Genomic DNA, 57,671 nt, shown 5'->3' with positions numbered 1-57,671 from the left:
GGGCCCGCGGTGCTCGCCGCGGGCGGCGACCGTCAGCGAGTCCCGGTCGACCAGGCCGTCGACGAGCGGCAGCGCGTCCACCGCGACGACCGCCGACGGCACCATGTACTCCGGCAGCAGCGCGTCGAGGTGGTCGCGAACCGCGGTGGTGTCCAACGCTTCAGTGACGAAGGCCAGCACCTCGTCGTCACGGACGACAACCGCGGCGTCGGCGAGGTCGGTCCGCTCGGCGAGGATCGCCTCGATCTCCGCCGGCTCGACCGGCAGCCCGCGCACCAGCGCGTGCTCGACCAGTCGCAGCTGGCCGTCCGGCAGCCAGCGGGCCCGGTCGCCGGTGTCCGCGCCGTCCACGACGAGGCGGCCGGTGACACCCGCCGGCACCGGCTGGCCGGCGTCGTCCAGCACGTGCACCGTGACGCCGGGCAGCGGCCGGCCGATGGGCAGCACACCGGTCTCGGCCTCGCAGCGGCCGGCCGTGGCCATCGAGTACACGTGCAGCAGCGCGGCGTCCACTGTGCGGTGGAAACGCCGGGCCAGCGCGGCCGGCATCGGCGCGCCGCCGCAGAGCACGAGCCGCAGCGCGCCGGTTTCCCCGCGCCGCAAGAACTCCGAGAGCTGCATCGGAGTGAACGACGCGATCGTGACCTGCTCGTCCCAGGTTGTCACGACGGTCGCGCCGACCGTGAGCGGGGCCAGCAGCTCCCACGGCTCCGCCGAGGCGCTCACCAGCTCGCGGTCGGCGGCCGTCGTTCCCTTGAGCGCCAACGACCTCTCGACCAGCCGGGCCGACACCTCGATCTCGCCGGCCCGCAGCCGAGCCAGGGCGGCGGCGACCGGCGCGGCCAGCTCGCCGTGCTCGTGCGCGTCGATCAGCTCGAGAACCGTGGTCTCCACGGGTTCGACCGGCGCGCCGTTCCACTCGGTCAGGATCAGCCTGCGCTCCTCGGCCGACAGCACGTCGATCCGGGCCAGCGGCCGGTCCAGGTCGGCGGCCGCGGCCGTCAGCAGCCGCGTGAGGCGGTCGCCGAACGCGTCGATGGTGGCGCGGTCGAACAGGTCGGTGGCGTACTCGATCTCGCCGACGATGCCGGCCGGCTCGCCGTCGTCGGCGTAGCGCTCCTGCAACCGGATGTCCATCGCGAACTTGGCCACGCCGGCGACGACGTCCTCCAGCCCGACCGACATGCCGGGGAACTCGACGTTGACCTCGTCGAAGTTCTCGAAGGTCAGCATCACCTGGAACAGCGGGTGGTGGGCCAGCGAGCGGACGGGCGCGACCACCTCCACGATCCGCTCGAACGGCAGGTCCTGGTGGGCGAAGGCGGCCAGGTCGGCGTCGCGGACCCGGTCCAGCAGCTCGCGCATGCTCGGGTCGCCGGACAGGTCGGTGCGCAGCACGAGGGTGTTGACGAAAAACCCGAACAGGTCCTCGAGGGCCTCGTCGGTCCGGCCGGCGACCGGGGTGCCGATCGGGATGTCGGCGCCGCCGCCCAGGCGGGACAGCAGCGCGGCCACGCCGGCCTGCAACACCATGAACAGCGTGGTGTTGGTCCGTCGCGCGACCTCGGCCAGCGTGCGGTGCAGCTGTGCGTCGATCCGCAGCTCGGCCTCGTCGCCGCCGTAGGAGGCCACCGCCGGCCGGGGCCGGTCGGTCGGCATCTCGATCTTCTCCGGCAGGCCGGCGAGCGTGCGCCGCCAGAAGTCCAGCTGCTTGGTGATGGCACTGTCCGGATCGTCCTCGCTGCCGAGCAGTTCGCGCTGCCACAGCGTGTAGTCCGCGTACTGCACCGCCAGCGGCGTCCACTGTGGAGCATCACCGGCCAGGCGGGCCGCGTAGGCCTCGGACAGGTCGTTGCCCAGCAGCGTCTCCGACCAGCCGTCGCTGGCGATGTGGTGCATCAACGGCAGCAGCGCGTACTCGTCGCAGCCGAGGTCGAACAGCGTGACCCGCAGCGGCAGTTCGCTGGTCAGGTCGAAGTGGTAGCGGGAGGCCTCCTGCAGCGCCTCGGTCAGGCTCTCGGCGTCGGTGTGCACGATGTGCAGCTCCGGCCGGCCCTCCTCGGCGCCGACCACGACCTGGTACGGCGTGCCGTCCACGTCCGGGAACAGCGTGCGCAGCGACTCGTGGCGCGCGACCACGTCGGCCAGCGCCTCACGCATGGCGTCCACGTCGAGCCGACCGGACATGCGCATCACCAGCGGCACGTTGTAGGTGGCGCTCGGCCCCTCCAGCTGGCCCAGGAACCACAGTCCCTGCTGGACGAACGACAGCGGCAACCGCTCCGGGCGGGGCATCGCCCGCAGCGCCACGCGGGCCTGGCCGGCCCGGTCGAGCAGGTCGGCGAGCCCGGCCACGGTGGGCGCCTCGAACAGCGACCGCAGCGAGAGCTCCACGCCCAGCGCCGAGCGGATCCGGCTGATCAGCCGGGTGACCAGCAGCGAGTGCCCGCCCAGGTCGAAGAAGCTGTCGTCAATGCCGACCCGGGGCACCGCGAGCACGTCGGCGAACAGCCCGCACAGCAGTTCCTCACGCTGCGACCGCGGCGCGCGACCGCCCGCGCTGGACAGCTCCGGCGCGGGCAGCGCCTTGGTGTCCAGCTTTCCGTTGGCTGTCAACGGGAAGCGCTCAATCGTCAGACAGGCCGACGGCACCATGTACTCCGGCAGCGACGCGGCCGCATGCCGACGCAGGTCGGCGGCCTGCACTGTCTGGCCGGCAGCCGCGATCACGTACGCGACCAGCCGCTTGTCCCCCGGCCGGTCCTCACGGACCAGCACGGTCGCCTCGGCCACGGCGGCGTGCCGCTCGATCACGGCCTCGATCTCGCCGAGCTCGATCCGGAACCCGCGGATCTTCACCTGGTTGTCGGCCCGGCCGAGGTAGTCCAGCGTGCCGTCCGACATCCACCGGCCGAGGTCGCCGGTGCGGTACATGCGGCTGCCGGGCGCGCCGTGCGGATCGGCCACGAACCGCTCGGAGCTCAGGCCGGGACGTCCCAGGTAGCCGCGGGCCAGGCCGGCGCCGGCGACGTACAGCTCGCCGCCGACGCCGGTGGGCACCGGCTGCAGGAAGTCGTCGAGCACGTAGACCCGCAGGTCCGGGATGCCCGTGCCGATGAGGCTGCCCGCGCCGGCGGCGACCTTGTGCTCGTCCAGCGCCTGGTGGGTGACGTGCACCGTGGTCTCGGTGATGCCGTACATGTTGACCAGCACCGGCGCGTCGTCGGCGTGCCGGGTGTACCAGTCGGTCAGCCGCCGCAGCTCCAGCGCCTCCCCGCCGAACACCACCGTGCGCAGCGCCAGCGGCTGCGGCCGGTCGGCGTCGGCCTGGATCAGCTGGTAGAACGCGGACGGCGTCTGGTTGAGCACGGTCACGCGCTCACGGGACAGCAGGGTCAGGAACTCCTCGGGCGAGCGAGTGACCGCGTGCGACACCACGACCAGCCGGCCGCCGTGCAGCAGCGGACCCCACAGTTCCCACACGGAGAAGTCGAACGCGTAGGAGTGGAACAGCGTCCACACGTCCCGCCCGTCGAAGCCGAACCAGTGCTCGGTCGCGGTGAACAGCCGGATCACGTTGCGGTGCGGGATCAACACGCCCTTGGGCCGGCCGGTCGAGCCGGACGTGTAGATCACGTAGGCGGTGTTGTCCGGCCCCGCCTGCGGCGTCGGATCGGCGACCGGACCGTCGGTGACGTCCTCCACGTAGATCGCGGGCACGTCGACGGGCGTGGTGACCTGGCGGCTGGTCAGCACCGCCGACGGCGCGGCGTCGGCCAGCACGTAGGCGATCCGGTCCGCCGGGTAGTTCGGGTCGATCGGCAGGTAGGCGGCCCCGGCCTTGAGCACGGCGAGCACGGCCACGACCAGTTCGGCCGAGCGTGGCAGCGCCAGCGCCACCAACTGCTCGACGCCGACACCCTGCTCGATCAGCTTGTGCGCCAACCGGTTTGCCCGCTCGTTGAGCTCCACATAGGACAGATGCGTGTCCTCGAAGGTCACGGCTACCGCGTCCGGGGTGCGTCGCACCTGCTCCTCGAAGGCCGCCGCGACCGTGCGGTCGGACGCGTAGTCACCGGCGAGCGCCGGCTGCCGGTGCCGCTCGGCCGGCTCCAGCACGTCGATCTGCCCGATCGGCCGGTCCGGGTCCGCGACCACGGCGTTGAGCAGCCGCACCAGGCGGGACCCGAACGAGCGCACGGTGTCGCGGTCGAACAGGTCGGTGGCGTACTCGATCAGGCCGGCCATGCCCAGCGGCGTGCCGTCCGGGCCGTAGGACTCGCGGAAGTCGAAGTCGAGGTCGAACTTGGAGGCGCCGGCGCCGATGTCGGAGAAGCTCGCCCGCAGGCCGGGCAGGTCCAACTCGGCCTCGGCGTTGTTCTGGAACAGCACCATCACCTGGAACAGCGGGTGGTGGGCCAGCGACCGCACCGGGTTGATCACCTCGACCAGCCGCTCGAACGGCACGTCCTGGTGCGCGTAGGCGGCCAGGTCGGTCTCGCGGACCCGGCCGACCAGCTCGCGGAAGCTCGGGTTGCCCGACGTGTCGGCCCGCAGCACCAGGGTGTTCACGAAGAACCCGACCAGCTCTTCCAACGCCTCGTCGGACCGGCCGGCGCTGACGCTGCCGATCGGGATGTCGAAGCCCGCGCCGAGCCGGGTCAGCAGGGCGGCGACAGCCGCCTGCACCACCATGAACAGCGTGCTGTTGGTCTGCCGGGCCAGCTCGACCAGGCCGGCGTGCAGCCGCGCGTCCAGCTCGAACTCGACCTCGTCACCACGATAGGAGGCAACAGCCGGCCGGGGCCGGTCGGTCGGCAGCTGCAACCGCTCCGGCAGGCTCGCCAGCGTCTGCTTCCAGAACGCCAGCTGCCGGGCCAGGATGCTGTCCTGGTCCTTCTCGTCCCCCAGCAGTTCCCGCTGCCACAGGGTGTAGTCCGCGTATTGCACCGGCAGCTCTGTCCACTGTGGAGCACGGCCGCCGAGCCTGGCCCGGTAGGCGGTCGACAGGTCCTTGGACAGCGGGGCGTCCGACCAGCCGTCGCTGGCGATGTGGTGCAGCAGCAGGAGCACGACGTGGTCGGTCGGGCCGGTCGAGAACAGCGTGACCCGCAGCGGCAGCTCGGTGGCCAGGTCGAAGGTGTGTTTGCCGGCCACGGCCAGCTGCTCGCCCAGGCGGTCCGGATCGGTGTGCACCTCGGTGAACGACGTCTCGACCTCGGGCAGGATCAGCTGGTACGGCGTGCCGTCGTCCTCGGGGTAGATCGTGCGCAGCGTCTCGTGCCGCGCCACCACGTCGGCGACGGCGGCCCGCAACGCGTCCCGGTCCAGCTCGCCGGTCAGCCGAAGGACCAGCGGCTCGGTGTAGGTGGCGCTGTCGCCTTCGAGGCGGTGCAGGAACCACAGCCGCCACTGCGCGAACGACAGCGGCATCCGCCCCTCCGGCCGCTGCGCGCGAGCCAAGGGCACCCTGGCCCGGGTGGCCCCGCTGAAGCGGTCCACCAGCGCGGCCACGGTCGACGACTCGAACAGGTGGCGGATGGTCAGCTCGACGCCGAACATCGAGCGGATCCGGCTGAGCATCCGGATCGCCGACAGCGAATGCCCGCCCAGCTCGAAGAAGCTGTCGTCGATGCCCACGTCGGTGACGCCGAGCACGTCGGCGAACAGGCCGCAGAGGATCTCCTCCTGCGGGGTGCGGGCCGTCCGGCGCGGCTGGGGCTCGGGCTCGTCCTGCTCACGCGCGGCGGATTTCCCGTCCCAGTCGATCGGGCCGGTGAACTCGACGACCGGCGTGGCCGGCGTGTCGATCACGGACCGGAGCACGGCCAGCAGCCGCTCGCCCAGCGCGACCGTGGTGTCGTGGTCGAGCAGGTCGGGCCGGTGCTCCAGCCGCAGCCGCAGCCGCTCGCCGGGCAGCACGGACAGGGTCAGCGGGTAGTGGGTGGCGTCATGGTCCTCCAGCCCGGTCACGGTCAGGCCGGGCGCGGCCGACCAGCTGACGCCGGGCTCGTGCGGGTAGTTCTCGACGATCACGAGGGTGTCGAACATCTCGGTGATCCCGGACAGCCGCTGCAGGTCGGCCAGGCCGACCTGGTGGTGGGCCATCAGCCGGGACTGCTCGTCCTGCACCCGGGCCAGCAGCTCGACCAGCGGCTCCTCGGCCCGCAGCCGGACCCGCACCGGCAGCGTGTTGATGAACATGCCGATCATCGACTCGATGCCGGGGATCTCCGACGGGCGGCCGGACACGGTCGCGCCGAACACCAGGTCAGCCTGCTTGGTCCGGTTCGCCAGCAGCAGCGCCCACGCGCCCTGGACCAGCGAGTTCAGCGTCAGCCCGTGCCGGCGTGCGTGCCGCAGCAACGTCGCGGTCAGCTCGGTCGGCAGGGTCAGCACGACCTGCTCGGGCGTGACCGCCGCGGCCTTCGCGCCGGCCGCCAGCAGGGTCGGCCCGCGCAGGCCGTCCAGCGCCTCGCGCCACGCCTGCTCGGTCGCCTGCGTGTCCTGCGCGGACAGCCAGGCCAGGTAGTCGCGGTACGGGCTGGCGGGCTCGAGCTCCTGGCCGGCGTAGAGCGCGAACAGCTCGTCCAGCACCGACTGCATCGACCAGCCGTCGAACAGGATGTGGTGGTTGGTGATCACCAGCCGGTGTGCGTGCTCACCCAGCTTGATCAGGGTGAACCGGAGCAACGGGGGCCGCGCCAGGTCGAAGCGGCGGGCCCGGTCCTCGGCGGTGATCCGGTCCGCGTGCTGCTCGGGCGCCGGCACGCCGACCAGGTCGTGCTCGGTCCAGGGCAGCTCGACCTCGGCCGGCACGAACTGCACGGCGGTGGCCAGCCCCTCGTGCCAGCAGCCGGCGCGCAGGTTGTCGTGTCGCCGCAACAGGTTCCGCGCCGCGGCGCGGAGCCGGCCGGCGTCGAGCGCGCCGTCGAGGTGGAAGACCTCCTGCACGGCGTAGATGTCCGGCGCCTGCTCGTCGTACAGGGCGTGGAACAGCAGGCCCTGCTGCAGCGGGGCCAGCGGCACCAGGTCGGCCAGCGCCGGCTGCGCGGCCTCGATCCGCTCGATGTCGTGCTGCGTGACCGAAACCAGCGGCACATCGGACGGCGTGAGACCGCCCCGGCCGGCGCTGGCCAGCGCGGCCAGCGCCCGCATCCAGGTCTCGCCGAGCCGTTGGACGTCCGCCTCGGACAGGATGCCCTCGGACCAGGTCAGCGTGGCCTGGATGCGGGAGCCGTCCGGGGTGTCCTCGGTCGCCGCATTGACCTCCAGCGCGTACTCCAGCGGCATGCCGTCGTCCATGCCGGCGCCGAGCGCGCCGATCGGCGACCAGTCGCCGTCGGTGTCGACCGCGAACCGGCCGAGGTAGTTGAACCCGATCTGCGGGGCCGTGGCGAGCTGCTGGCGGGTGGCCGGATTGAGGTGGCGCAGCAGGCCGAACCCGACGCCGTTGTCCGGCATCGCGCGCAGCTGTTCCTTGACCCGCTTGAGAATCCGGGCCAGCGCCGGCGAACCCGCGCGCAGCTCGTCCAGCTCGCCGACGCCGGCGTCCACCCGCACCGGGAAGACGCTGGTGAACCAGCCGACCGTGCGGGACAGGTCCACTCCGTCGAACAGATCCTCGCGACCGTGGCCCTCCAGGTCGAGCAGGACCGAGGTCTCGTCCTCGCCCCGGCGGCGGCGCCAGTCGGCGACCGCGATCGCGAAGCCCGCCAGCAACACGTCGTTGACCCGGCCGTGCACCGAGGCGGGAACGGTGGTCAGCAGCGGCACGGTGTGCTCGGCCGGCAGGCCGACGGTGAGCGACCTGCTGGTGCCACGGGTGTCCCGCTCATGGTCCAGCGGACGCGAGCCGAGCAGCGGATCCGGTCCGTCCAGGATTCCCTGCCACAGCGCCAACTGCTCGGTCCGCTCGGCGCGGGCGCGCAGCAGCTCGCTCCAGCGCCGCAGCGAGGTGCCGACCGGCGCCAGCTCGGGCGTGCGGCCGCCCGCGACGGCTTCGTAGGCGGCTTGCAGGTCCGGCAACAGGATCCGCCACGACACACCGTCGATGGCCAGGTGGTGCACGCGCAGCAACAGCCGGCCTGGGGTGTAGACGGCCTGCACCATGACGCCCTCGGTCGGCGCCAGCGCGACCCCGTTGTCCTCGAGGTCGACAGTCGCGCGGACCGAACCCGGCTCGGGAATCTCCAGCGTCCATGCCGGCAGGCTCAGCCGCATCCGCAGGGCGTCGTGCCGGTCCAGCACGGCCTGCAGCGCCGTGCGCAGGTGTTCCGGGTCGAGATCGGCCGGCGTCCTGATCAGCATCGACTGGTGGTAGCCGGCCAGTGGGCCGCCCTGGTCGCGCAGCGCGGCCATGATCGGCGTCGGCACGACCGGCCCGACCCCGGTGTCGACGGCGGCGGTGACCGTGGTGACCTCGACGGCGACGGCGGCCAGCCGCTGCACCGTCTTGTGCTCGAACACCTGCCGCGGCGTGATCACCAGGCCGGCCCGCCGGGCCCGGCTGACCAGTTGGATCGACACGATGCTGTCCCCGCCGAGATCGAAGAAGCCCTCGTCGACGGCGACCTCGGCCAGGCCGAGCAACTCGGCCACCAGGCCGGCGAGGATCCGCTCCCTCGGCGTGCGCGGCACTCGGCCGGTCTCCCGGGTGAAGTCGGGAGCCGGCAACGTCTCCAGCGACTCCACCATCGCGTAGGCGGCGGGGACGAGGTAGCCGGGCAGCTCGCGGGCCGCGTGCTCGCGCAGGTCGGCGGTGCGCACGGAGTGGCCGGCGACCGGGACGACGTAGGCGGCCAGGCGGGTCACGCCGCCCTCGTCCTGACCAGTCGTGACGACGACCTCGGCCAGCGCCGGGTGCTTGGCCAGCGCCGCCTCGACCCGATCGAGGTCCACGACCGCGCCCCTGATCCGCACCGGGTCGCCGTGCACCCGGCCGGGCACCTCGATGGCGCTGATCGGCTGGTCCGGGGCGGCGACGGCGGCGCGCAGCACCGCGGCGAGCGAGTCGGTCAGCCCGAGCACGGTGTCGCGGTCGAACAGGTCGGTGGCGTACTCGACGATGCCGCTCATGCCGTCCGGCGAGCCGCCGGCGGTGTGGTGCTCCTGGATCCGCAGGTCCAGGTCGAACTTGGCCACTCCGGTCGGGATCTCGCCGATCTCGACGTCCAGGCCGGGCAGATCGGCCCGCGCCAGCGCCAGGTTCTCGAAGGTCAGCATCACCTGGAACAGCGGGTTGGTGGCCAACTCGCGCTCCGGGTTGAGCTCCTCGACCACCCGGTCGAACGGCACGTCCTGGTGGGCGTAGGCGGCGACGGCGAACGCGCGGACCCGCTCCAGCAGCCCGCGGAAGCTCGGGTCGCCGGAGGTGTCGGTGCGCAGCACCATGGTGTTGACGAAGTAGCCGACCAAGTCGGCCACGGCTTCGTCGCCGCGGCCGGCGGACGGGGTGCCCAGCGGGATGTCGGCGCCCGCGCCGCTGGCGGTCATCAGCGCGGCCAGCGCGGCCTGCACGACCATGAACACCGTGCTGCCGGTGTTCCGGGCCAGCTCGACCACCTGCCGGTGCAGGTCGCCGTCCAGCCGGAAGGTCAGCTCGTCGCCCCGGTGTGACGCGACGGCCGGGCGCGGCCGATCGGTCGGGAACGCGGCCAGCTCGGCCACCCCGGCCAGCGCGTCCCGCCAGAACGCGACGCCATCTTCGTCCTGGTTGTGTTGCTGCCACAGCGCGAAGTCCGCGTACTGCACCGGCAGCTCGGTCCACTGTGGAGCGTTGTCGGCCAGGCGAGCGGCATAGGCGGCGGACAGGTCGGCGACCAGCGGCCGCTCCGACCAGCCGTCACTGGCGATGTGGTGCATCAGCAGCAACAGCACGTGTCGGTCCGCGCCGGCGGAGAACAGCGTTGCCCGCAGCGGGGGCTCGGTGGCGATGTCCAGCGGCACTCGGGCGGCCCTCGCCACCGCGGCGTCGAGGTCGGCGACGTCCGCGAAGGACATGTCGGAGCCGGCGTCGAGCACCTGCTGGTGCGCGCGTCCGTCGACGTCCGGGAACACGGTGCGCAGGACCTCGTGCCGTTCGATCACATCGGCGACCGCGGCGGCCAGCGCGGCGCGGTCGACCCGGCCGGTCAGCGACAGGGCGAGCGGAATGCTGTAGGTGGCGCTGGGACCTTCCAGCTGGTGCAGGAACCAGAGCCCCTGCTGCGCATGGGACAGCGGCACCAGATCGGGGCGCTCCGCGCGGGTCAACGCGACCGATTCGTCCTGCGTCTCGCCCAGCCGGGCGGCCAGCGCTTCGACGGTCGGCGACTCGAACAGCGCGCGCACCGGGAAGTCCACGGCCAGTTCGGCCCGGACCCTGGCCGCCAGTCGCATCGCGGCCAGCGAATCGCCGCCCAGGTGGAAGAAGTCGTCGTCGACACCGACGGTGTCCACACCCAACGCCTCGGCGAACAGCTCGCACAGCTGTCGCTCGCGGGCCGTGGCCGGCGCCCGCCCGACGGTGACCGCAGGTCGGGGCAGCGCCTGCCGGTCCAGCTTCCCGTTGGGAGCCAACGGAAGTTCCGACAGCGCGACGAAGGCGGAGGGGACCATGTGCTCGGGCAGCCGCTGCGCCACCAGTTCGCGCACGCCCTCGACGGCGCCCACCACGTAGGCGACGATCCGGCGGTCACCGGGCCGGTCCTCGCGCACCACGACGGCGGCCCGCGTGACGCCCGGGCACGCCGCGACGGCCGCTTCGATCTCGCCGAGCTCGATCCGGAATCCGCGCACCTTCACCTGGTCGTCCGACCGGCCGAGGAAGTCCAGCTCGCCATCGGCGTTCCAGCGCGCGAGGTCGCCGGTGCGGTACATCCGGGAGCCAGCCGGGCCATGAGGGTTCGCGACGAACCGCTGCGCGCTCAGGCCGGCCCGCCCGAGGTAGCCGTGCGCCAGCTGCACTCCCGAGACGTAGAGCTCGCCGGCCTCGCCGGGATCGACCGGCCGCAACCCTGCGTCCAGAACGTGGACTTCGGTGTTCCACACCGGCCGGCCGATCGGCACCGGGCCGGCGCCGACCCCCGGCCGGCACTCGTATCCGGTGACGTCGATGGACGCCTCGGTCGGGCCGTACAGGTGCGCCAGCGTCAGGCCCCAGGAGGAGACGACCTCCTCGGCGAGCGCGGGCGGCAGCACCTCGCCGGCCACGAACAGCAGCCGCAGCGGCAGATCGGACGCCTGGCGCACCGCTTCCGCGGTCACCGCGAGCAGGGACGGCACGAACTGAGCAATGGTCACACCGTGCCGCTTGAGATAGGAGACCAGGGCCTGCGGGTCCCGGGTGACGGTGCTGGGCGCGAGGCACACGGTCGCACCGACCGACAGCGGCAACCAGATCTCCGTGCCGGAGGCGTCGAAACTGAACGCGGTGCGGGCCAGCACCACGTCCTCGGCGGTCACGCCCCAACGCTCGGCCTGCCACAGCATGTGGTTGGCGACGCCGGCGTGCGGCACGACAACGCCCTTGGGCCGACCGGTGGAGCCCGACGTGTAGATGACGTAGGCCGGTTCGTCGGCGCCGCGGCCGGAGATGTCGGGACCGTCCGGTCGCGACTCGGCGTCGGCCGCGGCGAGCAGCTCGGTCGTGACCACCAGTGCCGGCCGCGAGTCCTCGATCATGAACGCGACGCGGTCGGCCGGATACTCCGGATCCACCGGCACATAGGCCGCGCCGAGCTTGGCCGCGGCCAACATCGCCACGATCATCTCGACGGAGCGCGGCAGCATGAGCGCGACTCGGTCACCGGCGCGCACGCCGTGCGCGGCCAGCAGGGCCGCCGCCCGGTCGGCACGGACGTTCAGCTCACCGTAGGACAGCCTGTCCTCGTCGGAGACGACGGCCACGGCGTCCGGGGTGCGCGAGGCCTGTTCCTGGAACAACACCGCCAGTTGTTTAGCCGTACTGCGCACGCCTACTCCTCTGACAAGACACTGAGATTCCCCGTCGACGCTAACCAGCAGCAGTTTCGTTCGGTTATCGCAGCGTCGATAACTGAACGAAACGCGACGCGTCTACGGTCGGCACATGTCGATGCCGATCCAGGACGGTGCCTGGGAATCCACCCGCGGCCGGGCGGGCAGGCGGGCGGCGTCCACCGCGACACGTACCCGGGGCAGCGGCGCCGAGGCGGTGCCGATCCAGGAGGCGACCATCGCCGGCCTGCGGGCCGCGTTGTCGGCGGGCCGGCTGACCTCGGTCGAGCTGACCCGGTTCTACCTGAGCCGTATCGACCTGCTGAACACCGACGGTCCGCAGCTGCGGGCCGTCATCGAGACCAATCCGGACGCGCTGCGCGACGCCGCCGAGCTGGACGCCGAGCGTGAGCGTGGCCGTGTCCGTGGCCCGCTGCACGGACTGCCGTTGCTGGTGAAGGACAATCTCGACACGGTCGGCCCGCTGCACACCACCGCCGGCTCGACCGCGCTGCTGGGTTCGCGTCCCGCGCGGGACGCCACCGTGGTGACCCGGCTGCGCCAGGCCGGCGCGGTGGTGCTGGGCAAGTCGAACCTGTCCGGCTGGATCAGCGGCTCCGGCGGCCGGACCGCGCGCGGCGGCCAGTGCCGCAACCCCTACCAGCTGGACCGCTCCCCCGGCGGGTCGAGCTCCGGATCGGCGGTTGGCGTCAGCGCCAACCTGTGCGTCGCGGCGATCGGCACCGAGACCGTGGGCTCGATCCTGGATCCGGCCAGTCTCAACGGAGTCGTCGGCATCAAGCCGACGGTCGGGCTGACCAGCCGGGCCGGCATGATCCCGGGCATGCCCAGCATGGACACCGTCGGTCCGATCGGCCGGACGGTGGCCGACGCGGCCGCCCTGCTGGGTCCGCTGACCGGCGTCGACCCGCTGGACCCGGCGACGGCGGCCAGCGGCGACCACCGGTACACCGACTACACCCGGTTCCTGGACCCGAGCGGGCTGCGCGGCGCCAGGATCGGCATACCGCGCCGCGGCTACTTCGGCGAGAACAGGCACTCCGACGCGGTCGGCGAGGAGGCGATCCGGCTGCTGGCGGCCTTGGGCGCGACCGTCGTGGACGACGTCGAGCTGCCCTCGCCGGGCGACCTGGCCGACCGTTTCGACGTGCTGGGCATCGTGCAGTTCCGGGAAGCCAAGCACCACAAGAACGTCTACCTCGCACGGACGCCCGGCGAGCACCCGCGCAGCCTCACCGAGCTGATCAAGTTCAACCGCGAGCACGCGGACACCGAGCTGGTCCACTTCGGCCAGCAGGCGCTGGAGATGATCGACGCCGGCGGCGACGACCTGACCGATCCGGCGTACCTGGAGGCGCTGGCCACCATGCACCGACTGACCCGCGACGAGGGCATCGACGCCGCGCTGGGCCGACACGGGCTGGACGCGCTGATGCTGCCGTCCACGCAGCCGGCCTGGAAGATCGATCTGGTCAACGGCGACCCCGACGTCATGAGCAGCGCCCTGGTGCCCGGCCTGGCCGGCTATCCGGCCGTGTCGCTGCCGGCGGGCCGGGCGCACGGCCTGCCGGTCGGCGTCACCTTCACCGCGTCGGCCTGGTCCGAGCCGAGGCTGATCACGCTGGCCTCGGCCTTCGAGCACGCCGCGCGCGCCCGGCGGGTGCCCGGCTTCACCAGTCCCGCCGTCGGCTGACCCGGAGGACTCGATGTCGACCGCCCATCCGGACGTCCGCACGCTGCTGGCCGAGGCCCTCGAGCTGCTGCGGGCGACCGCCGACCGGTCCGATCCGCTGCAGGAAACCGTGCTGTGCCTGGTGGAGAGCTCCGAGCTGGCCGCGCGCGCCGCCGACCAGCGGGCCCTGCGCGAGGTGCTCGCGGCCACCCGCGCCGCGATGGTGACCGTCTCCTACGCGCTGGTCGAGGACCGCGACCAGCGCTGAGTCCCCGCCGCCACGTGTGGTTGTCCTCCGCCACACGTGGCCGGCTCCCCCCGGTCAGCCCCGCACGCACCACTCCAGCACGGCCATGGCGCTGTGCAGCTTGTTCTCGGCCTGGTCGAAGGCGATCGAGCGCGGGCCGTCGAGCACCTCGGCGGTGACCTCCTCGCCCCGGTGCGCCGGCAGGTCGTGCATGAACACCGCGCGCGGGCTGCTCGCCATCACCTGCGCATTGACCTGGAACGGCTCGAAGGCCTGCCGCCAGTCCGGATCCGGCTTGGCGGAACCCGTTGTCTGCCACCGGGTCGTGTACACCACGTCGAATCCGACCGGCAGGTCGGACATCTGGTGCTTCTCGTCGATCACGCCGCCGGACTGGGCCGCATAGGACTTGGCCGCCACCAGCACCTCCGGGTCCAGGCCGTAGCCCTCGGGCGTGCGCAGGTGCAGCTGGGCGCCGGCGAATCGGGTCAACGCCAGCGCCAGCGCGACCGCGGTGCTGTTGCCCTCGCCCACGTACAGCACCCGCAGCCCGTCGATCCGGCCGAAGTGCCGGGACAGCGTCGTCAGGTCGGCCAACGCCTGCGTCGGGTGCTCGTGCGCGCTCATCGCGTTCACCACGGACATCGACTCCTGCGCGGCCAACTCACGCAACTCCTCGGTGGGACCGGCGGTGCGCAGCACGAGTCCGTCCAGCATCCGCGAGAGCACCTTCCCGGTGTCCTCGACCGTCTCGCCGGTGTTGAGCTGGAGATCGCCCGGGCCGTAGCTGACCAGGCCGGCGCCCAGCCGCAGCGCCGCCGTGGAGAACGCGGTGCGGGTGCGGGTCGACGTCTTGCGGAAGTAGACGCCCAGCACCTTGTCCGCCAGCGGCTTGCCGGTCCGGCCGCCGTTGGCGAAGGCGACCCCCCGGCGCACCAGCTCGGCGAGTTCCTGATCATCCACATCGGACAGCGACACCAGGTGTCGACGGTTCCCCACTGCGCTCACCCCTCGAGTCGGTAGGAGATAACAAGACGAAAAGACGATTGGCTACGGTACGTGAGTACTCATACCTAAGGAGTGAAGCCATGCCGGACCCGGTCGTTGCCCTCATGTCGACGGCGATCGTCCTCGGTACGATCACGCTGTGGCTGTGGCTGTGGCTGCAGGCCCTGCACCGCCGCTCCGAGGCCACCCTGGCCTATCGTCGGCTGGCCGAGCAGGCCGCCGACGACCAGGCACGGATGCGCGAGCAGCTGGCCGGACTGACCGATCGGGTGGTGGCCATCCAGAACCTGTTGCTGGACGCCGAATAGCCCCTCACCCCCGCCGCCGGTACTGCCGCACCGACAGCGGGGCGAACACCACCACGAACACCGCCACCCAGGCCAGGGTGTGCAGCAGCGGCTCCATGACGGGGCCGCCGCCCAGCAGGCCCCGGCAGGTGTCCACGACCGCGGAGGTCGGGTTGAACGCGGCGAACACCCGCAGCCAGTCCGGCATCGTGTCGGTCGGCACGAACATCGAGCTGCCGAACTGCAGCGGAACCGTCCACAGGAAGCCGACCGACTGCACCGTCTGCGGGTTGCGCAGCACCAGGCCGATGTAGGCGGAGACCCAGCACAACGCGATGCCGTAGACCATCAGCACCGCCAGCGCCTCGACCAGCGCGAGGAAACCGGTCTGCACGCGGAAGCCGATGATCAGCGCGAACGCCAGCATCACCAGCTGTCCCAGCAGCATCCGGCACGAGTCGGCCGCGATCCGGCCCCACAGCATCGCCGAGCGCGCGATGGGCAGCGCGCGGAACCGGTCCATCAGGCCGTTGTCGAAGTCGAACGACAGGCCGATCCCGGTCGAGCGGGCGGCGAAGTTGGCCGTCTGCACCATGATTCCCGGGATCAGGAACTGCCGGTAGTCGCCCTGGTCGTGCGCGATGGCGCCACCGAAGACGTAGACGAAGATCAGTGTCATCGCCATCGGCATCAGGGTGGCGTCCAGCAGCTGCTCGGGATCGTTGCGCAGCTGCACCAGGTTGCGCCGGGCGATCGCCAGCGAGTGCCGCAGCGTGGCACGCAGCCCGACCCGGGACGACAGCCGCACCGGCGCCGGCCCGGGGCGCGCCTGCACGGGCGCGGTCATGACTTCCTCCGTTGGGTCAGGGTCAGGAAGACCTCGTCCAGGCTCGGCAAGTGGGTGTCGATACCCGCCACAGGCAGCTGCGAATCGCCCAACGCACGCACGGCCAGCGTGAGTTGGTCCTCGCCGTCGATCGGCAGCGCCACGACGCCGCCCTCGGCGTCGATGTTGCCCTGCGCGAGGCCGGCACGGACCAACAGCGCGGCCACCTCGGGCAGGTCGTCGGCACGGGCCGGGCGCACCTGGAGCACCTGGCCGCCGACCGCGGCCCGCAGCTGGGCCGGCGGTCCCTCGGCGATCACCCGGCCGCCGTCCATCACCACGATGTTGTCGGCCAGGGCCTCGGCTTCCTCCATGTACTGCGTGGTCAGCAGCACGGTGGCGCCGCCGGCGACCATCGACCGGACCTCGTCCCACAACCCGTTGCGGCTGCGTGGATCCAGGCCGGTGGTCGGCTCGTCCAGGTACAGCACCCGTGGCTGGCCGACCAGGCTCGCGGCCAGGTCCAGCCGGCGGCGCATGCCGCCCGAGTAGGTGCGCACCGGTCGCCCGCCCGCCTCGACGAGGTCGAACCGTTCCAGCAGCTGGTCGCATCGGGCCCGCGCGTCGCGGCGGGACAGGTCGACCAGCCGCCCGATCAGGTACAGGTTCTCCCAGCCGGAGATGCCCTCGTCCACGGTGGCGTACTGACCGGTGAGCCCGATCAGCCGGCGCACCTGCTGGGGCTGCTCGACCACGTCGTGGCCGTGCACGCTGGCCCGTCCGCCGTCCGGTCGGATCAGCGTCGCCAGCATGCGGACGATCGTGGTCTTGCCGGCGCCGTTGGGCCCCAGCAGTCCCAGCACGGTGCCGGCCGGCACCGCCAGATCGACCCCGTCGACCGCCCGGGTGTCGCGAAAACTCTTGACCAGGCCTTCCGCCAGCAGGGCCGGTGTCACCCGCGGTTCCCCTCCCCTAGTGCCAATTCCAACAGCAGTTGCTTGACCTCGGTCGCGGCCAGTCGCTCGCGTGCGGCGCCGCCGGCGTCGCAGACCAGCACCGGGCCGTCGGCCGGGTCGTCGGGCAGCCGCCCATGACTGCCGCGTACCCGGGACGGGTCCAGCGGCACCACCCTCATCTGATAGCGCAGACCAATCTTCTTGCGGGCCAACGTCATCGCGGCCCGCACCCGCACGAGCGGATCGGTGTGGTCGTAGAGCAGCTCGGCCGGGTCGTAGCCGGGCTTGCGGTGGATCTCCACCGAGCGCGCGAAATCCGGCGCGTTCCGGTCGTCCAGCCAGTAGTAGTAGGTGAACCAGGACCGCCGGTCGGCGACGGCGACCAGGTCGCCGGCCCGCTCGTGATCCAGGCCGGCGCTCTTCTTGCCGACCTCGTCCAGCACCTCGTCGACGCCGTCCAGCCGCGCGATCAGCTCCGCCACCGTGTCGCGGTCGGCCGGATCGCGGACGTAGACGTGCGCGACCTGGTGATCGGCCACGGCGAAGGCCCGCGACGTCCATGGATCCAGGTACTCCATGCCGTCCTGGGTGTGCACCGACAACAGGCCCTCGCGGCGCAGCAGCCGGTTGATGTCCACCGGACGGTCCACCGGCGTGATGCCGTACTCGCTGAGCGCGACCACGGTCGCGCCGGCGGCCGACGCGTCGGCCAGCAGCGGCGCCAGTTCGCGGTCCAGTTCCCGCGCCGCGAGGACGGCCTCGGAGCCGTGCGGGCCGTACCGCTGCAGGTCGTAGTCCAGGTGTGGCACGTAGACCAGGGTCAGGTCCGGCCGCTGCGCGGCGAAGACGTGCCGGGCCGCGTCGATGATCCACTTGGTGGACTCGATCGACGCGGTCGGTCCCCAGTAGCGGAACAGCGGGAACGGTCCGAACCTGGCCGTCAGCTCGTCATGCAGCGAGGGCGGCCAGGTGTAGCAGTCCTGTTCCTTGCGCCCGTCGGCGTAGTAGATCGGCCGGGGTGTCACGGTCCAATCGACGTCCGCGCCCATCGCGTACCACCAGCAGATGTTCGCCACGGTGTAGTCCGGCTTGTGCCGCCGGGCCGCGTCCCACAGCTTGTCCCCGCCCACCAGCGCGTTGTGCTGCCGCCACAGCAGCACCTCGCCCAGGTCCCGGAAGTACCAGCCGTTTCCGACGACGCCGTGCCCGGCGGGCTCGACCCCGGTCAGGAAGGTGGACTGCGCCGAGCAGGTGACCGCCGGCAGCACCGTCCCCAGCTCGGCGCTGAATCCCCTGTCCGCCAAGGCTCGCAGGTTCGGCATGTGCGCCAGCAGCCGTGGTGTCAGCCCGACCACGTCGAGCACGACCATCCTGTTCATGACGCCACCTCCTCCTTGAGCCCCGAGGCCAGCAGCGCGTCCCGCGCCCAGCTCAGCTCGCTCGCGATGCCGTCGACGATGCCGATGCCCGAGTCCGGCAGCACCGACCAGGTGTACGTCTCGACCTCGACGTGGTCGCAGCGGGCGCTCGGACCCGAGAACAGAGCGTCCAATGTGGACACCAGATGGTCGCGGGTTGTGTGCAGCGGCGGGCGGGCATCGGCGTGCAGCGGAACGTGGTAGTGCACCCGCCACGGACCCTGGGCCGGGAGCTCGCAGGCCGGCAGGTCGTCGGCGCTGTGCACCCGGCCGCCAGAGAACTCCTTGGCCTGGTGGAGAAACCGCGGCTCGGTGAACCGCGCCAGCTCGGCCCGGGTCACCGGATCGGCGGGTCGGTCGGCCTGCAACGCGCACGACGCCTGCACCTTGACGATCGGCACCCCGGCCGCGGCCAGACCGGCCAGTGCCGCGGCCGGGTCCTCCCACGCCACGGCGAGGTGACAGGTGTCCAGGCACAGCCCGATCCAGGAGCTGTCCAAGCCGGCCAGGAACTCCGCGGCCACGGCGGTGTGCTCCAGCACGCAGCCCGGCTCGGGCTCCATGCCGACCCGAACCGGCCGGCCGGTGTCGTCGGCGACGGCGGCCAGTTCGGCGGCGAGTCGGTCCAACACGCGGCGGGCCTGGGTGGCGTGTGCGAGCGACCAGGGGTGGCGCCACGCCAGCGGCAGCGTCGACACGCTCCCGCGCACAGCGTCGTCCGGCAGCAGCGCGGCCAGCACACGAGCGCAGTCCACGGTGTAGCGCAGCCGTGCCTCGTCGAGCCAGTCCGGCAGGTACACGGCCTTCTTGACGACCTCGTCGTGGAAACCCTGGTACGGGAAGGCGTTGAGCGTCACGACTTCCAGGCCACGGGCGGACAGCTCCGACCGCAGCCGCCGCACGGCGGCCGGGTCGGCGGACAGCTCGGTGACGACGTCGCGAGCCAGCCAGAGACCGAGGCCCAGCCGGTCGACACCCAGTGTCCGCCGGATCGGCTCGCCGTAGCCGGCCAGCTGCGACAGCACGCCGTCGAGATCCTCGGCCGCATGGACGTTCGTGCAGTAGCCGAGGTGGACGACCGTGCCGTCGGGGTGCCGCATGCGCATGGCGACTACTCCCCGCCGCGCTTGACCGAGCTGCCCGCGAAGGTCGCCGCCGGGTCGAGGTCCACATCGGAGAGCTCGAGCCGGCCGCTCTGCCCGTAGAACCGCACCGGGTTGGCCCACAGCACCTGGTCCACGTCCTGTTCGGTGAATCCGTCGGCGAGCATGGCGTCGCCGGTCCGGCGCGTCTTGAGGGGGTCGCTGCGGCCCCAGTCGGCCGCGGAGTTGACCAGCATCCGGTCGGTGCCGTGCTCGCGCAGCACGCGGACCATCCGCTCCTCGGACATCTTGGTGTTCGGGTAGATGGAGAAGCCCATCCAGCAGCCGCTGTCGGCGACCAGGCCGACGGTCACCTCGTTGAGGTGGTCCACCACGACGCGCTCGGGCGCGATGCCCGACTCGCGCACCACGTCCAGCGTCCGGCGGGTGCCCTGGGCCTTGTCCCGGTGCGGGGTGTGCACGAGCACCGGCAGGTCGTGCTCGACGGCCAGCTCCAGCTGCCGGGAGAACACCTCGTGCTCCACCGGGGTCATCGAGTCGAAGCCGACCTCGCCGACCGCGACCACCCGGTCCTTGACCAGGTAGCGCGGCAGCTCGTCGAGCACGCCGAGCAGCCGGGGGTCGTTGGCCTCCTTGGGGTTGAGCGCCATCGTGCAGTGGTGCTGGATGCCGAACTGAGCCGCCCGGTAGGACTCCCAGCCCAGCAGGCTGTCGAAGTAGTCGACGAAGGTGGCCACGCTGGTGCGCGGCTGGCCCAGCCAGAACGCGGGCTCCACCACGGCGCGCACGCCGGCCGCGTGCATGGCCTCGTAGTCGTCGGTCGTCCTGGAGGTCATGTGGATGTGCGGGTCGAAGATGCGCATCGGCTCAGTCCTGCCTGCTGCTGGAGTGGCTTTCGAGGATCGGCCACACGTCGACGGGGACGTCGCGGCCGGCGGCGGTCCGCTCGTGGGCGAAGTCCGCGAGCATCCGGGCCAGTTCCCCGTCCGCGCGGCCGGCGACGCCGGCCACGTCGGCCAGCGGGATCCCGGTGAACACGCACTTGAGGACGGCCTGCCGGTAGCCGTCGGCGTCCAGGTGCAGCGCCGCGTACTCCCCCAGCGCCGCGCTGATCAGCCGGGAGTCGTTGGTGGCGACCGCGTCGCGCACCAGCGGCAGAGCCAGGTCGCCGAGCCGCGGTTCCAGGTCGGCCAGCCCGCGCAGCACGCCACGCCGCTCGGCCGCGTCGCCGGACCGGTACAGCGCGGTCAGCTCGTCGGCCAGCCGCTGTCCCTGGTACGGCAACGACGTGAGCAGCAGGACGCGGACCGCGTCGTCCACGGTCCACCTCGACTCGTCCGGCAGCGGGCCGCGCCCGCAGTGGCGTCCGACAACCGGGAAGAGCAGGCGGATCGCGGCGGGATCGGCCCGAACCCGCGCCAGCGCCTCGTCCACCCAGTCGATGGCGGGCAGCAGCGCCCGCAGGTCGGTGCTCATCGTCCTCCGCTCGCGGATCGCAGGAACGCCAACGACCGCCGCGCCACCGCCGGGGCGGCGTGGCTGTGCCTGGGCAGTTCGACGGCGACCAGCCCGCGGTAGCCGCATTCGTCCAGCGCGGACAGCACCGGCGGGAAGTCGATCTCGCCCTCGCCGAACTCCAGGTGCTCGTGCACGCCGAGGCGCATGTCGTCGATCTGCACGTTGACCAGTCGCGACGCCGCCCGGCGCACGCAGTCGGGCACCGACTGGGGTTCCAGGCACCGGCAGTGGCCGATGTCCAGGGTCAGCCCGAACGCCGCCGGCATGCCGAGTCGGGCGCACAGTTCGTCGTACCGGTCCAGGTTGTCGACGAACATCCCGGGCTCAGGCTCGAAACCGAGTGCGACGCCGTGTTCCTCGGCCGCCGCGACCACTTTCGCGCAGCCTTCGGTGAGCCGGTCCCAGGCGAGCTCGCCCTCGACGCCCGGTTCGGCCGTGCCGCTCCAGAACGACATCGCCTCGGCTCCGAGCCCGGCGGCGATCCGCACCGCGCGTACCAGCAGGTCCACCCGAAGCTCCGCGCCCTCAACGGAAAGCAGCGTCGGCGAGTGCTTGCGCCACGGATCGAGCAGGTACCGCGCGCCCGTCTCGACCACCACGCCGAGGCCGAGGTCGGCCAGCCGGCGCGACAGCGCGGCCACCTGCCGTTCGATGTCGTCGGCGAACGGGTCGAGGTGGCAGTGATCCAGCGTCAGCGCGACGCCCTGGTATCCGAGCCCGGCGATCACCGACAGCGCGTCGTCCAGCCGGTGGTTGCCGAAACCGTTGGTGCCGAAGCCGAATCGGACGGTCATGTCGCCGACACCTTCCTTCCCAGCAGCCGGGCCAGCGGGAACGCGGCGGCCACCGGCAGCGCGGCGCGCGGCGAGCCCGCGGTCGCGGTCAGCGCCGCCTGCAACGGCACCATGCCGTGGATGCCAGCACTCACCGCACGTCGCACGTTGCCCGCCGACGGATCCTGTTTGGCCGCCCACTGCGCGCGGCCGTAACCCGACAGGTACAGGCCGGCGAACGCGGCGCCGGACAGCCGGTCCTTCCAGGACGCGTGCCGCCGGGCCAGCACCGATGCGGCGCCGATGAGTCCGCTGCCGGCCAGCGTCGCCGCCGGCACGGACGCGGGTGCGCCGCTCACCTCGTGCCGGCTGAGCGCGGTGACCGTGTAGGTGTGCAGTCCGACCGTCAGCGCCGGCACCGCGGCGGCCCGCAGCCGGCCCGATCCGGCGCCCATCAACACGTCCAGCGTCCGCGCCGCGGCCATCGCGGCCGGTCCCAGCGGAGTCGACTTGAGCTTGAGGTCGTAGGCCCAGACCGTCGCGGCCAATGGCAGCGCGATCGCCAATGCCCTTGTGCCGCCGGACAATCCGGCCAGGCCGAGCCCGGCGGCGGTCAGGCCGGTGGCCAATCCCAGCGCGAAGCCGGGGGTGACCCGGCCGGAGGGAATCGGCCGCTCGGGGCGTTCCACCGCGTCCAGCTCGCGGTCGGCGTAGTCGTTGAGCGCCATGCCGGCCCAGTACAGGCACATCGACGACACGGCGAGGCCGGCGGTGCCGGCGCGGAAGGGCCAGCCGGCCGCGGCGGCCCCCGCGACGACGTCGCCGGGGACGCTCAGCGCGGCCGGCGCCCGCAGCAACTGGACGATGTCGCCCGCCCCGGGCGGAGTCACGGCCGGGCCGCCAGGTCCTGTGCCCATCGCCGCAGCGTGGTGAACTGCTCGGACAGGCCGTGCTCGGTGCTGTCCACCGGGTCCTTGAAGAAGAAGCCGAGCTCGGGCAGCGACCCGCTCCGGCCGGCGCGCAGCGCCGCGGCCGCGAACCGGGCCAGGTCCAGCACCAGCGGCGCGGCCAGCGCGGAATCGCAGCCCTGCCAGGTGAACTGCATGGTCATCCGGACCCCGAGGAAGCCGTCGAAGGCGATGTGGTCCCAGGCGGTCTTCCAGTCGCCGAGCTCCTGCACGTTGTGGATGTGCACGTCGCCGTCGACGGGATAGCCGAGGCTCTCGCCGAGCACCCGCTGCTTGGAGTCGATCTTGCTGGCGGCCGTGACCGGATCGGCCAGCGTCGCGCCGTCGCCGCCGCCGAGCAGATTCGTGCCCGACCACGCCCGCACCCGCAGCGCGCGGCTGGTGAACATCGGCGCCAGCACCGACTTGACCAGCGTCTCGCCGGTCTTGCCGTCGCTGCCCGCGTACGGCAGGCCCTCGGCGCGGGCCAGCTCGTCCAGCGCCGGCAGCCGGGCGCCGGTGGACGGGGTGAAGTCGACGAACGCACAGCCGGCGCGGAAGGCGGCGTAGGCGTAGGCGGAGCTGGTCGGCAGCACGGTCCGGCCGGCGGCCAGTGCGGCGTCCAGTTCGGACAGTGCGGCGTGCGCCGGATCCGGCGTGACCGGCGGCTCGGTCGACGAGACGTTCACGACGACCACCTGCGCGAGGTCGTGCCTGCGCCGGAAATCCGTGAGATCGGCGACCAGCGCCCGGATCGCGTCCGCCTGGGTGCGGCCGTCGCCGGGGCCGGCCCCGGGCCGGATCCGCTCGTCGGCGGCCAGCAGGTCCGCCCGCACCGGCTCGACCAGCCCCGCCGGCAGCACGCCCGCCTGCGCCAGCTGCTCGGCCCGCTTGACCAGGCCGGTCTCCACGACGTCGTGTCCGCCGAAGACCAGCTCGCCGAAGGCGGCGAGGCCGAGCCGCCGGAACGGCTCCAGCTCGGTGACACACCCCGTCGGCGCGGTCAGTCCGGCGCTGATCGCGGCGGCGCCGGTGATCGCCGTGGTGGCAACCGATCCGCGGGCGCCGACAAGCCACACACCTGTACGCATCGTGCTGGAGTCCCCTCATCTCGGCTGCCGGGCGTGCGGACCACCCGTACGCCCGGCGTCCCGCCAGGTCAGGAAATGCCCTTCGGGTACGGACTCGAGTCGAAGGCGTCGTCGATCTGGGCGAGCGACATCGTCGCCCACCGAGCCTCGATCTTGAGCCGCAGCAGCGGGTCCATGGCCGGGTTGGTGTCGCAGTCGGCCTTCGGCTTCATCCGGGACTGCGTCTCCCACGCGATGCCGTTGCAGCGGATGAGCTCGGTCCAGCGCACGGGCTGGATGCCCAGCAGCACGGTGGCCCGCATGATGCAGTGCCAGGCGTGGTAGTTCGTCGGCGGCGCGGTGCCCTTCTTGCTGTAGTCCATGATGTGGTTCTTGTGGCCCACCGGCATGCGCGGGTCGTAGAGCGTGCCCTCGCCGAAGTAGAAGAACGCCTGCGCGATGCCGACCGGGTTGTCCTTGTAGAACTGGTCGTGCACGGCCAGCTGCAGCCCCGTCAGGTACGCGAAGGCGTCCTTGGCCGGCGCGAACTGCTGGGTGTAGCCGTCGGGATACGTGCCGGCGGCGCGGTGCTTCTGGTACTCGGGGTAGAGCGCCTCGACCGAGCCGTATGAGGTGCAGGCGCCGATGGCGTCGTACGCGGCCTCGATCTGGTCGTTGTCGTTGTAGTTGAAACGATCCTCGTAGGCGTACCAGAGCTCGTTCGCTCTCCGGTCGCCCTTCATTCCGGGCACGACAGGGAATCCCGATTGGTCACGGCCCTGCGAATTGGACGTCGCCGCATTCGCGGGGAGCGCGCCGGCCAAGCCGACGCCCGCGACGCCGGCCGCCACCAAAGCACCCTTCAGCACTTTCCTTCGGTGTAACTCCTCGGACACCACAGACCTCCTGGTCTCACGACGCAGTTAATTACCTGCACCCCGTAGGAGAAACCCTAGTCGTGAGCTTTTTCACGTCGTTATCAATGCTGTTTTCGCGGGAAAAACGCACACGACAGCGCTCCGTACCCCCGACCAGGTGCGGGTACGGAGCGCTGTGGCGGTCGAACTCAGGACGCGGCCCGCACCGGGCTCTGCTCCTGGTGGTTGAGTGCCAGCCAGCTGGCGAGCACCCGCTCGTGCGCGGCCTGCCGCTCCTGCTCGCTGTCCGTGGCCCGCACCAGCTCGCCGGCGTAGAGCCGCAGCAACTCGGTCAGCCGGTAGCGGACCTGAGTGCCGTCCCGTCCGGCGACCTCCAGCAGGTGGGCGTCGACCAGCTGCTCGAGCAGCCCCTCGGCGTCCATCTCGTCGACGCCCAGCAGGGCGCAGCCGGCCCAGACCGCGAACTCCGAGACGTCGAGCAGGGCCAGCCGCCGGAACATCGCCGCCGCGCCGGCCGGCAGGTTTCGGTAGCTCAGAGCGAAGCTGGCCCGCAGCTGGAGCTCGCCCCTGGACAGCTCGTCCAGCCGGCGCTGCGGGTTGACCAGCCGGCCGGCCAGCGTCCGAACCGTCCAGTGCCGCTTGGCCCGCAGCATGGACGCGCTGATCCGCAGCGCCAGCGGCAGCCCGTCGCAGAGCTGGGCCACCTCGGCGCAGGCGGCCGGGTCGGCCGGAATCCGGTCGTCGCCGACCAGCCGGCCCAGCATCTGGGCGGCCTCGTCGCCGGCCAGCCGGCCCAGCGGGATCGTGGTGGTTCCCACGGCCAGCTCATCCAACTGCGCCCTGCTGGTCACCACCACGCAGCAGCCACGGCCGCCGGGCAGCAGCGGTCGGATCTGCGCGAAGCTCTCGGCGTTGTCCAGCACAATCAGCGCTCGACGGCCCTCCAGCACGCTGCGGTACAGCGCCGAGCACTCGTTCAGGTCGGCGGGGATACGGTCGGCCGGCACCCCGAGCGCTCGCAGGAAACTGCCCAACAGGGCCTGCGGCGCCGCCGGCTGGTGGACGCCGTCGGCCCCGTGCAGGTCGGCGTAGAGCTGGCCGTCGGGGAAGTGGTCGGCGACCCGGTGCGCCCAGTGCAGCGCCAGCGCCGTCTTGCCGACGCCGGCTCCGCCGGTGACGAACGCGAACGCCGGCGGCCAGCCGTCCGGCCGATGGTGGAGCATCCGGTCCAGCATGGACAGTTCGTCGTGGCGCCCGGTGAACTCGACGGCGCCGGCGGGCAGCTGCAGCGGCGTGACCGGTATGTCCCGCACCGGCGACACCGGCGCCGGCGAGGCCAGTGCCGGGTCGTCCTGGAGGATCGCCTGCTGGAGCTGGCGCAACGCGGGGCCGGGCTCCAGACCGAACTCCTCGATCGAGTGCCGGCGCCCGTTGTGGAAGGTCTGCAACGACTCCGCCCGCCGGCCGGAGCGGTACTCGGCCAGCATCAGCTGGCCACGGGTCTGTTCCCGCAACGGGTACTCCTGCACCAGCGCGGTCAGCTCGCCGATCAGCGTCTCGTGCTGGCCCAACTGGAGCTTGAGCGCGGCCCGGCGCTCGTACGCGGTCAGCCGCCGCTCCAGGATCCGCGCCGCTTCGGCCTCGACCAGGTGACCGCACACGCCCGACAGCGCGGGACCTCGCCACAGCGCCAGCGCGTCGCTGAGCAGGTCGGACGCGTCGGCGATCCGCCCCTGCGCGGTGGCCTGCTCGCCGTCGACCATGAGCTGGTTGAACTCGACCAGGTCCACCCGGTGACCGGCGGACAGCAGCATGTATCCCGGCGACGAGGTGATGATCACGTCGTCGGAGCAGCCCGCCGACTTGAAGTTCTTGCGAAGAGTCGCGATGCAGATGGCCACCTGGGTGCGTCCGGTGGCCGGTGGCTGGCCGTTCCACACCGCCTCGATCAGGCTGTCCACCGCCACCACGCGGTCGGCTGCGAGCAGCAGCATCGCGAGAATCGTGCGCTGTCGCGGCCCACCCACCGCGATGCGTTGTCCGGCCGCGTACACCTCGAGCGGCCCGAGTACACGGAAATCCAATGAGATTCCCATGCTCCCCCTCCCCAGAATTCTATTGTCTGACACCACAGCCCAGCGCGGCGGCACTTACCCCGCCCACGCTCCCCCCGATCCGGTCACATTTCCCCCTGGTCGCCGTCCCCCGACGATCAGAATATTTCCGGATGGTTTCGGTTGGTTGACAAATTACAACCCCCAGCGCCAGACTCCCCCAGCCACTCCCGGGTCGCATCGGCCGAACGGAGTAACACCCGACTGCGGACCGTGACTATTCCCAGGTCGATCTCGAGCACTACTCCCCTTATCACGTATCGACGCACACACGGCGCCAAAAGTCCCACACACCCGAAAAGAGTCACGGGCCGCGGAAAGAACCATCAGGTTGCGGAAGTATCCGGACCGTAAAAGAGTCACGGCCACTTCGACCGGCGACCACCCCTTCAGTCGATGACGTAGCCGTCGCCGGGTCGCTGGTCCCGTGAGCGACGGAGGTCGCGCAGCACGAACGTGCGCTGCAGCCACCGGTCGCGGCCGTCGTAGCGGGGCTGGAAGGCGGTGCGGCCGTGCACGGTGACCCTGTTGTCCACGATGGCGAGATCACCGGGCGAGAGCACCAACGTGCGGCCCACCGTGGCGAACACCTCCTGCAACTCGACCAGCGCGCCCTCGGCCCTCGGCGTGAGCCCGGTCGTCGCGGCGAGGTCGACCTTGAGGTCGGGGTCCTCCCAGGCGCCGGTCAGCACGGCGTGCGGTTCGCCGCCGCCGGCCACCGCCCCGAAGGATGGCGGCGGCTGGGTGGCGAACTCGGGCGCCGACAGCGCGGCCCGTCCCTGGTCGCTCAGCAGCGGAAGTGCCTGGCGGACGCAGGCGGTGCGCAGGCCGGCGATGCCGTCGTGATCGGCACGCAGGCACAGCAGCATGACGTAGTCGGGCCGGTAGATGTGAAAGGCGTTCTCGTTGTGCCATTCCAGCAGCACCGAGCCGGCGTTGCCCTGGAACTGCTCCTTGCCCGGAACCGGGACCACGTCCTGCACGAGGGCGCCGGTCTTCTCGGCCCGGAAGGCGACCGGGTCGCCCAGCCCACAGGCGGCGAGCATCAGGATCGCGGCCGCGGCCGTGGTCGTGCGCTGCACCGAGCCCTCCACCAGCGGGGTCGCCGGCACGTTCTCCTCATCGATCGGCAGCCCGCGCAGCAGCAGCGCGCCCTGCGGCCCGGAATCGCGACGGAACTCCGCGAGAACGCCCCGCATCGCCGCCGGCGCCGAGTGCCACGCCCGCCGGGCCGCCGCCACCCACGACGCCTCGTCGATCAGGCCCGGTTCGGCCGCCGCCAGCTTGCCCGCGACCTCCGCCAGCACCTCGCAGTCGCCGGGGTCCAACCGCGCGATCGAGGAGTCCGTCACCGACCGGGAGCCCACCGACATCACTCACCATCTCCCTCAAACGCCCGTTTCCAGCCACCGCTGGCGCGGCCGATTCGAAGGTAGTCAGGCGGGTTTTCTCCTTGTTATCGATCTCTTTTCCGGATGAGCACTGGTCATGAACGGTCCCCGAAACCCTCTCCCGCCGGGACGTCGAATCCGGGCTCGCCTCGCCGACACGCGAGCGAGGCGAGCGCGGAGCATCGTGAACCCGGTGGTCCGCTCGATCGGAATGCCGATCGCGGATCTGTCCAGCGACGGAAGCCGTGAGGGGCGGAGCGCCGCAGTAGTGACGAAGCCTCGGTAATCGGGGCGCGACGACGGGGCGGGCCGGGGATCTTGCGGCGGGATCCCTGGCCCCGGCCTCACCACCGCGCCGCGGCAGCTTGACCACCAGCTCGTCAGCGGCCTCACCACCCGAGTAGGCCTCGAAGACGGGCGCCGGGCGACTTCCGGCGTTCGGTCAGCGCGGCTCAGTCGGCGTGTCCGGACGGCACCTGAGGAGCGCGCCGGCAAGTGGCCAGCGACACCACCGCCAGCACGGTGTTCACTGCCGAGATGGCCGTGGTGACCTTCGCGGCCTTGGCCGGGAGCTCGCCCCGCCACCCGGCATACGCCGCCGCCACGGTGTCCGAGGCGTGAATCAGCACGGCCTGGGACAGGACCCGACGGGCGGACGCGTCACTCGCACGCAACGTCAGGAGATCGCCTCCCAGCACGATCGTGCGCACCCCGAACATCCGCGCCGGATAGACGAACCGCTTGTCCTCCCCCAGCTCGCCGCCGAGCTGCGCGGCCATCCGCCGGGCCGCGAACAGCCCCACCACGCCGTTGAAGATCCGGATGCCCGCCAGCGCGGTCCGCGTCACGTCACCAGTGTTCATCTGTCCCACCGTCAGTCGTCGTCCACCCGGCGCTTGCCGGTCGCGCGTGCAGTCTTGTTCATGTCCGCGTTTCCCGCCTGGTCCGCGAGGTCCAGGATCCAGGCGCTCCACGCCGCGTCGGCCCGCCGGTCGGGCACCGCGAGGACAGGGAGACGGCCACGACCAGGCCGGTGGCGAAGAAGGTGCGTACCCGCAACGCGTCCGCGCCCGTCAACCGGGCGACCGACCGTTGCAGGCCAGGAACACGTATGGCCCACCGTTGTCGACGAAGCCGGCGCAGCTGGATCCCATCCTGATCTCTCCGGGCGCGCCGATCTGGAACCCGGCCCCACAGGCCGACGAGATCCTCACGTCACGCGTCCCTCTTGTTCACCACCACTATGCCGACGACCAACAGGGCCACCGCGACGCCCATGAAGTAGAGCAGGGACACCCACGGGCTCATCGCGAAGTCGATGCCGGCGCCGCGTCCCTGCACGCCGCCCGTCGCCGGCTCGTCCCCGTTGACGAAGTGCCCGGCGACGTTGAACGGCAGCCAGGCCTGGATCTTGACGCCGATCGTCGGAATGAGCCCGACGAGACTCTCGGCCAGCAGCGACCAGACCAGGATGATCGACACCGCGCCGGCGGTCTGCCGGATCAGCATGCCGACGCCAAGGGCGAGAATCGCGCCGCCGAAGTAGACGAGCCCGACGCCCGCGACGTTGCGCCAGTCCGACGCGGTCCGGATCGCCAGGTCGGCGTCCGGCTTCATCAGCCGCGCCACGCCCCAGCAGGCGAAAGCGATGATCTCGCCGACGATGCCGGCCAGCAGCGCGACGACAACGGTCTTGGACACCAGCACGGCGGTCCGGTTGGGCACCGCCTGGAAGGTGGACTTGATGGTGCCGAAGCGGTATTCGGTGGTGATCGCCAGCGCGGCCATCACCATCACGACCATCAGACCGAAGTTGTAGGCGAACTGCGTGGTGCTCACGGCGAGCGGGAACGTGGTCCCCGCGTTGGCCACCAGCAGCACCGTGAAGCCGACCGTCAGCGCGGCGGCCAGCACCATGCACCACCACGGCGCGCGGGTGGAGAACAGCTTGATGCGTTCGACGTCCAGCAGAGCCATCGGTTCACTTCCCTTCCGGCAAAACGGCATCGCCGAGCCCGGTGTGGTACTCGACCGAGTCCTCGGTCAGCCGCATGAAAGCCTGTTCCAGCGAGCCGCGCTGCGGACTCAGCTCGTGCACCACAGCGCCGATGGCGGCGGCCACGTCACCGATCACCTCGGTTCTCGCGCCGCTGACCTGGAGCCCCTCCCCCTCGGTCACCACCGGGAATCCCTTGTCCACCAAGGCGGCCTCCAGCTTGGCCAGCTGCGGGCTGCGGACGAACACCGTCGAGGTCGACGACCGCTCGATGAACTCGGCGGCGCTGCCCTGTGAGATCAGCCTGCCGCGGCCGATCACGACGAGGTCCTCCGCCGTCAGCGCCATCTCGGACAACAGGTGGCTGGAGACCAGCACCGTGCGGCCCTCGGCGGCCAGGCTCTGCATGAACCGGCGGATCCAGACGATGCCCTCCGGGTCAAGGCCGTTCACCGGCTCGTCGAACAGCAGCACACCGGGATCGCCCAGCAGCGCCGCCGCGATGCCCAGCCGTTGCGACATGCCCAGCGAGAACCCGCCGGCCCGCCGCTTGGCGACCGCGGTCAGGCCGACCAGGTCCAGCACCTCGTTCACCCGACGCGCGGGCAGCCGGTTAGACCTGGCCAGCCACAGCAGATGGGAATAGGCGGACCTGTTGGGGTGCAACCACTTCGCGTCCATCAGGGCACCAACAGTCCGTAGTGGACGGTCGAGCTCCCGATACGTCCTGCCGTCGATGCGCACGCTGCCGGCGGTCGGATTGTCCAGGCCGAGGATCATCCTCATCGTCGTCGACTTGCCCGCGCCGTTCGGCCCGAGGAACCCGGTGACCCGGCCGGGTTGCACGGTGAACGACAGGTTGTCCACGGCCAGCGTCTGCCCGTAGCGCTTGGTGAGTTGCACTGCCTCGATCACGGCCACTCCCCTCACGGTCGACCGAACGTGCTTACCGGACCCGCTTCGACGCGGCGTAGAACTGGCTGGACGCGGGCAGGTAGAGCAGCACCAGGGCAACGACGGCGGCGAGCGCGGAGATGCCGGCGAGCACCGAGAACCCGGTGGCCAGCGACAGCACATGGAGCACGGTCAGCACCGTCAGCACGATGCGGGCCCAGTTGCGCCCGGCCCGCGCCTTGAACGCGAACAGCACGTACAAGCCGGCGAAGATGATCGCGAAGACGGCGGCGACGGCGACACCGACCGTGGCAGCGGTCTGGATCTGCGCCTCGGTCAGGCCGCGTACGCTCGCGGAGCCGCGCAGCGCGGCGACGGCGGCATCGCGCTGGGTGAATCCGACCACGGCGCCGATGACGCCGAGCGCGGCGGTGGCCACCCAGATCCAGAACGAGATCTGCACCGGCTGCGGCGCCGGCAGGTTCTGGGGGCCGCCCAGCTCGCTCTGGCTCAGCGGCGGCGCGGCCATCGGGTTCTGGTTCGGCTGATACGAGCCGGACCGGCCGGGTTGTTGTTGCGGGTACGGGTCCTGTGGGTTCGTCATGGTGCATGACGCTACGGTCGAATACTGCGGCTCGCCCGCCGGAATGGGTCCGGCCGTTAGCGACCTGACACCTTCACGGCGGCAATCGGCCCAGATCGACCACCCGTTCGGCGTTTCCACCACCATTCGACTTCGGTCCGTGACGCCGGCGAGTCACCGACTGAAGCCGGCGGCGAGGCCGCCGAGCAGTTGGCGGCGGCCGAACACGTATAGGGCCAGTATGGGCAGCGTGGTGAGGACGATGGCGGCGACGACGGCGGGGACGTTGACGCTGAACTGGCCCTGGAAGCTCCACAGTGCCAGCGGCAGGGTGCGCCGGGTGGGGCTCTGGGTGAGGATCAGCGGCAGCAGGAATCCGTTCCAGATGGTCAGCGCGTTGTAGATCGTCACGGTCACGATGGCCGGCCGGGTGAGCGGCGCCGCCAGCCGCCACAACGTCATCCACTCGGTGGCGCCGTCGATGCGCATGGACTCGAACAGTTCCTTGGGCACGTCACGGATGAAGTTGGCCAGCACCAGCACGGACAGCGGGATGGCGAACGCGATCGACGGGAGTATCAGCGCCAGCAGGCTGTCGTAGAGACGCAGCCTGATGATGATCAGATAGATGGGGATGACCGTTGCCTGCAGCGGGATGGCGAGGCCCATCAGAAACAGGCCGTTCACCATGCGCAGGAACCGGCTGGGCCAGCCCCGCACGATGGCGTAGGCGGCCATGAAGGAGAACGTCACGGCCGGCACCACCGCGCCGGCCGTGACCACGACACTGTTGACGAAGTACGTGACGAAGTCGGACTGGATGACGAACAGGTAGTTGTCCAGCGTGGGTCTGCTCGGCGGGACCATCGGGTTGCTCGAGTAGTAGCCGCTCTGGGCCTTGAAACTGGTGATCAGAACCCAGTAGACGGGCACGACGACGACGGCCAGCCACAGCCAACCGGCCAGGCCACCGAGCCAGTTGCGCCGATGGGCCGGGCCGGTGCCGCGTTGCCGCACTCGGCGGGAATCCGCCTGATGCCGTGGCTTGGTCAGCGTGGCGCTCATGTCAGACGCCCTCCAACTGGCTCTCACCGGCGTCGCGGCCGCCGAGCCGGCGCAGCAGCAGGGCGAGGACGAGGCCCACCAGGACGAGGGTGACGGCGATGACGCTGGCCGGCCCCATCAGGTTGGCCTGGAAACCCCGTTTGTACATGTCCAGCGCGAGCACCCGGGTGGCATCCCCCGGACCGCCCTCGGTCAACACGAAGATGAGGTCGAAGAACGTCAGCGAGCCGACCACCATGAGCGTCGACGAGGTGATGACAGTGTGTTTCAGCTGGGGCAGCGTGACGTTGAAGAACTGGCGGACCCGGCCGGCGCCGTCCAGTTGCGCGGCCTCGTACATGGACCGCGGAATCTGCCGGACACCGCCCTGGTAGATCAACGAGTGGAACGGGATGAACTGCCAGGAGACGACGAAGATGACGAGTCCGAACGCGAGCCCCGGGCGGCCCAGCCAGTCCTGGCTGAGAAACGCGATGCCCAGCCCGGCGCCGAGCCCGAAGTTCGGGTCCAGCAACGCCTTGTACGCGATCGCGATCGCCGCGGAGCTGAGCAGCAGCGGGATGAAGTACACCACCGACAGCAGCGCGCGGTAGCGCTGCGGGCCGGCCAGGAACGTGCCGAGCAGGATGCTCAGCGGGGTCTGGACCGCCCAGGACGCGACCATCACGAGGAACGTGACCCAGATGGCGTGCGGCAGCCCGGGATCGGTGAGCACGGCACGCCAACTGGTCAGTCCGGAGAACTGGATCTCGCCGATTCCGTCCCACGTCGTGAAGCTCAGCGCGAACACGCCGACGACGGGGATGACGGCGAAGCCGACGAAGAACACCAGCGCCGGCGCGGCCAACCACACCAGGTTGCCGCCTTGGCCGCGCCGCGGCCGGTGTCCGGTGGACGTGGTCACTGGCCGATGACCGCGTTGAGGTTGTCGGCGAACTGCTGCGGCGAGATGGACAGCTGGAACAGCTTCGCGATGTTGTCCAACAGCGGCTCGGCGGCGGTCGGGCTGAGCGCCTGGTCCCAGGACTGGGCGAAGTTCTTGGCTTTGCTGGCGATGTCGTAGGTGAAGCCGAGGAATTCGGCGTTCTTGTCGGCGGCCAGCAGCTTCTGTGTGCCCTTCAGCACCGGGACCCCGCCGGTGCCGATCCACTGCTTCACCTCCTCGTCGTCGAGGACGCCCGTGGCGAAGAACTTCTTGGCGACCGTCTTCTGCTCGGCGGTGGCCTTCGAGGAGATGGACAGGTACTGCGCCGGGTTGCCCACGGTGTCGCTCGGGTCGCCCTTGCCGCCCTCGATCGGTGGGAAGTTCATGAAGCCGAGCCCGCCGCTCGAGACGAAGTCGCCGCCGTTGGCCTGCTGGATGCCGTAGGACCACGCGCCGTGCAGCATCATGGCGGCCCGGCCGGTGTACAGCAGGGCCTGGTCGGCGTTGGAGTCCGCGGTGATCGAGGAGAAGCCCTTGATGAACCCGTCGGCCTTGACCAGGTCCTGCACCCTGGTCAGCGCGGCGATGGCGACCGGGTTGGACCAGGCGTTCTTCTCGCCGGCGAGAATGGCCTGGAACACCTCGGGGCCGCCGAGGCGATCGAACAGGAACTCCAGCCACATCATGTTCGTCCACCGGGACTGGCCGCCGAGGGCGAACGGCGCGATGCCCTTGGCGTTGAACTTGGGCACCAGGGCCATGATGTCGCCCCAGCTCTGCGGCGGTTGCGCGCCGACGGCCGCGAAGACCTTCTTGTTGTAGTACAGGACGATCGGCTGCACGGCCTCGCACGGCCTCGCGTAAATCCTGCCGTCGACGGTCGCGGCGTCGAACGCGGTCGGGAACAGCCGGTCCTTCACAGCGGCGTTCTGGTCGAACCACGAGGTGAGGTCCTCGACCTGGCCGGCCTTGACGTAGGTGCGCAGCGTCCCGCCGCCCCACCCCCAGATGACGGTGGGCGCCTGTCCGGCGCCGATGGCGGTCTTGATCTTCGTCTTGTAGGCGTCGTTCTGGAAGGTGGTCGGGGTGATCTGGCTGTCGGGATTGGCCTTGTTGAACCGGTCGACGGCGCCGGTCCGGACGCCTTCCTGGGGCTGCCCGTTCAGGTACCAGTACGTGGCGCCGCCGGTGCCGGGGCCGGCGGTGCCACAGGCGCCCAGGGCCATCGAGACCGGCACGCCGAGCGCGAGCCCGAGGACGGTACGACGAGAGAGTGGAGTTTCCACGCTGAGTTCTCCGTTCCCGAGACTCGCGGCTCCCCGAGCCGCCTTCGAAAACTTTCGAAAGCAGTAGGCCTACCGAAGCTAGGATTCGCGCCGGTTCATGTCAAGGGCCGACCACGACCGTTGCTGTAATAACGTGTCCTACGTATGCTGGCCGAGATCGAAACATTTCGAAACGAATCGCTTCAGAATGGCGGAGGACGCGGTGACGACGGACGATCGGTCGCCGTCGGCGGACCGGGTCAGGCGGCGCTGGCAGGACCCGACGCTGCCCGTGCCGGAACGGGTCGACGCCCTCCTGGCCGAGATGACGCCGGCGGAGAAGGTCGGGCAACTCGGCAGCCGCTGGGTCGGCAACCACCTGGCCGAGCCGGCCGAGAGCCCACAGGTGGCGCCCATGCGTGACGCGTGCCCCCGCGCCTACGTCCGGCCGGGAGAATTTCACCTACCGGAGCGGTCTGCTCGGCGCCGGGGCGCTGCTGGACCTCGCAGAGCCACCGACGGCGATCTTCGCCGGCAATGACGAGATCGCGCTGGGCATAATCGAGACCGCCCGTACCCGCGGCCTGCGCATTCCGGAAGACCTGAGCGTGGTCGGCTTCGACGACACGCTCCTCGCCCGGATGGCCTCGCCGCCGCTGACCACCGTACGACAGCCGCTGCGGGAGATGGGCGGCGTCGCCCTGCGGACCGCGCTTCGCCTGGCCGACGGCGAGAAAATCGAGTCCCACCACATCGAACTCGCCACCGAACTGGTGGTACGCAACTCGACCGCGCCCCTCTAGCCGTAGGTCCGGACACCCGGCCCAGGACACCACGCCCATGCGAGCGGTTGTCACGGATCGATGATCTCCACGACGAGCGTGGGTTCAACGTCCTCAAGCAGTGGCGGGGTATCGCCATTCGGAACGACAAGCTCGCGGTGGTCTACCGGGCGGCGATCGTCCTTCACGCCGTGGTCACGTGGACCACAGCATTGTCAGACACGCCCTTGCCGCCGTCGACTCAGAACTGGGTGAAGAACCGCCACGTCAGGCCCGGAAGGTACGACAGCAGTTCGGTGTGCCGGCCGTCGAACGCGATCCACTCGACCGGGTGCCGGGCCAGCGGCTACCCACTTGCACACCACAAGAAGCACTCGACCGTGCTGGCGGCCGCCACGGTTCACACGGCGGTGAAGCCGTTCATGATTGCGGTCGGCTCATGGGTGGCGGAGTCCCAGGCGCCGTTGCCGTAGCCGACCTCGGGTTCCCAGTACAGCAGTCCCTGTCCGCCGTCGTTCTTGAGCGCGGTCAGGTACGCCTTGATCGTGGCTTCCGTGCTGCTCACCTTGCTGACCGGTCCGCCGAACTCGACCTGCATGTAGGGCTTGCCGTACGCGTTCGAGATCGACTTCATGTTGGCCACGATGCTCGGCGCGAGGCTGGCGCTGCCGTAGGAGGAGAAACCGTTCATGTCCCACTTGCCGCCATGCCCGCTGAAGCCGCTGAAGAAGGTCGTCATGGAGCTGTACTTCTGCGGCTGCGCCAGGTGAATCATGACCAGGGCGTTGGGGAAGACCTGCTTGACCTCGTCGTGTGCGGCATTGAGCAGCCCGGTCATCTGCGCCGGGTTCGTCACGCTGCCGACCGGGTGGCAGATGCCCGAGTTGATCTCGTTGCCGATCTGCACCCAGGTCGGCGTCACGCCGACGACCGTCGCACAGGCGGCGTCAGCAGCACCGGGATGCCGCCCCGGTCACGCACACCGGTTGACCATCTTCGTGACGTTGCCACGGAGGGCGGTCCCCGTGGTGTCCTTGTCGTTGTGCCCGAACCACATACCGCTCCGCTGTGAAACCTTCATGAGCGGATGCCGCGATCCGACGATGGCCCAGCGCAGGACGGTTGTCCAATCTTGGGAGCGTTCACAATGGACGAATGCACCGCGCCGCCGGGCGGCTCCCCCGGCAGCATCCACACTCCCCTCCCGACTCGGCATGGAGGCATGCTCGTGACTTCCATCCTTCGACGTCGCACCGGCGTGCTGTTGCTGGCCGCGTTGGTGCTGGCCATGATCACCGCCTTCGCCCCGGACGCCGCAGCGGCGGCCTATCCGAACCCCGAGACGATCAGCGGCGCCACCTACGCGCACGACCCGTCCATGATCAGGACCGCATCCGGCCGCTACTACCTGTTCTACACCGGCGGCGGCATCCAGATCAGCACCTCCACGGACCGGGTGCACTGGACCGCCGCCGGGCAGGCACTGCCCGGCGGCGCGACCTGGGCCACCGCGTACAAGGGCTGGAAGGACCTGTGGGCGCCGGACGTCTCCTTCCACAACGGCGTGTACTGGCTCTACTACGCCGTCTCCTCCTTCGGCTCCAACCACTCCGCCATCGGCCTGGCCACCAGCACCACCGCCGCACCCGGCTCATGGACCGACCACGGCCTGGTCTACTCCTCGCAGAGCAGCGGCGACTACAACGCGATCGACCCGGCGCTGACGGTGGACGCGGCCGGGCGCTGGTGGCTGTCGTTCGGCTCGTTCTGGTCCGGCATCAAGATGATCCAGCTCGACCCGGCCACCGGAAAGCAGCCGGCGAGCAACACCACCCGCTACGGTATCGCCCAGCGGCCCAGCCCCGACGCGATCGAAGGCGCCTACGTCTATCCGCACGGCGGCTACTACTACCTGTTCACCTCGTTCGACTACTGCTGCCGCGGCACCAACAGCACCTATCGGATCATGGTCGCCCGCGCCACCAGCCCCACCGGCCCGTACGTGGACGAGAACGGCGTGAGCGCGACTTCCGGCGGCGGCACTCAGATCCTCGGCACCCACGGCTACGTGATCGGCCCCGGCGGGCAGACGGTGCTGCACGACAACGACGGCGAAGTGCTCGTCTACCACTACTACAACGGAAATCAGGGTGGCACCGCCCAACTCGGGCTCAACCACCTGTCCTGGAGTGCCAACGGCTGGCCCACCGTCGTGAGCTGAGCCGGGTCGTCGAGCACGACGTCGTCCGGACACCCCGAGGGCGAGCGAACCACCGCTGGCGTGCCAGCGGTGGTTCGGCGACGTGCACGGTCACTGCCGTTGGCCGAGCTGATTCGCGCACCGCAGCACCATCGGGTCAAGCAGCCGCGCCGGATCGAGTTCGGCGGAAGTCCGCACCAGGAAAGAGGTTTTCTCGCCCGGCAGCAAGGTCGTCAGCATGTCGCTGACCTCCGCGTCCCCGGCCACCCGGTCGGCGAGCACCGCGAGATCTCGCAACAGGGTCTCGGCGGTGACGGTGAGCAGGTAGCCGGTGGGCACCGGCACGGCCTCCACATCGAACCGCGGCGCCGGCAGCGACAGCAGCCGGTCGGGCCGGTAGAACCAGGTCGCCCGGACGTCGGCGGCGTCGGCGACCAGCAGCTCGGACTCCGGCCGCTGGGCATCGACCAAGCCCGCCGGCAACACCGTGGTCACGGTTTGCCTTGCCGCGGCGTCGACATCAACCAGAAGATCATCGAGCACGTCGCCGTCGAAGGACATCCGCCGCACGTGCACGCTCGCGGTCCAGTCGCGGTCGCTGTCGTTGACGGCGACCAACGCCAGATCGGCCCCGCGCGGCTGCACGGTCAGCAGCCGGTCGGCGTAGGCGTTGCGTAAGGCGTACCAGGCCGGCTTGCGACCGCCGTCGCCGTCGATCACCGCCCAGGACGTCACCGGCCAGCAGTCGTTGAGCTGCCACACAATCGTGCCGGCGCACCGCGGTGCCCACGATCGGAAGTGCTCGATCCCCACGGTCAGCGCCCGCGCCTGGTTCAGCTGCGTCGCCCAGTGCCAGTCCTCGACCGTGAGCGGCGGCGGGAAGTGCTCCGCCAGCCTCGCTTCGAGCTTGCCGGCGCCGTCCTCCGCCTTCTGGTGCGCCAGCATGTGCGGCGAACGCGGAGTCAACGGTTCGTCATGCACCGCTCGCACCAGGGTCGACCATCTTGGCGGCCCCTGGAAGCCGAACTCGGCGGCGAACCGGGGGATGTGCTCGCGGTAGGCGAGATAGTCACGGTGGTTCCAGACGTCCCAGATGTGCATGCTGCCGTGGTCGGGATCGTCGGGGTCCACGTCGGGGGACATCGACCAGGGACTGTGTGGCGTGTACGGCCGGGTCGGGTCCAGTTCGGACAGCAACTTGGGCAACAGGTCGAGGTAGTAGCCGAGGCCCCAGCTGAGCTCGCCGAGCCGCTCCTGCCAGCCCCAGTTGTGGTAGCCGGACGCGCACTCGTTGCCGCCGTTCCACACCGCGAGACTGGGATGCGGGCACAGTCGGGTGATTGCCTCCCGCGCCTCGGCCGCGACCTCGTCGTAGAGCGGCTGTTCCTCGGGATACGCGGCGCACGCGAACAGGAAGTCCTGCCACACCAACAGTCCCATCCGGTCACACAGGCCGTAGAAGTCCTCGCTCTCATAGATCCCGCCGCCCCACACCCGGACGAGGTTGACGCCCGCGTCGCACGCCTGCGTCAGCCGGTCGCGGTAGCGGTGCTCGTCGACCCGGTGCGGGAAACAGTCGTCGGGGATCCAGTTGACACCGCGGGCGAAAATCGGCTTCCCGTTGACCACCAAGGTGAACGAGGTGCCGAGTTCGTCGGGCTCGCTGCGCACCTCGACCGTACGGAAGCCGATCTCCCCCACCCAGGTGTCGATCACGCCCTGCGCGCCGATCAGCTCGACCCGAACCGGGTAGAGCGGTTGCGCGCCGTGACCGCGTGGCCACCACAGCCGCGGGTTGTCCACCGCGACCTCGACGACGGTGCTGTGCACCCCCTCCGGGAGCGTGCTCTGCGACACTGTGTCGCCAACCCGCACCGCCACCAGCAGGTGATCGTCCACTGTGGCCCCTGAGCGCCGCACGTCCAGATGCACTGCGACACCTGCCTTCTGCACCGAGGCCAGCGGACGCACCGCCGCCAGCCGGGCCGTCGACCAGGACTCCAGGGCGATCGGCCGCCAGATGCCGGCCGTCACCAGCTCCGGCCCCCAGTCCCAGCCGAAGTTGCAGGCCATCTTGCGCAGGTAGTTGTACGGGAAGCGGTTGACGTGCGGCCGGTCACCGAGTTCCGCCCGCGCCTTCTCGACGTGATCGAGCGCGGACGCGAACGTCACGATCAGCGTGTTGACACCGACCCGCAGCAGCTCGCGCACCTCGAACCGGTAGGTGCGGTGCATGTTGTGGGTTTCACCGACGATCGTGCCGTTCAGCTCGATCGTGGCGATGGTGTCCAGTCCCTCGCAGACCAGGTCGACATGGTCGTGGCCGTCGGGTTCCCAGTCGAACACGGTCGCGTAGCACCAGTCGGTGCGGCCGATCCAGGCCAGGTCCGCCTCGTTGCCGTCCAGGTAGGGATCGGGAATCCGCCCGGCGGCCAACAGATCGGTGTGCACGCAGCCGGGAACGGCGGCGTCGATGACCGGTCCCCCGGATGCGGGACGCAGTGTCCATCCTTGCGACAGGGGTTTCCTCACCCGGATGTTTCTACGGTGATTAACCGGTTAAGTCAACGCTCCGTCCGGGGTGGCCCGGTGCTGCCCCTGACGACCAGCGTGGGCTGCGCGGCGGCCTGGTCCTCAACCACCTCGCCGTCCAGCAGGCGCAGCAGCATGGACACCGCCAGCTCGCCGTAGTCCACCACCGGCCTGCGCAGCGCGCTCAACGCCGGTCGGACCAGCCGGCACAGCACCGAATCGTCCCAAGCCACCAGGGAAAGGTCGCCGGGCACCGACAGGCCCAACTCCTGGGCGACGCCGAGCGCGGCCGTGGCCATCACGTCGTTGTCGAACACCAGCGCGGTCGGCGGGCGCTCCGCCACCAGCGCACGCCGGGCCGCGCTGGCGCCGCCCTCGTCGGAGTAGTCGGTGTGCACGGTCCGCGACTCGGTCATGCCCAGCCGGGCAGTGGCCGCGGCGAACGCCTGCGCGCGAACCCTGGTGTGCACGAACTCCGCGGGGCCGGCGATGTGCACCACCCGCCGGTGCCCCAGCGCGGCGAGGTAGTCGAGCACCTCGGTCATGCCGGCGGCGTCGTCGGTCCAGGCACACGGCAGGTCGGCACGCCCCAGTGGCCCGCCGATCACCACCGCCGGCAGGCCGAGCCCGGTGACCAGGTCCAGCCTGGCGTCCTCCACGCGCAGGTCGACCAGCAGCACGCCGTCGACTCGGCGCTCGGCGTGCCAGCGCCGGTAGATCTCCAACTCGACGGCCTGACGGGAGGACACCTGCATGAGCAGCGAGGTCTGCCCCTCGCCGAGGCCGTTCTGGATGCCCGCCATCAGCCGCATGAAGAAGGGCTCCACGCCCAGCACCTCGGCGGGCCGGTCGACGACGACGCCGATCGCGCCCGCCTTGCCGTCCGACAGCGCCCTGGCCGCGCTACTGGGCGCCCACCCCAACTGCCGGGCGATGGCCGCGATGCGCCGCCTGGTGTCGTCGGAGACGCCGGGCCGACCGTTGAGCGCGTAGGAGACCGCCACCTTGGAGACTCCGGCCTCCCTGGCGATGTCCGCGATGGTAGGACGTCTCACCAAGATTGCCTCCGAACGCGCTGAACCGGTTAGGCCGAGCTTAGCAATCAAGGGCCGCGACGCAGCCGCCACCAGGACCGATGCCGATCCGACCCGACACCTCTCATGGCAGGGGACTGTACCGGTTAACAGCACTTCAGCGACGGACCTCGACCATTGACGCTTAACCGGTTCCGTGTTTGGCTTGCCAGCTCATGGGAGGGGTTGCCATGGACGCCAGGGCACACACGCCTTTCCCCGCTGGACGCCGCCGCGGCGCCAGCGGCGCCGGCTTCGCCACCGGGTCCCCTGCCGCCGCTCGACCGAACGGTTTCGTCACCGCCCATCTGCTCGGCGAGGACGCCGAGGCGATGGTCGGCAGCTAGCCACCCGCACGGAAGCCGGAGCCAGGAGAGGATCAACGATGTTCCCACAGGCACGTCGTGGCCGCGCACGCGCGGCCGTCGTCGCAGTGGTCGCGGTCGCCGCGCTCGCCACCGGATGCGCGAGCGGCAAGAGCGCCGCCGACACCGGCACGCTCGTCGTCTACACCGGACAGGCCGGCGACTACCAGGTCAACTTCAACCCGTTCTCGCCGAGCCCGATCGAGGGCCCCGGCACGATCTTCGAGCCGATGTTCTACTTCAACCAGGTGCGAACCGACCCGCCCAAGCCCCTGCTCGGCACGGCGTACAGCTGGAACGCCGACGGCACCCAGCTGTCGATCACGTTGCGCGACAACGCCACCTGGACCGACGGCCAGAAATTCACCGCCGACGACGTGGTGTTCACCCTGGACATGGTCGCGGCCAACAAGTCCATCAACGCCACCGGCTACGACGGGCAGGCCAAGGCGGTCGACCCCGCCCACGTCGTGATCACCTTCCCCGAGCCGGCCTACATGCAGGGGCCACAGGTGCTCGGCCGGCTGTACATCGTGCCGCGGCATCTGTGGAAGGACGTCAAGGACCCGGCCACCGACGTGGTGGCCAAACCGGTGGGCACCGGGGCGTACGAACTCGCGGAGTTCAAGCCGCAGGCCTTCACGCTCAAGGCCAACCCGCACTACTGGGGCGGCGAGCCCGCGGTGAAGCAGCTGCGCTACCTGGCGCTGTCGGGCAACCAGTCCGGCGCCGACGCGCTGGCGGCCGGTCAGATCGACTGGCAGACCGGACCGGTGCCCGACATCAAGAACGTGGCCAAGAACTATCCCGGCTACCAGGCGATCACCGTGCCGATGAACCAGATGGCGCTGTTCACCTGCGCCAACGCCCAGCTGGGCTGCACCGGCCCGCAGACCGATCCGGCCGTGCGCCAGGCCATCTACTACGCGATCAACCGCAAGCAGCTCAACTCACTCGCCTTCGAGGACACCGCGAGCCCCATCTCCCCCGGCTTCGCGCTGGCCGGCCGCGACGACAAGCTGATTTCGGGCAAGCTGCGGAACAAGCTGGCGCCGGACGCGCCGGACACCGCCAAGGCCGAGCAGCTGCTCCAGCAGGCCGGCTACCGCAAGGGCGCCGACGGCGGGTACGCCAAGGACGGCACGCCGCTGACGCTGACCGTGCAGGTGGTGTCCGGCTGGACGGACTACATCACCGCCGTGAACACGATGGCCCAGCAGCTGCAGAAGATCGGCATCAAGCTGACCGCCCAGCAGGAGTCCTGGAACCAGTGGTCAGACTCGCGCGGCCGGGGCCAGTTCCAGCTGCTGATCGACTCGCTCTACCAGGGTCCGGCCGCCGACCCGTACTACCTCTGGAACTACTTCTTCGACAGCGCCAACACCGCACCGGTCGGCCAGACCGCCAACCCCGACTTCGCCCGGTTCTCCGACCCCGACGTGGACAAGGCGCTGGCCGAGCTGCGCAAGACGCAGACCAGCGACACGGCCGCCCGGCAGCCGTACTACGACACCATTCAGTCCCACATCGAGGACCAGCTGCCCTACATCCCGATCCTGACCGGCGGCACCACCAGCGAGTACAACGCGAAGAAGTTCACCGGCTGGCCCAGCAAGGACAACCTGTACGCCTTCCCCGCGGTGTGGGGACGGCCGGACGCGGCGCAGGTCTTCACCGCGCTCAAGCCCACCGGGCAGTGACATGGCGTACTACGCGCGCAAGATCGGCTTCTACGTGGTCGCGCTCTGGGCGGCGGTCACGCTGAACTTCCTCATCCCCAGGCTGATGCCGGGCAATCCGGTGGACACCCTGATGGCGAAGCTGGCGCAGCGGGGCGGCGCCGTCGATCCGTCGGTGCGCCGGGCCTACGCGCTGATGCTCGGCACGAACGACGGCCAGTCGCTGCCCCAGCAGTACTTCGGCTACCTCGGCAACCTGCTGCACGGGGAGTTCGGCATCTCGGTCAGCGAGTTCCCGGCCAAGGTGTCCGACGTGATCATGCAGTCGCTGCCGTGGACCGTCGTCCTGGTCGGCGTGGCGACGGTCATCTCGTTCGTGGTCGGTGTGGGACTGGGCGCGGTGGTCGGGTGGAAGCGTGGCAGCTGGCTGGACACCCTGGTGCCGGCGACCACCGTGCTGGCCGCGGTGCCGTACTTCTGGCTGGCGCTGATCCTGGTGGCGCTGTTCGCTTCGGCACTCGGCTGGTTCCCGCTCAACGGCGGCTATGACGTCACGCTCACGCCCGGGTTCAATGCCGACTTCCTGTCCTCGGCCGTCTACCACGCGGCGCTGCCGGCGCTGACGATCGTGATCTCCTCGGTCGGCGGCTGGCTGCTGGGCATGCGGAACATGATGGTGTCGGCCGGTTCGGAGGACTACGTGCTGACCGCCCAGGCCAAGGGGCTGCGCGACGCCAGGGTGATGATCCGCTATGCCGCCCGCAACGCCGTACTGCCCTCGGTCGCCGGCTTCGCGATCTCGCTGGGCTTCGTGGTGTCCGGCTCCATCGTCACGGAGCAGGTCTTCTCGTATCCGGGCATCGGATCCAAGCTGCTGCAGGCCGTCCAGAACAACGACTACGCGCTGATGCAGGGGGTCTTCCTGGTGATCACGGTCGCCGTGCTGGGCGCCAACCTCGTCGTCGACCTGCTCTACGGCCTGCTCGACGCCCGTACCCGCGTGAGCCACTGAGGAGAGTGCCGTGAACCTGCTGCTCCCCCGCTGGTCCGCCAAGCTCGGTGTCGGTTTGGGCCTGGTGCTGGCGATCGCGCTGTTCGGACTCCTCGCCCCGCTGTTCGCCGGCGACCCCGACGCCATCCGCGACATCGGCATGACCCCGCCCGGTGGCGGACATCTGCTCGGCACGACACAGACGGGCCAGGACGTGTTCGCCCAGCTGGCCGCCGCCACCCGCGGCTCGCTGCAGATCGGCCTGTTGGTCGGGCTGATGGCCACGCTGCTGTCCGGCGCCTTCGGCATCGTCGGCGGCTACATGGGCCGCGTCGTCGACGAACTGATCTCCTTGTTCACCAACGTGATGCTGGTGATCCCGGGCCTGCCGCTGGTGATCGTGATCGCCGGTTTCGTGCCGCCCGAACAGCGTGGCTCGTGGACGATCGCCATCGTGCTCGCGGTCACCGGCTGGGCGGCGTCGGCCCGCGTGCTGCGGGCGCAGACGCTCTCGCTGCGCAACCGGGACTACGTGGCGGCGGCCAAGGTCGCCGACGAGAAGACCTGGCGGATCGTCGTCGTGGAGATCCTGCCGAACCTGGCGCCGTTGCTGGCCTCGCAGTTCGTGTTCTCGGTGCTGCTGGCGATCCTGAGCGAGGCGGGCCTGTCCTTCGTCGGACTGGGCTCGTCGAACGCCTCGACACTGGGCACGATGCTGTACTACGCGCAGAACGGCTTCGCGCTGCAACGCGGCGCGTGGTGGTGGTTCGTGCCGCCCGGGCTGCTGATCGCGCTGTTCGGGTGCGGTCTGTCGCTGATCAACTTCAGCATCGACGAGATCATCAATCCCCGGCTGCGCTCGGCCGCGGCCCGATCCGGCGCCACCAGGATCGAGCCCGACGCGCCGGCGGTGCGCCCAGCCCCGGACGCCGTCCTGACCGTGCGGGACCTGACCGTGGTCTACGGCACGCACGCGGCCGCCGTCCGCAACGTCTCCATGACGCTGCGCCGCGGCGAGATCCTCGGCCTGGCCGGCGAATCCGGCTGCGGCAAGACGACACTGGCCTACGCGATCAACCGCCTGCACCGCCCGCCGGCCGAAGTCACCTCCGGGTCGGTGCTGTTCCACGACCGCGACGGCACGGCCCTCGACGTGCTGCGGCTGTCACCGGAGCAGCTGCGAGCGTTCCGCTGGACCAAGCTGTCCATGGTGTTCCAGGGCGCGATGAACTCGCTGAATCCAGTGACCCCGGTCGGCCGCCAGCTCGACGACGTGCTGCGCACCCACCGCCCGCGGTTGCGCCGCGACGAACGCCGCGGCCGCTGCGTCGAGGTGCTGCGTCTGGTCGGCATCGACCCCGAGCGACTCGGCTCGTACGCGCACGAGCTGTCCGGCGGCATGCGCCAGCGGGTGATGATCGCGATGGCGCTGCTGCTCGACCCACAGGTGATGATCATGGACGAGCCGACGACAGCCCTGGACGTCGTGGTGCAGCGGGAGATCCTGCGCCAGCTCCTGCGGTTCCGCGACGAGTTGGGCTTCGCGGTCCTGCTGATCACCCACGACCTGCCGCTGCTGCTGGAGATCAGCGACCACATCGCGGTGATGCGAGACGGTGAGATCGTCGAGTACGGCGCCGCCGACGACATCCGCACGGCCGCACAGCACCCGTACAGCCAGCAGCTGCTGCGTTCGTTTCCCAGCCTCACCGAATCGGCGGTCGGAGGAGTGCAGTGACCACGATGCACGTACGCAACCTGGTCAAGGACTTCACCGTCCGGTCGGGGCTGCGGCGCGGCACGCTGCGCGCGGTCGACGACGTGTCGTTCACCCTCAGCGCCGGCCGGACACTGGGCCTGGTCGGCGAGTCCGGGTCGGGCAAGTCCACGGTGGCCCGGCTGATCGCCCGCCTCGACCGGCCGACGTCGGGCACGATCAGCCTCAGCGACGACCGCCCGGACCGGTCGTACCGGGACCTGGTGCAGATGGTGTTCCAGGACCCGTTCGCCTCGCTCAACCCGATGCACACCGTCGGCCACCACCTGGCCCGACCGCTGCTGCTGCACGGCCAGGCCCAGCGCGGCCGGGACGTCCAGCAGAAGGTGGCGGAGCTGCTGGATCGGGTGAGCCTGCGGCCGGCGGCGGAGTTCGCGCGGCGGCGGCCGCACGAGCTGTCCGGGGGCCAGCGGCAGCGGGTCGCGATCGCCCGCGCGCTGGCCCCTGGGGCCGAGGTGGTCGTCGCCGACGAGCCGGTGTCGATGCTGGATGTGTCGATCCGTCTCGGCGTGCTGAACCTGTTGTCCCGACTGCGAACCGAGGAGAACCTGGCGGTTCTCTACATCACTCACGACCTGGCGACCGCCCGGCACTTCTCGGACGACATCATCGTGATGTACCGGGGCAGGGTCGTCGAGCGTGGCCCCGCCGACCAGGTGATCCTCACCCCGCGGCACCCGTACACGCGGCTGCTCGCCGCCTCGGTGCCCGATCCGGACGCCCGAGGCCGCGAGTTGCCGGCGGCCACGGAGATCACCGGGAGCTCGACCCGTGCCTACGACCACTACGCAGGCGCCTGGCAGTGATCAGGGCAGCCAGGGAGCAGTCCGCATGAGCTTGGGAAAGCGCTTACCGCCATATGGCGCACTGCGTTTCTCGCCGGTGTCTCCGCTCGACCATCGCAATGGGACACGGCGGTCGCCACGATCTCCTGAAATTTTCATCGGCCAAAACGGGCCGGACACCCGTCGTCGATCGTGCCGGCGGCAGCCCGAAACCGGTTCCTACCGGCAAGAACGGCGATAACCGCACGAGCGACCGACAGTCGGTGGGCTCGCTGTTCCAGAACCGGGGAACGTCAGCTTTTGAAACGTTTTTGGCGACGAAGCGGGCCGGCAGTAACCTCCTCCGAGCGGCCCTGCCTCACGTGATTGATCAAGTGCCCTTGCGCGACAACAACTTCACCGACTGCGCCGCGACCACGCGCCTCCGCACGGACAGGCACGACAGGAGAAGCCCATGTCCCTCATGCGTCAAGTGATCCTCATGACCGGCGTGACCGCGGCAGTGCTGGTTCCCACGCCGATCGCGACTGCCGCACCTCACGCCCTGCCCGCGCAGTGCTCGGGGACCGCACCGATCAAGTGCCACTTCGATGTGTCGCCGGGCAACTACGACGTCACCGTGGGCCTCGGCAGCGCCACCAAGGCGGCCAACACGTCGATGTCGGTCGAGGCACGCAGGCAGATCCTGACCGCCGTCTCGACCGCCACGGGCCAGGTCGTCCCGACCACCGTCACGGTCAACGTGCGCAGTCCGGAGGGGCAGCCCACCGGCCAGGGCGGCACCGGAACACCGGGGTTGGACATCACTTTCGCGGGCAGCTCCCCGGCGATCAGCTCCCTGACGGTGACCAAGGCCAACTCACCGCTGGTGGCCTACCTGGCCGGCGACTCGACCGTCTGCGACCAGCCGGTGGCCCCTTACACGGGCTGGGGCCAGATCCTGCCCACGGACGTGCGCAACGGCGCCGTGATCGCCAACTACGCCGACTCCGGCGAGAGCTCCGGCAGCTTCCTGGCCAACAAGGCGCTGTTTCCCACGCTCAAGGCATTGATCAAGCCCAAGGACCTGGTGTTCATCCAGTTCGGGCACAACGACAAGGACACATCGGAAAGCGCTTTCCACAACAACCTGGCCGCGATGGTCAACGGTGTGCGGGAGCGCGGCGGCATCCCGGTGCTGGTGACGCCGCCGGTACGGCGGCTGTTCAACGGCACCACGCTCACGCCGACCGCCTTGCACGTCAACACCAAGGGCGTCGACCTGCCCGCGGTGATCCGCGCGCTCGGCAAGAGCGCGAACGTGCCGGTGGTCGACCTGACCGCCAAGAGCAAGAACCTCGTGCAGGGCCTGGGCCCGGCCGGCTCGCAGAAGATCTATCTCAGCAAGGCCAGCGACGGCGTCAGCGACAACACGCACTTCTCGCTGTACGGCGCGACGCAGATGGCCAATCTCGTCGTGCAGGGCATTCGCGAGCTGAACCTGCCGCTGGTCGGCTACCTGCGCTGACCGTTCACACTGGACAGAGACGAGAAGGCCATGCCCCTCAGCACAAGGTCGCGAGCAGTGGCCGTCGTCGTGGCGGTCGTGGCCGCGGTGACCACCGCGGTGCAGCCGGCCTCGGCCGCCACCGGTGACGGCTCGCCCACCGACTCCAACATCCGGTACTTCGGACGCTGGGACACCCGGTCGCCGAGCACGTACGCGTCCGAATGGGCCGGCGCGTACGCGGTGCTCGGCTTCACCGGCACCACGGTGCAACTGCGCCAGCGCAACAGCGTCGACCTGTACACCAGCATCGACAACGGCGGCTGGGTGACGCACCCGAACGTTCACGGAACCGTGAACCTGACCCCGACCCGGCTGCCGTCCGGCACGCACACGCTGCGTGTGGCCTACCGCCAGGACGCCGGCTCCTATCACGGCGACGGGGTGTTCCAGGGCGTGACCCTGGACTCCGGCGCGCATACCGTGGCGCCGAGCGTGCCGTCCCGGATCATCGAGTTCGTCGGCGACTCGATCACGGCCGGCTACCGGTCGTCCAAGGAGGCGCTGACCGCATACGGCTGGCTGACCGCGGAGAAGCTCGGCGCCGCGCACACCGAGATCGCCCGCCCCAGTGTCTGCCTCTCCCCGTCCTCCGGATGCATCGGCATGCGCGACCGGTACTTCAAGACGGGAGTGGACACCAGCACACCGGACTGGGACTTCTCCCGCTACCAGGCCGGCGACGTGGTGATCAACCTCGGCACCAACGACGTCGGGCACGGCGTCTCCGGCTCCCAGTTCCAGGCCGCGTACACCACGCTGCTGGCCCGGATCCGTGCGAAGTACCCGAACGCCACCCTCTACGCGATGGAGACCTTCCACAAGTTGTACGTCAACGAGACCAAGGCCGCGGTCGCCGCCCGCATCAAGGCCGGCGACGGCAAGGTCCGGTTCATCGACACCGAAGGCTGGATCACCGCCTCCGACACCGCGGACGGCACGCATCCCACCGACGGCGGACACCAGAAGATCGCCGCCCGGCTCGCACAGATCATCGGGTGAGCCGCCCGCCGTCACGAACCCCTGGAGAAGGGAGTGCCATGCGTAGGTTCGCCATCAGCCGGCGGTTGGCCGTCGCCGCCGCGAGCATCGTGGCGGTGGCGCTGGCCCCGAGCACGGTGGAAGCGGTCACGCCGGCCGCCACGCACGTCGCCGGCGCCACCTCCGCGGACGCCGCCAACCGGTTCCGCACGGTCACCGACTTCGACCCCGGCTGGCTGTTCCACTACGGCGACGCGAGCGGCGCCGGCGGCGGCGCCTATCCCGACGGCAGCTGGCGCACCCTCAGCGTTCCGCACGACTGGAGCATCGAAGGCCCGAACCCACCGTCCGACCCGTTCTCCCAGTCGGCCCCGAGCACCGGCCGCGGCGGTTACGCGCCGTCGGGAATCGGCTGGTACCGCAAGCACTTCTCGCTGTCCGGGGTGCCCAGCACCCGCAAGGTGTACATCGAGTTCGACGGCGTGATGGCCAACGCGAGCGTGTACGTGAACGGCGCGCTCATCGGCACCCATCCCGACGGCTACACCAGCTTCCGCTACGACATCACGGCAGCGGCGAAGTTCGGCGGCGCCGACAACGTCATCGCCGTCAAGACCGACACCAGCCCGCAACCGGCGTCCCGGTACTACACCGGCGCCGGGATCTACCGCGACGTCCGTCTCATCGCGACGGATCCGGTGCACGTCGACCAGTGGGCCACCTACGTCACGACACCGAACCTCACCACGGTCCACGCGCAGACCACCGTGGTCAACAGCGGCAACGCGACAGCGAACGTGAGCGTGCAGGGGGTGCTCACCGATCCGGACGGCATGACACTGTCCCCGGTCACCACCGCCGCGAAGACCATCGCCACCGGCGCCTCGGCGACCTTCGGCTATGACGTGCCGGTGAGCAGCCCCAAGCTCTGGAACCTGGCTACGCCGAACCTGTACTCGTTGGCCACCGACGTGATCGCCGGCGGCTCGGCGGTCGACGACGACATCACCCCGGTCGGCATCCGCAGCCTGACGTTCAGCGCCTCGGACGGGATGAAGCTGAACGGCAAGAGCGTGAAGTTCCAAGGCGTCGCGCTGCACCAGGACTACCACGCGCTCGGCATGGCGGCCCCGCAGCGGGCCATGCAACGGCGGCTGGCCGAGCTCAAGGCGTTGGGCGTGAACGCGATCCGGACCGCGCACGACCCGCCGAGTCCAGCCTTCCTGGAGCTCACAGATCGGATGGGTTTCCTGGTGCTGGACGAGTTCTTCGACGTCTGGACCCAGCACAAGTACTCCGACGTCGGCGACTACGCGACGTACTTCAACCGCACCGCGTCCTCGCCCACCGGCGCCCCACCAGTACCTGCCGCGACCGGCTCGGCGCCGTGGTACCAGGTCGACGCCACCAGCATCGTCGCCCGCGACCGCAACCACCCCAGTGTGGCGATGTGGAGCGCCGGCAACGAGATCCGCGACTCGCTGTCGACCCGCACGCCGCTGCTGACCAGGATGGTGTCCATCTCGCACGCGCTGGACCCGAGTCGCCCGGTCACCCAGGCCCTGTTCCGACCGGCCGACAGCGGCGACGTCACCGGCGCCACCCGCACCACCCTCGACGTCTTCGGCGGCAACTACCGGCCCGACGACGTCATCAAGGCCATGAAGGCGTCGCCCGCGCGGCCCGGGCTGTTCACCGAGATGGGCACCGACACGTCGGCGTGGACGACGGTGAAGAACAACCCGGGCGTCACGGGCCTGTTCGTCTGGACCGGCGCGGCCTACCTCGGCGAGGCCGACAAGTTGTGGCCGAACGTCGAGAGCGGTTTCGGCCTGATGGACGCGGTCGGCACGGTGCGGCCGATCGGGTACTCCTGGCAGAGCACATGGGGTGCGCCCCGGACTTCTCCGCCGCCGACCGGCACCACGGCCGCCAAGGTGCTGCTCGCTCCGGACGAGACCACGGTGTCCACGGACGTCAACGACGTCTCGTACGTGAAGGCGACCGTCGCGGACGCCTCCGGCCGAGTCGTGACCAGTTCGTCCACGCCGATCACCTACAGCATCAGCGGACCGGGCGTGATCGTGGCGGTCGACAGCGGCAGCCCGGTCCAGGAGAGCTTCCGCGGCACCGTTCGCAAGGCTTACCAGGGCGTGGCATACGCGCTGGTACGGGCGACCGGCCCGGGCGTCATCACGGTGACCGCGAGCGCCGGCGGGCTGACGTCGGGCAAGACCACTCTGACCGGCGCCATCACGCCTTTCGTGCCCTGCTCGGGCAGCTGCGACTGAGGGAGAAGTGAGCATGAAACGTTCTTTGGTGATCTCCGCGGTGACCGCGATCGCAGTCACCGTCCTCGGCAGTGCGGCGGCCGTGGGCAGTCCAGCTGCCGGCCGGACCTACTACGTCGCCCCCGCCGGCAGCGACAGCGCGGCGGGAACCCCGGCCGCCCCCTGGGCCTCGATCGCCCACGCCCAGTCCGTCGTCCAGCCGGGCGACACGGTGTACTTCCGCGGCGGCACCTACGGCTACTCGCACGCGAACAGCGGCTGCAAGAGCCAGACCGACCGGGTGGACGCGATCACGCTGAGCCGCAGCGGCAGCTCGGGCAACCTGATCACCTACGCCGCCTACCCCGGCGAGCGGCCGGTGTTCGACTTCTCCAAGGTCAAGGACAACTGCCGCATCAAGGGCTTCGACGTCACCGGCAACTGGATCCACCTCAAGGGGCTGGAAGTCCAGGGCGTGCCCCAGAACAACAACCTCAACCACGAGTCGTGGGGCATCTGGATCTCGGGCAGCGACAACGTGTTCGAGCTGATCAACGCCCACAACAACATGGGTCCCGGCCTGTTCATCCAGGACGGCGGCGACAACCTCGTGCTCAACTGCGACTCGCACGACAACTACGACCCGCACACCTCCAACGGGGCCGGCCAGAGCGCCGACGGCTTCGGCGCGCACATCTCGGCCAACCACCCGGGCAACGTGTTCCGCGGCGACCGCGCCTGGTGGAACTCCGACGACGGCTTCGACCTCATCAACGCCTTCTCCTCGGTGACCATCGAGAACTCCTGGACCTGGCGCAACGGCTACCTGCCCGAGTCGACCACGCCCGCGCCGGCCGGCAACGGGAACGGCTTCAAGGCGGGCGGCTACGGCGGCGTCTACGTCTCGAACGGCGCCAAGCACACGGTCCGCGACTCGGTGGCGTTCGACAACAAGGTCTCGGGCTTCTACGCCAACCACCACACGATCGCCAACGACTACTTCAACAACACCGCCTACGGCAACCACCCGGACTTCAACATGCTCGGGATCAACTCCAGCGGCAAGGCGGTCGGTCTGGGCAACCTGCGCAACAACATCGCCTACACCGGCACCCTGCTGTCGAACATGTCCGGCACGAACGCCTCCTACAACTCCTGGAACCTGGGCGTGTCCCTGTCGGACTCGCAGTTCCGCAGCGTGTCGACGTCCGGCTGGGACGGGCCGCGCCAGGCCGACGGCAGCCTGCCCGTGCTGCCCAACCTCCGCCTCGCCGCGAACAGCTCCCTGATCGACAAGGGCGCCAACGTCGGCCTGCCGTACAACGGGAAGGCGCCGGACCTCGGCGCCTTCGAGTTCTGACACCGGAGGACGAAGGACGTGAACAGAACACTTGCGGCACTGCTGGCAGCGGCCGGCCTCGCGCTGGCGGCGCCCGGCACCGCGACGGCCGCCACCGCCTGGGTCGCCGGCTGGTCCGTCAGCCCGGTCGTGGGATCCACCATCCCCGGCAACACCTGCCCGGCCGGTGCCGGGCTCACCAACCAGACCGTGCGCAACGTCGTGTTCCTCAGCGCCGGCGGCGACCACGTGCGGGTACGGCTGACCAACACCTTCGGCACCAGGCCACTGACTGTCGACCACGCCTCGGTCGCGGTGCAGGGCAACGGCGCCACCCCGGCCGCCGGCACCCTGCGGGAGCTGACCTTCCAGGGCCGGCGTGCGGTGACCGTGCCGGCGGGCGCGCAGGAGTACAGCGACCCGGTGTCGTTGCGGGTCGCGGCGCTGTCCACGCTGCTGGTCAGCGCACACGTGGCCGGCCCGACCGGGCCGCTGACCAACCACCCGTTCACCGCCCAGGGCAACTATCTGGCCGGCGGGGACGCAACCCTCGCCGCGGACAGCGGCCGGTTCGGGACCACCCCGTGCTGGATGCTGGCCGACGGGGTGGACGTGGCGCCGGCGGCCGCGGTGACGGGCACGGTCGTGGCCTTCGGCGACTCGATCACCGACACCGCCAACACGACCGGCAACGCCAACCACCGCTGGCCGGACTTCCTGGCCCGGCGGCTGGCCGCGCAGCCCGGCAGGACCCTGTCGGTGGCCAACGCGGGCCTGGGCGGCAACCGCGTCATCGCCGACCGGCCCGGCCAGCCGTACTACGGGGTCGCCGGTGTGACCCGGTTCCAGCGCGACGCGCTGGGCGTCACCGGCGTGCGGACCGTGGTGCTCCTGGAGGGCGTCAACGACATCGGCTACGACGCCACCGCCACCGCCATCATCGGCGGCTACCGCCAGATGATCGCCGCCGCGCACGCCCGTGGCGTCCGAATCGTCGGCGCGACCCTCACCCCGTTCGGTGGGTCGGCCATCGACACCCCGGCGCGCCGCCAGACCTGGCAGCAGCTCAACGACTGGATCCGGCACAGCGGCATGTTCGACGGAGTGGTCGACTTCGACGCCGCCACCGCGGACCCCGCCGACTCGTTCCGTCTGCGCCCCGCCTACGACTCCGGCGATCACCTGCATCCCGGCGACGCCGGCACCCAGGCGATGGCCAACGCAGTCGACCTGGCCACGCTGCTCCGCAACTGACGCGCCACGACATGGGCACCGGGAACTTCACCCACACAAGCACCGATTCACACAGGCATGAGCTCTATGGCCAGGTTCGGCACGCGCGCGGCCGTGCTCCTCGTCGACGGCCTCCTCGTCACCGCGGGGACGACAGGCGCCCAGTCCGCCGCGGCCACGGCGTCCGGCGTCACCGCGACCGTGAACGCCGACGGCAGCTACTAGATCCACACCGAGCAGCCCGCGGACTGGACCTTCAACGGATCCGTCGGCCACGCGCTGACCAGCAGGGAGCAGCACCACCGGGCGCGACGCCGTCGGCGAGTTCCAGCAGGCTACCTTCGGCTACACCGACGGCGTGCCGCGCAGTGGGAGCATCCGGGTGTACCAGAACGTGCCGGTGCCTGGTCGACTCGCGGCTGGCCAGCGCGCTCGGTGAGTGGCCGTGGACCGACGTGTTCATGAGCACCGAGACCACCAACCTGCTGCGCAGCGTCCGCGCGGACGGTGTGATCGTCAAGCCGGACGTGCCGATCGTGCCCGTGGACTCGGTGTACGGCGACGGCGCAGGGTGGCACCCCGCCGATGGTCGCCGCGACGCACACCGACCACGACGGGCTGCGCGACGGGTACTTCTTCGCCTACGCCCGCAACGGCGGTTTCCAGCCGATCAGCTTCCGCCCCGACGACCAGGGGATCGCCGGACCGTCCTATGTGTACAACTACCTCACCGGAGCCGGCAAACTCGTGCCGGCCGCCGGCACGTACACCGACACCGTCAACGCCGACAGCTCGTACTACGTGGTCGCGCCGGTCGGCTCGTCCGGCATCGCGTTGCTCGGTGACGCGGGCAAGTTCGTGTCGCTGGGCAGCAAGCGAATCTCCCGGCTGTCCGACGACGGAACCGTGCACACCAGGGTCACGTTTGCCACCAACGAAAAGTCGGTGACGCCGCATGGCTATGCGCCGAAGGCACCGAGGGCGACGGCGACCGACGGCACGGTCGGCGCGGTGCACTACGACACGACGACTCACCTGTTCACGGCGACCGTCACGCCGGGTTCCGATCACAACGCCGCGCCGGCAGCACCTGGAGTGTGCCGTGGGCCCGGGGCCAGGTCGCCAAGAACGTTGCCTTCGCGCTGGCCATCGCCGACGGCACACCGTCGCCAGTGCAGTCGTGGCCGCTCCGCGTACTGGCCGCACGGCAGTCTACAGTGGACCGGTCACGTCGTCAGCTCCGAAAGCCGATGGCACATGGAATCCACCTCACCGCCGGCCGGTCCGACAACGCCTACGTGGTCATGTCCTTCGGCCGGATCGTGGACGCCACCAAGGCCAGCGGCTGGACCGACTGGACCCAGGTGGTCGGCCCCGACCGGCTGGGCGCTTTCGGCGAGGTCGACGTGGACACCTCGCGGGCACGCGGCGAAAGCGTGATGTCCTTGCTGTACCAGCGGGCATCGAACGGACCACACCGGTGCGCGCTCGGGGAACCCTGCTGTTGAGCGACCTCGTCGACAATCCAGGCGTCGCGCCGATAACCGTGCGCCACGACGTCGACGCCCTGACCGACCGCGGGTTGGTGGTGCGGGTGCACAGTGGAATCCGGCTCCCCCACCACGGCATCGCGCAAGGCGCCCGCTCGAGTTTCGGCAGGGTCACCAGGTTCGGCAAGGTGCTTGTCCTCACAGCGTCGGCGGTGATTCATCGAACGGCCACATGTCGGCCTTGTTCGGTTCGATTCGTTTCGACTCCCACCGAAAAGTGTGATGTACGCAAGGACAGGTGATGCGCGCGAAAAGTACCTGAGGCATGCTTGCGACCTCGGCACCCCATCGCGAACGGCCCTACGCTCGCCCCGCACCAGAACATCTCCTCGGATCGGGGTACAAATGAGACGTACTGTCGCGACCTTAATCGCACTCGTCGCCGGTCTCGCGATATGCACGCCCGCGACAGCCAGTGCCGCGCCCGCCACCCACTGCACCTTGCGGCTGGAAACCGGCGTGGTGACCTGTGGCGCGCGGTTGGCCGCCGTGACGAACAACGACGTGATCATCGGTCGAGTCTTCGACGACCAGAACTACGGCGGTTCCTCGTTCACCATCACCGGATCGCACCCGTGCAAGGACGGCAACGGACGCGACTTCGGCGTCCAGCTCGCCAAGTACGGCTGGGCGAACCGGATCTCCTCGTTGCAGGCTTGGGGCAACTGCTGGCTCAACCTGTACTCCGGTCCGAACTACAACGGTGACCACGACGGCGAGTTCAAGGCCGACACCCCGTACGTCGGCCCGCTGATGGACAAGCGGACGCAGTCCATCGGATTCGACTAATCCCTTTACCCAGAAGGAACGGTCCCACCGCCATGCGCATCCGATCCGCACTGACCTTCGTCGTGGCCGCTGTCGCCGCCCTCGGCGTCATCACGCCCACCGTGCCCGCCGCACACGCCGACTCGATGCCCACCGTCCGTGAACTGCTGGACAAGTGCGACAACGGCACGGACTCCTGCGTCTTCCACCCGTCGTCGCGCACGGAGTTCGGTGGCGCACGCCACCAGGTCGGCCGCAACGCCAACAACTGCAGCACCGTCAATCAGAACGAGTCGATCGCGTGGTCCGACACCACCGGCGGCTCCAACAGCATCGGTATCACGATCACCGCGGAGTACAAGTTCGGCGAGGAGTTTTCGGTCGCGGTGTCGGCCACCTACGAGCACACCTGGACCTGGTCGCACACCGTCACCCGCACCGACACCTTGACCACGCCACCGTGGAGCGTCGGCCAGATTTTCCACGCCCCGCAGATGCAGAGGGTGACCGGCACCTACGAACTGCACTTCGGCAAGAAGTTCTACGGCCACTACTACTGGTACGTCAACAACTTCTCGGCCACCGGCCCGGTGGACACCGACGATGCGGTCACCTTCTTCACCCGCGCCATGACCAGGGACGAACGTAACCGCTGCCCGAAGTCGGTGTCGACCGCCAAGGAGTTCGTCAGCACTGAGAGCACGCCCGCACAGCCCGCTCTCGTCGCCTCGGTCCGTCCCGGCGACTGACCCACCCGTTCAAGGCGAAGGCCGGCGCGGTGGGCCGGCGACCGCGCCGCTGACGAGGGCCTGAAGATGTGCCACCGGCGACAATTGCCCGGCGCCGCCCCGGGGGTCGTGGGCGGCGCCGGCCGCGGCGGTCGTG

At 70.3% G+C, this 57,671-nt stretch carries 45 protein-coding genes and 1 pseudogene (1 of these 46 running past the window's edge); 20 read left to right on the top strand and 26 right to left on the bottom strand.

The annotated features are described in order from the left end of the window. A protein-coding gene (locus AB0M73_RS28035; protein WP_363896282.1) for a non-ribosomal peptide synthase/polyketide synthase crosses the window boundary here: on the bottom strand, positions 1 to 11,955 show its 5' portion. The gene continues 10,254 nt to the left of window position 1, outside the view; the window shows 11,955 of its 22,209 coding nt (coding positions 1–11,955); the start codon lies at positions 11,953 to 11,955; its stop codon lies off the left edge, out of view. Positions 11,956 to 12,070: 115 nt separating this feature from the next. On the opposite strand from AB0M73_RS28035, the gene AB0M73_RS28030 reads away from it, so the two are divergent. Then, positions 12,071 to 13,672: an amidase gene (locus tag AB0M73_RS28030; RefSeq protein ID WP_363896279.1), complete on the top strand. Its 1,602-nt coding sequence runs from the start codon at positions 12,071 to 12,073 to the stop codon at positions 13,670 to 13,672. Between the two features lie 13 nt (positions 13,673 to 13,685). Then, entirely contained in the window at positions 13,686 to 13,919 is a 234-nt protein-coding gene (locus AB0M73_RS28025; RefSeq protein ID WP_363896276.1) for a hypothetical protein, read from the top strand. A 54-nt stretch (positions 13,920 to 13,973) separates the two neighbouring features. Here the strand turns inward: AB0M73_RS28025 and AB0M73_RS28020 are convergent, their stop codons facing one another. Next, a complete protein-coding gene (locus AB0M73_RS28020) occupies positions 13,974 to 14,897 on the bottom strand; it encodes an ornithine carbamoyltransferase (protein ID WP_363896273.1) in 924 nt (307 codons plus the stop codon). An 89-nt stretch (positions 14,898 to 14,986) separates the two neighbouring features. On the opposite strand from AB0M73_RS28020, the gene AB0M73_RS28015 reads away from it, so the two are divergent. Beyond that, entirely contained in the window at positions 14,987 to 15,214 is a 228-nt protein-coding gene (locus tag AB0M73_RS28015) for a hypothetical protein (RefSeq protein WP_363896270.1), read from the top strand. A gap of 4 nt (positions 15,215 to 15,218) precedes the next feature. Here the strand turns inward: AB0M73_RS28015 and AB0M73_RS28010 are convergent, their stop codons facing one another. The 20 genes from AB0M73_RS28010 to AB0M73_RS27915 form a co-directional block, all read right to left on the bottom strand. Further along, positions 15,219 to 16,040, bottom strand: a complete 822-nt coding sequence (locus AB0M73_RS28010) for an ABC transporter permease (protein WP_363896267.1) — start codon at positions 16,038 to 16,040, stop codon at positions 15,219 to 15,221. Further along, the gene (locus tag AB0M73_RS28005) at positions 16,037 to 16,975 is read right to left on the bottom strand and encodes an ATP-binding cassette domain-containing protein (RefSeq protein WP_363896265.1); all 939 of its coding nucleotides are present in this window, start codon (positions 16,973 to 16,975) and stop codon (positions 16,037 to 16,039) included. Before AB0M73_RS28005 ends, AB0M73_RS28010 begins: the two co-directional genes overlap by 4 nt. After that, complete coding sequence (locus AB0M73_RS28000) at positions 16,972 to 18,354, bottom strand: nucleotide pyrophosphatase/phosphodiesterase family protein (RefSeq protein ID WP_363896262.1); 1,383 nt, start codon at positions 18,352 to 18,354, stop codon at positions 16,972 to 16,974. Before AB0M73_RS28000 ends, AB0M73_RS28005 begins: the two co-directional genes overlap by 4 nt. Further along, a complete protein-coding gene (gene eboE / locus AB0M73_RS27995) occupies positions 18,351 to 19,499 on the bottom strand; it encodes a metabolite traffic protein EboE (protein ID WP_363896259.1) in 1,149 nt (382 codons plus the stop codon). Before eboE ends, AB0M73_RS28000 begins: the two co-directional genes overlap by 4 nt. A 5-nt stretch (positions 19,500 to 19,504) precedes the next feature. After that, positions 19,505 to 20,359, bottom strand: a complete 855-nt coding sequence (locus tag AB0M73_RS27990) for a TatD family hydrolase (protein ID WP_363896256.1) — start codon at positions 20,357 to 20,359, stop codon at positions 19,505 to 19,507. A gap of 4 nt (positions 20,360 to 20,363) precedes the next feature. After that, a complete protein-coding gene (locus AB0M73_RS27985; protein ID WP_363896253.1) occupies positions 20,364 to 20,972 on the bottom strand; it encodes an EboA domain-containing protein in 609 nt (202 codons plus the stop codon). Continuing rightward, complete coding sequence (locus AB0M73_RS27980) at positions 20,969 to 21,808, bottom strand: sugar phosphate isomerase/epimerase family protein (protein ID WP_363896250.1); 840 nt, start codon at positions 21,806 to 21,808, stop codon at positions 20,969 to 20,971. The genes AB0M73_RS27985 and AB0M73_RS27980 overlap by 4 nt, the downstream gene beginning before the upstream one ends. Continuing rightward, on the bottom strand, positions 21,805 to 22,704 hold the full coding sequence (locus AB0M73_RS27975) for an SCO3242 family prenyltransferase (RefSeq protein ID WP_363896247.1): 900 nt from the start codon (positions 22,702 to 22,704) through the stop codon (positions 21,805 to 21,807). Before AB0M73_RS27975 ends, AB0M73_RS27980 begins: the two co-directional genes overlap by 4 nt. Then, positions 22,674 to 23,825 carry an inositol-3-phosphate synthase gene (locus tag AB0M73_RS27970; RefSeq protein WP_363896244.1) on the bottom strand — a complete coding sequence of 384 codons (1,152 nt, stop codon included), beginning with the start codon at positions 23,823 to 23,825 and terminating at the stop codon, positions 22,674 to 22,676. Before AB0M73_RS27970 ends, AB0M73_RS27975 begins: the two co-directional genes overlap by 31 nt. 68 nt (positions 23,826 to 23,893) lie before the next feature. Further along, positions 23,894 to 24,556 (bottom strand): hypothetical protein, encoded by a 663-nt coding sequence (locus AB0M73_RS27965; protein ID WP_363896241.1) that lies wholly within the window; start codon positions 24,554 to 24,556, stop codon positions 23,894 to 23,896. 314 nt (positions 24,557 to 24,870) lie between these two features. Beyond that, positions 24,871 to 26,778: a BTAD domain-containing putative transcriptional regulator gene (locus tag AB0M73_RS27960; protein ID WP_363896238.1), complete on the bottom strand. Its 1,908-nt coding sequence runs from the start codon at positions 26,776 to 26,778 to the stop codon at positions 24,871 to 24,873. A gap of 407 nt (positions 26,779 to 27,185) precedes the next feature. Next, a complete protein-coding gene (locus AB0M73_RS27955; protein WP_363896235.1) occupies positions 27,186 to 28,169 on the bottom strand; it encodes a TauD/TfdA family dioxygenase in 984 nt (327 codons plus the stop codon). 470 nt (positions 28,170 to 28,639) lie between these two features. Next, positions 28,640 to 29,050: a hypothetical protein gene (locus tag AB0M73_RS27950; protein ID WP_363896232.1), complete on the bottom strand. Its 411-nt coding sequence runs from the start codon at positions 29,048 to 29,050 to the stop codon at positions 28,640 to 28,642. Between the two features lie 11 nt (positions 29,051 to 29,061). Further along, the gene (locus AB0M73_RS27945; protein WP_363896229.1) at positions 29,062 to 29,187 is read right to left on the bottom strand and encodes a hypothetical protein; all 126 of its coding nucleotides are present in this window, start codon (positions 29,185 to 29,187) and stop codon (positions 29,062 to 29,064) included. A gap of 215 nt (positions 29,188 to 29,402) precedes the next feature. Beyond that, the gene (locus AB0M73_RS27940) at positions 29,403 to 30,164 is read right to left on the bottom strand and encodes a hypothetical protein (protein ID WP_363896226.1); all 762 of its coding nucleotides are present in this window, start codon (positions 30,162 to 30,164) and stop codon (positions 29,403 to 29,405) included. A 4-nt stretch (positions 30,165 to 30,168) separates the two neighbouring features. Then, positions 30,169 to 31,098, bottom strand: a complete 930-nt coding sequence (locus AB0M73_RS27935) for an ATP-binding cassette domain-containing protein (protein WP_363896224.1) — start codon at positions 31,096 to 31,098, stop codon at positions 30,169 to 30,171. Positions 31,099 to 31,129: 31 nt separating this feature from the next. Beyond that, a complete protein-coding gene (locus AB0M73_RS27930) occupies positions 31,130 to 31,681 on the bottom strand; it encodes a hypothetical protein (protein WP_363896221.1) in 552 nt (183 codons plus the stop codon). Between the two features lie 153 nt (positions 31,682 to 31,834). Beyond that, positions 31,835 to 32,725, bottom strand: a complete 891-nt coding sequence (locus AB0M73_RS27925; protein WP_363896218.1) for a carbohydrate ABC transporter permease — start codon at positions 32,723 to 32,725, stop codon at positions 31,835 to 31,837. 1 nt (position 32,726) lies between these two features. Next, positions 32,727 to 33,629 (bottom strand): sugar ABC transporter permease, encoded by a 903-nt coding sequence (locus tag AB0M73_RS27920; protein WP_363896215.1) that lies wholly within the window; start codon positions 33,627 to 33,629, stop codon positions 32,727 to 32,729. After that, entirely contained in the window at positions 33,626 to 34,936 is a 1,311-nt protein-coding gene (locus AB0M73_RS27915) for an extracellular solute-binding protein (protein WP_363896212.1), read from the bottom strand. The genes AB0M73_RS27920 and AB0M73_RS27915 overlap by 4 nt, the downstream gene beginning before the upstream one ends. Positions 34,937 to 35,373: 437 nt before the next feature. Here AB0M73_RS27915 and AB0M73_RS27910 point away from each other — a divergent pair. Beyond that, positions 35,374 to 35,718, top strand: a pseudogene (locus AB0M73_RS27910) (substrate-binding domain-containing protein); the annotation flags it as partial. A 379-nt stretch (positions 35,719 to 36,097) separates the two neighbouring features. On the opposite strand, the gene AB0M73_RS27905 reads toward AB0M73_RS27910, so the two are convergent. Then, the gene (locus tag AB0M73_RS27905) at positions 36,098 to 36,619 is read right to left on the bottom strand and encodes a glycosyl hydrolase 53 family protein (protein WP_363896209.1); all 522 of its coding nucleotides are present in this window, start codon (positions 36,617 to 36,619) and stop codon (positions 36,098 to 36,100) included. A 300-nt stretch (positions 36,620 to 36,919) separates the two neighbouring features. On the opposite strand from AB0M73_RS27905, the gene AB0M73_RS27900 reads away from it, so the two are divergent. After that, a complete protein-coding gene (locus AB0M73_RS27900; protein WP_363896206.1) occupies positions 36,920 to 37,918 on the top strand; it encodes an arabinan endo-1,5-alpha-L-arabinosidase in 999 nt (332 codons plus the stop codon). A 90-nt stretch (positions 37,919 to 38,008) separates the two neighbouring features. On the opposite strand, the gene AB0M73_RS27895 is transcribed toward AB0M73_RS27900, so the two are convergent. Beyond that, complete coding sequence (locus tag AB0M73_RS27895) at positions 38,009 to 40,429, bottom strand: glycoside hydrolase family 2 protein (protein WP_363896204.1); 2,421 nt, start codon at positions 40,427 to 40,429, stop codon at positions 38,009 to 38,011. Between the two features lie 32 nt (positions 40,430 to 40,461). Further along, on the bottom strand, positions 40,462 to 41,484 hold the full coding sequence (locus AB0M73_RS27890; protein ID WP_363896323.1) for a LacI family DNA-binding transcriptional regulator: 1,023 nt from the start codon (positions 41,482 to 41,484) through the stop codon (positions 40,462 to 40,464). Positions 41,485 to 41,693: 209 nt separating this feature from the next. Here AB0M73_RS27890 and AB0M73_RS27885 point away from each other — a divergent pair, with 209 nt between their 5' ends. The 11 genes from AB0M73_RS27885 (at position 41,694) to AB0M73_RS27835 (ending at position 54,693) form a co-directional block, all read left to right on the top strand. Then, positions 41,694 to 41,849, top strand: coding sequence for a hypothetical protein (locus AB0M73_RS27885; protein ID WP_363896202.1), 156 nt, complete (start codon positions 41,694 to 41,696; stop codon positions 41,847 to 41,849). A 38-nt stretch (positions 41,850 to 41,887) separates the two neighbouring features. Next, entirely contained in the window at positions 41,888 to 43,567 is a 1,680-nt protein-coding gene (locus AB0M73_RS27880) for an ABC transporter substrate-binding protein (RefSeq protein ID WP_363896200.1), read from the top strand. A gap of 1 nt (position 43,568) precedes the next feature. Then, positions 43,569 to 44,558 (top strand): ABC transporter permease, encoded by a 990-nt coding sequence (locus AB0M73_RS27875; RefSeq protein WP_363896197.1) that lies wholly within the window; start codon positions 43,569 to 43,571, stop codon positions 44,556 to 44,558. A 10-nt stretch (positions 44,559 to 44,568) separates the two neighbouring features. Continuing rightward, complete coding sequence (locus AB0M73_RS27870; RefSeq protein ID WP_363896194.1) at positions 44,569 to 46,275, top strand: dipeptide/oligopeptide/nickel ABC transporter permease/ATP-binding protein; 1,707 nt, start codon at positions 44,569 to 44,571, stop codon at positions 46,273 to 46,275. Continuing rightward, positions 46,272 to 47,120: an ATP-binding cassette domain-containing protein gene (locus AB0M73_RS27865; protein ID WP_363896191.1), complete on the top strand. Its 849-nt coding sequence runs from the start codon at positions 46,272 to 46,274 to the stop codon at positions 47,118 to 47,120. Before AB0M73_RS27870 ends, AB0M73_RS27865 begins: the two co-directional genes overlap by 4 nt. Before the next feature lie 433 nt (positions 47,121 to 47,553). Further along, complete coding sequence (locus AB0M73_RS27860; protein WP_363896188.1) at positions 47,554 to 48,606, top strand: rhamnogalacturonan acetylesterase; 1,053 nt, start codon at positions 47,554 to 47,556, stop codon at positions 48,604 to 48,606. A gap of 57 nt (positions 48,607 to 48,663) precedes the next feature. Continuing rightward, on the top strand, positions 48,664 to 49,647 hold the full coding sequence (locus tag AB0M73_RS27855) for a GDSL-type esterase/lipase family protein (protein WP_363896185.1): 984 nt from the start codon (positions 48,664 to 48,666) through the stop codon (positions 49,645 to 49,647). Positions 49,648 to 49,685: 38 nt separating this feature from the next. Beyond that, a complete protein-coding gene (locus tag AB0M73_RS27850) occupies positions 49,686 to 51,917 on the top strand; it encodes a glycoside hydrolase family 2 TIM barrel-domain containing protein (RefSeq protein ID WP_363896182.1) in 2,232 nt (743 codons plus the stop codon). Between the two features lie 13 nt (positions 51,918 to 51,930). Next, complete coding sequence (locus AB0M73_RS27845; RefSeq protein ID WP_363896179.1) at positions 51,931 to 53,256, top strand: right-handed parallel beta-helix repeat-containing protein; 1,326 nt, start codon at positions 51,931 to 51,933, stop codon at positions 53,254 to 53,256. Positions 53,257 to 53,274: 18 nt separating this feature from the next. Next, positions 53,275 to 54,489, top strand: coding sequence for an SGNH/GDSL hydrolase family protein (locus AB0M73_RS27840; RefSeq protein WP_363896177.1), 1,215 nt, complete (start codon positions 53,275 to 53,277; stop codon positions 54,487 to 54,489). A gap of 66 nt (positions 54,490 to 54,555) precedes the next feature. Beyond that, positions 54,556 to 54,693, top strand: a complete 138-nt coding sequence (locus AB0M73_RS27835) for a hypothetical protein (RefSeq protein WP_363896174.1) — start codon at positions 54,556 to 54,558, stop codon at positions 54,691 to 54,693. Positions 54,694 to 55,265: 572 nt separating this feature from the next. Here the strand turns inward: AB0M73_RS27835 and AB0M73_RS27830 are convergent. Further along, the gene (locus tag AB0M73_RS27830; RefSeq protein WP_363896171.1) at positions 55,266 to 55,400 is read right to left on the bottom strand and encodes a hypothetical protein; all 135 of its coding nucleotides are present in this window, start codon (positions 55,398 to 55,400) and stop codon (positions 55,266 to 55,268) included. 165 nt (positions 55,401 to 55,565) lie between these two features. Between AB0M73_RS27830 and AB0M73_RS27825 the strand changes: the two genes are divergently transcribed. The 4 genes from AB0M73_RS27825 to AB0M73_RS27810 all read left to right on the top strand — a co-directional run bounded on the left by AB0M73_RS27825 (position 55,566) and on the right by AB0M73_RS27810 (position 57,535). Then, entirely contained in the window at positions 55,566 to 55,976 is a 411-nt protein-coding gene (locus AB0M73_RS27825) for a hypothetical protein (RefSeq protein ID WP_363896168.1), read from the top strand. Then, positions 55,949 to 56,260, top strand: a complete 312-nt coding sequence (locus tag AB0M73_RS27820) for a DeoR family transcriptional regulator (RefSeq protein ID WP_363896165.1) — start codon at positions 55,949 to 55,951, stop codon at positions 56,258 to 56,260. Before AB0M73_RS27825 ends, AB0M73_RS27820 begins: the two co-directional genes overlap by 28 nt. 199 nt (positions 56,261 to 56,459) lie before the next feature. Beyond that, on the top strand, positions 56,460 to 56,807 hold the full coding sequence (locus AB0M73_RS27815; RefSeq protein ID WP_363896162.1) for a peptidase inhibitor family I36 protein: 348 nt from the start codon (positions 56,460 to 56,462) through the stop codon (positions 56,805 to 56,807). 32 nt (positions 56,808 to 56,839) lie between these two features. Then, positions 56,840 to 57,535 (top strand): hypothetical protein, encoded by a 696-nt coding sequence (locus AB0M73_RS27810; protein ID WP_363896159.1) that lies wholly within the window; start codon positions 56,840 to 56,842, stop codon positions 57,533 to 57,535. The last annotated feature ends 136 nt before the right edge of the window (positions 57,536 to 57,671 follow it).

Source organism: Kutzneria sp. NPDC051319, assembly GCF_040682195.1.
Taxonomy (GTDB): Bacteria; Actinomycetota; Actinomycetes; order Mycobacteriales; family Pseudonocardiaceae; genus Kutzneria.
The sequence above is the reverse complement of the archived record's forward strand: the minus strand, read 5'-3'. Positions and strand labels throughout refer to the sequence as shown.

Coding starts and splice junctions, on each gene's coding strand:
- AB0M73_RS28000 (WP_363896262.1), bottom strand. CDS start 18,354: ATGAACAGGATGGTCGTGCTCGACGTGGTCGGGCTGACACCACGGCTG.
- AB0M73_RS27880 (WP_363896200.1), top strand. CDS start 41,888: ATGTTCCCACAGGCACGTCGTGGCCGCGCACGCGCGGCCGTCGTCGCA.
- AB0M73_RS27810 (WP_363896159.1), top strand. CDS start 56,840: ATGCGCATCCGATCCGCACTGACCTTCGTCGTGGCCGCTGTCGCCGCC.
- AB0M73_RS27960 (WP_363896238.1), bottom strand. CDS start 26,778: ATGGGAATCTCATTGGATTTCCGTGTACTCGGGCCGCTCGAGGTGTAC.
- AB0M73_RS27860 (WP_363896188.1), top strand. CDS start 47,554: ATGTCCCTCATGCGTCAAGTGATCCTCATGACCGGCGTGACCGCGGCA.
- AB0M73_RS27955 (WP_363896235.1), bottom strand. CDS start 28,169: ATGTCGGTGGGCTCCCGGTCGGTGACGGACTCCTCGATCGCGCGGTTG.
- eboE (WP_363896259.1), bottom strand. CDS start 19,499: ATGCGCATGCGGCACCCCGACGGCACGGTCGTCCACCTCGGCTACTGC.
- AB0M73_RS27930 (WP_363896221.1), bottom strand. CDS start 31,681: ATGACGAACCCACAGGACCCGTACCCGCAACAACAACCCGGCCGGTCC.
- AB0M73_RS28030 (WP_363896279.1), top strand. CDS start 12,071: ATGTCGATGCCGATCCAGGACGGTGCCTGGGAATCCACCCGCGGCCGG.
- AB0M73_RS27970 (WP_363896244.1), bottom strand. CDS start 23,825: ATGCGTACAGGTGTGTGGCTTGTCGGCGCCCGCGGATCGGTTGCCACC.
- AB0M73_RS27900 (WP_363896206.1), top strand. CDS start 36,920: ATGCTCGTGACTTCCATCCTTCGACGTCGCACCGGCGTGCTGTTGCTG.
- AB0M73_RS27835 (WP_363896174.1), top strand. CDS start 54,556: ATGGCCAGGTTCGGCACGCGCGCGGCCGTGCTCCTCGTCGACGGCCTC.
- AB0M73_RS27985 (WP_363896253.1), bottom strand. CDS start 20,972: ATGAGCACCGACCTGCGGGCGCTGCTGCCCGCCATCGACTGGGTGGAC.
- AB0M73_RS27980 (WP_363896250.1), bottom strand. CDS start 21,808: ATGACCGTCCGATTCGGCTTCGGCACCAACGGTTTCGGCAACCACCGG.
- AB0M73_RS28025 (WP_363896276.1), top strand. CDS start 13,686: ATGTCGACCGCCCATCCGGACGTCCGCACGCTGCTGGCCGAGGCCCTC.
- AB0M73_RS27845 (WP_363896179.1), top strand. CDS start 51,931: ATGAAACGTTCTTTGGTGATCTCCGCGGTGACCGCGATCGCAGTCACC.
- AB0M73_RS27875 (WP_363896197.1), top strand. CDS start 43,569: ATGGCGTACTACGCGCGCAAGATCGGCTTCTACGTGGTCGCGCTCTGG.
- AB0M73_RS27950 (WP_363896232.1), bottom strand. CDS start 29,050: ATGAACACTGGTGACGTGACGCGGACCGCGCTGGCGGGCATCCGGATC.
- AB0M73_RS27940 (WP_363896226.1), bottom strand. CDS start 30,164: ATGGCTCTGCTGGACGTCGAACGCATCAAGCTGTTCTCCACCCGCGCG.
- AB0M73_RS27975 (WP_363896247.1), bottom strand. CDS start 22,704: ATGGGCACAGGACCTGGCGGCCCGGCCGTGACTCCGCCCGGGGCGGGC.
- AB0M73_RS27850 (WP_363896182.1), top strand. CDS start 49,686: ATGCGTAGGTTCGCCATCAGCCGGCGGTTGGCCGTCGCCGCCGCGAGC.
- AB0M73_RS27925 (WP_363896218.1), bottom strand. CDS start 32,725: ATGAGCGCCACGCTGACCAAGCCACGGCATCAGGCGGATTCCCGCCGA.
- AB0M73_RS28010 (WP_363896267.1), bottom strand. CDS start 16,040: ATGACCGCGCCCGTGCAGGCGCGCCCCGGGCCGGCGCCGGTGCGGCTG.
- AB0M73_RS27885 (WP_363896202.1), top strand. CDS start 41,694: ATGGACGCCAGGGCACACACGCCTTTCCCCGCTGGACGCCGCCGCGGC.
- AB0M73_RS27990 (WP_363896256.1), bottom strand. CDS start 20,359: ATGCGCATCTTCGACCCGCACATCCACATGACCTCCAGGACGACCGAC.
- AB0M73_RS28015 (WP_363896270.1), top strand. CDS start 14,987: ATGCCGGACCCGGTCGTTGCCCTCATGTCGACGGCGATCGTCCTCGGT.